The following is a 57,256-nucleotide window of genomic DNA, read 5'->3' as shown; positions in this document are numbered from 1 at the left end:
GCGTCGGACGGCGCGCCTTCCGGTTCCGGTCCTCCCGGATCTCGAAGTCCGTCGCATCCCCTTGCCTCCGATCGTCGCTGCACCCGTCCTAGCAGGTCACAGCTGCTTCGGCCCCAGTAGGACCAGGTCAGAGAGGCGACTCGAACTTACCGGCGGTAACATGTGAGCGTGTGACGTTCACCGCTCCTCCCCCCAGGGGTGTGCAGCGGAGTTACCCGCAAGTAGCATGGGCCTGAGCGCCCGCTCAGCGGTTGCGTTTCGCAGCAGAGCCGTCCCGCACCTTTGGAGGAGAGCCATCGTGCCTCGTACCGTCAGGGATGTCGTCTTCGTCGACGGCGTCCGCACCCCGTTCGGCAAGGCGGGCCCGAAGGGCATCTACCACGAGACCCGCGCCGACGACCTCGTCGTCAAGGCGATCCGGGAACTGCTGCGCCGCAACCCGGGTCTCGACCCGAAGAAGATCGACGAGGTCGCCATCGCCGCGACCACCCAGATCGGCGACCAGGGTCTGACCCTGGGCCGCACCGCGGGCATCCTCGCCGGGCTGCCGCAGTCCGTCCCCGGCTACTCCATCGACCGGATGTGCGCGGGCGCGCTGACCGCCGTCACCGCGACCGCCGGCTCGATCGCCTTCGGCGCGTACGACGTCGTCATCGCCGGTGGCGTCGAGCACATGGGCCGTCACCCCATGGGCGAGGGCGTCGACCCGAACCCGCGCTTCGTGAGTGAGAAGCTCGTCGACGAGTCGGCCCTGTTCATGGGCATGACCGCCGAGAACCTGCACGACCGTTACCCGCACATCACCAAGCTGCGCGCCGACGAGTACGCCGTGCGCTCGCAGGAGAAGGCAGCCAAGGCGTACGCCAACGGCAAGATCCAGCAGGACCTGGTGCCCATCTCCGTACGGAACACCAACGCGGAGGTCGGCGAGACGGGCTTCGGCCTGGTCACCGCCGACGAGCCGATGCGCCCTGGGACCACCCTGGAGAACCTGAGCGGGCTGAAGACGCCGTTCCGTGTGCACGGGCGGGTCACCGCCGGCAACGCGGCCGGTCTGAACGACGGCGCCACCGCGTCGATCATCGCGTCCGAGGACTTCGCGCGCGAGAACGACCTGCCCGTCAAGATGCGCCTGGTCTCGTACGCCTTCGTCGGCGTCGAGCCCGAGGTCATGGGCTACGGTCCGATCCCGGCAACCGAGAAGGCCCTCGCCAAGGCCGGCCTCGGCATCGGTGACATCGGTCTGTTCGAGGTCAACGAGGCCTTCGCCGTCCAGGTGCTGGCCTTCCTCGACCACTACGGCATCGCGGACGACGACGCGCGCGTGAACCAGTACGGCGGCGCCATCGCCTTCGGTCACCCGCTCGCCTCGTCGGGTGTGCGTCTGATGACGCAGCTCGCTCGCCAGTTCGAGGAGCAGCCGGAGGTCCGTTACGGCCTGACCACCATGTGCGTCGGCTTCGGCATGGGCGCCACCGTCATCTGGGAGAACCCGAACCACAAGGACGCCGGAGGCGACAAGTGAGCACCACCGAACTCCTCAAGGGCGCGGCCGAGCTGTTCCCCGACGAGGTCGTGACGTCCGCGCACGTACGCCACCTCGATCTCCCGTTCAACGCCGGTCGTTTCGCGCTGATCACCCTCGACAACGGCTTCGACCACACCAAGCCGACCACCTTCGGCCCGGCCTCGCTGGCGAACCTGAGCATCGCCATCGACCAGGTCGAGAAGGAGGCGTCGGCCGGTGAGATCGTCGGTGTCGGCATCACCGGCAAGCCATTCATCTTCGCGGTCGGCGCGGACCTCAAGGGCGTCGAGCTCCTGAAGAACCACTCCGACGCGCTCGCCATCGGCAAGGGCGGCCACGAGGTCTTCAAGCGGCTGGCCCAGATCGCGGTCCCGACCTTCGGCTACTACAACGGTGCCGCCATGGGCGGTGGCGTCGAGGTCGGTCTGCACTGCTCGTACCGGACCGTCTCCGCGGCCCTGCCGGCCTTCTCGCTGCCCGAGGTCTTCCTCGGTCTGGTTCCCGGCTGGGGCGGCTGCACGCTCCTGCCGAACCTGATCGGTGCGGACAAGGCCGTCACGGTGATCATCGAGAACTCGCTCAACCAGAACAAGCAGCTCAAGGGCGGCCAGGTCTACGACCTCGGGATCGCCGACGCGCTCTTCGAGGGCGCGGACTTCCTGGAGCAGTCGCTGCTGTGGACGGCCGCCGTCCTCAAGGGCGAGATCGTCGTCGAGCGCCCCGCGATCGACCGTGGCGAGGCCTGGGACCAGGCCGTCGCGCGCGGCCGGTTCATCGCCGACAGCAAGGTGCACGGTGCCGCCCCGGCCGCCTACCGCGCGCTGGACATCATCGCCGCGGCCAAGGACGGCGACCTGCAGAAGGGGTACGACGCCGAGGACGTCGCGCTCGCCGACCTGATCATGGGTGGCGAACTGCGCTCCGGCATCTACGCCTTCAACCTGGTCCAGAAGCGCGGCAAGCGTCCGGCCGGTGCGCCGGACAAGTCGCTCGCGCGTCCGGTCACCAAGGTGGGCGTCGTCGGCGCGGGCCTGATGGCCTCGCAGCTCGCCCTGCTCTTCCTGCGCCGCCTCGAGGTGCCGGTCGTGCTGACCGACATCGACCAGGAGCGCGTCGACAAGGGTGTGGGCTACGTCCACGGCGAGATCGACAAGCTGCTGCTCAAGGGCCGCGTCAACCAGGACAAGGCCAACCGCCTGAAGGCCCTGGTCACCGGTGTGCTGGACAAGGCGGAGGGCTTCTCCGACGCGGACTTCATCATCGAGGCCGTCTTCGAGGAGATCGGCGTCAAGCAGCAGGTGTTCGCGGAGGTCGAGGCGGTCGCCCCGGCGCACGCGATCCTCGCGACGAACACGTCGTCCCTGTCGGTGACGGAGATGGCGTCGAAGCTGAAGAACCCCGAGCGGGTCGTGGGCTTCCACTTCTTCAACCCGGTCGCGATCCTGCCGCTGCTGGAGATCGTGCGCGGCGAGCAGACCGACGACGTCTCGCTGGCGACGGCGTTCGGTGTCGCCAAGAAGCTGAAGAAGACCGCGGTACTCGTGAAGGACGCTCCGGCGTTCGTCGTGAACCGTATCCTTACCCGCTTCATGGGCGAGATCCAGAACGTGATCGACGAGGGTACGTCGGTCGAGGTCGCGGAGAAGGCGGTGGAGCCGCTGGGTCTGCCGATGTCTCCGCTGGTGCTGCTGGAGCTGGTCGGTCCGGCGATCGGCCTGCACGTCTCGGAGACGCTCAACCGGGCGTTCCCGGACCGCTTCACGGTCTCCCCGAACCTCGCCGCCGTCGTCAAGGCCGGCAAGCGTGGCTTCTACGTGTACGACAGCGGGAAGCCCGAGTTGGACCCCGAGGTCGCCGCGCTGCTGAAGCAGGGGGATGTCGCCCTGAGCGAGGAGCAGGTGCGGGACCGGGTGCTCGACGCGGTCGCCCAGGAGATCGGGCTCATGCTCGACGAGGGTGTCGTGGCCGAGGCCCAGGACATCGACCTGTGCCTGATCACCGGCGCGGGGTGGCCCTTCCACCTGGGCGGGGTCACGCCGTACCTGGACCGTGAGGGTGTCTCCGAGCGGGTGAACGGGAAGCGGTTCCTGGAGGCTGGGGTGGCTTCCGTACCGGTGTAACGGTTCGTTGTGCTTTCCGAGTGCCCTGTACGCCGTGGTGGCGTGCGGGGCACTCGGTTTTTCGCCCCCGCCGCCCCTACCCGTCCCGTCCTTCTGGGGCTCCGCCCCAGACCCCGCTCCTCAAACGCCGGAGGGGCTGGATCTTTCAGCCCGTCCGGCGTTTGAGGACGAGGCCCCTTCAGGGCCGACAGCGGGGGTCTGGGGGCGCAGCCCCCAGGGATGGGACGGGTAGGGGGCGGCGGGGGCGAGGAAACCCCGTCACACCACGACCCACGCCTCCAGCGCCAGCCCCGCCTCCCGCTTTCGCCGGGCGACCCTGAGTTCCCCGCCCCCGGGAACCGCCGTCGCCGCGACCACTCTGCCGTTCGCGTCCTCCGTCAGCGACACCCTTGCGTCCAGGGGGAGTTGAGGGCCCGACTCGGTCCACCACGCCCCCGCCGACTCCTGCTCGGTCGGATACGCGGCGAACGCCACCCGCCCGCTCGCCGAGCGCTGCGCGAGCAACGTGCAGTCGACCTCGTCCAGCGTGCAGCGGATGACCGACACCGGGCCGGGACCGGCCACCGGAAGCAGTTCGACCGGCTCGCTGCCCGCCCGCCACACGCACACCGTGTCCGTCTCGTCCGTGTAGAACAGCGTCACATGGTCGTCGGACGTGACCAGCGCCCGCAGGCTGCCCCGACGGGCCGTCACCTTCAACGGGGTCTCGTCGAGTTCCGGGATGTGGCCGGGTCCGCGCTGCGTCCAGCGCAGGATGCCGTGAGGCGAGTTGCCGTACAGCTCGACGCGTCCGGAGGCACGCGTGACGGCCATCAACTGCTCCTCCACGTCCTCGCCCTTGAGGTCGCGCCAGGGGCCCCACCCGCCGCGCTCCTTCTGGCCTCGCATGCTGACACCGCCCACGGCGTTCCGTACGAAGACATGGGCGCGGCCCTCCGCGTCGACGGCGACCGCCGGTACGCCGGTCCAGTCGCCCTTGTCGTTCGGGTGACCCAGGCGCGTCCAGTCGAGGGCGGCGAGGGCGGGCCGGAAGTGCGTGGTGTGGACGAGGCCCGCCTCGCCCTTCACCGTGGGCCGCCACGTCGCCAAGTGTGCGTATTCGTCGGGGCCTTGGCCGACGCCGACCATGGCATGCACGCGCAGGTCGCCGCCGATGCGCCGGGGCGGGAGCCAGGGCCCGCCGGGCCGGGACTCCGCGCGGCAGACGATCCCGTCTCCCACGGCGTCGTACGCGCTCAGTCGGCCGTCGCGACCCCGTATGAGCCAGTCGCCGTTGACCGACTCGGGACGCCCCGCGGCCGTGGTAGGGGAAGGAGGAACAATGGGCACTGGACTACTTTAGTGTGCTCTTACCTTCGCCGCGCCCCCCGGCCCCCTCATCCGGTATCCCTGATTCCGGTCCCGCGTGCGACCCTGATCCGCATGGATGCCCCTCTGCTCGTGATCGTCGACGCGGCGAATGTCGTCGGCTCGGTACCCGACGGCTGGTGGCGGGACCGGCGCGGGGCGGCGGAGCGTCTGCGGGACCGGCTGGTGGCGTACGCGGAGAGCGGGCTGCCGGGGCGGGCGGGGCCCGTGGAGATCGTCCTGGTGGTCGAGGGCGCGGCTCGTGGGGTCGATTCGGTTCCGGGCGTACGGGTGGAGTCGGCGCCCGGCAGCGGGGACGACCGGATGGTCGAGCTGGTCGCCGAGTTCACGGACCGGGAGCGCCTCGTCGTCACCGCCGATCGTGAACTACGCCGCAGGGTCACGGAGTTGGGCGCCGAGGTCGCCGGGCCCCGTACGGTTCGGAGCGACTAGCACACGTCGTACCGTACGGAGCCATCGTCAACTTCGCCGACCGCTCAGGTCAGTTGGTGTCGGCCGTCGCCTTCTGCTGCTGTCCGAGGCGGCTGTGGGAGCGGCCGTACAGGAAGTACACGAGGAAGCCGATCGCCATCCATACGCCGAACCGAAGCCAGGTCTCGGCGGGCAAATTCAGCATCAGCCAGAACGAGGCGAGCACCGACAGGATCGGGATGAACGGCACCCACGGGGTCCGGAAGGCCCGGGGCAGGTCGGGGCGGGATTTACGGAGGATGACCACGCCGATCGCGACGACCACGAAGGCGAACAGCGTCCCGATGTTCACCAGTTCGGCGAGTTCGCTCAGCGGGGTGAAGCCGGCGACGATCGCGATGATCACGCCCAGCAGGATCGTCGGCCGGTGCGGGGTCCTGAAGCGTGGGTGGACGTGTGAGAAGAAGCGGGGCAGCAGACCGTCGCGGCTCATCGCGAAGAAGACCCGGGTCTGGCCGAGGAGAAGGATCATGCAGACCGTCGTCAGGCCGACGGCGGCGCCGAAGCTGATGAAGCCCGCGAACCACGGGTGCCCGGTGGCCTTGAAGGCGTCGGCGAGCGGCGCGGTCACCGACAGTTCGGTGTAGTGCTGCATGCCGGTCACCACGATCGACACCGCGACGTACAGGGCGGTGCAGATGACGAGGGAGCCGAGGATACCCCGGGGCATGTCCCGTTGCGGGTTCCTGGTCTCCTCGGCGGCCGTGGCCACCACGTCGAAGCCGATGAAGGCGAAGAACACGACCGAGGCGGCGGTGAAGACGCCCATCACACCGAAGTTGGACGGTGCCCAGCCGAACATCAGCTGGATGAGCGGCGACTGGAGGCCGTCACCGGCCGGCACCTCCTGCGCCTTCGGGATGAACGGGCGGTAGTTGTCGCCCTTGACGAAGAAGGCGCCCGCGATGATCACGACGAGGACGACGGTCACCTTGATGGCGACGACGATCGAGGTGACGCGCGCGGAGAGCTTCGTGCCGAGCACGAGGATGCCGGTCAGTGCCAGGACCAGTGCCGCGGCGAGGATGTCGAAGCCGAAGCCGTCGGCCCCGTCCCGGCCGCTGAGCACCTCCGGCAGGTGCCAGCCGGCGTTGTCGAGGAGCGAGGTGATGTACCCGGACCAGCCGACGGCCACCACCGCCGTACCGAGCGCGAACTCCAGTACCAGGTCCCAGCCGATGATCCAGGCGGGCAGTTCGCCGAGCGAGGCGTAGGAGAACGTGTACGCGGACCCGGCCACCGGGACCGTGGACGCGAACTCGGCGTAGCAGAGCGCCGCGAGGGCGCAGACGACCCCGGCGACCGCGAAGGCCAGGGCGACGGCGGGGCCGGCGTTGTTCTTGGCGACCGTGCCGGTGAGGACGAAGATGCCGGTGCCGATGATGACACCGACGCCGAAGACCGTCAGATCCAGCGCGGACAGGGATTTCTTGAGCGCGTGTTCTGGTTCCTCGGTGTCGCGGATGGACTGTTCGACCTTCTTCGTCCTGAAGAGGGTGCTGCTCACGGGCGTACCTCCCACGCTGTGTCGTCCCGGACATGATCAAGAGCGGGCGTGGTGCGCCTGCCCCGGCGCGAGGGATTTCACGCTAATGGGCCGGTCCCACCACCGTAAAGAGTGGGGAAACCGGCCCATCAGAGCTCAGCCGTGGGTCAGTCGCGGGTCAGTCCCGAGTGGACTCCACCGAGTCGACCTCGGACTGCTCGAACCGTCCGTCGATCCTGGAGACCAGCCCGGTGACCTGGCGGGCGATGTCCGGTGCCGTCAGGCCGATCTCCGCCATGACCTCGGCCCGGGAGGCGTGGTCGAGGAAGCGCGGCGGGATACCGAAGTCGCGCAGCGGTACGTCGACCCCCGCGTCCCGCAGGGCCTGTGCGACGGCCGAACCGACGCCGCCCACCCGGGAGTTGTCCTCGACGGTGACGACCACGCGGTGTCGCTCGGCGAGCGGTGCCATGGCCTCGTCGACCGGCTTGACCCAGCGCGGGTCGACGACGGTGGTCGAGATGCCCTGCTGGTCCAGCAGCCCGGCGATCTCCAGGCACATCGGCGCCAGAGCGCCCACGGAGACGAGGAGCACGTCCGGCGTGTCGGTGCCGGGCTCGAGCAGCACGTCCATGCCGCCGACGCGTCCCACCGCGGGTACGGCGGGGCCGACGGCGCCCTTCGAGAAGCGGACCACGGTCGGCGCGTCGTCGACCTGGACGGCCTCCCGGAGCTGGGCGCGGACCTGGTCGGCGTCGCGCGGAGCGGCGAGCCTGAGGCCGGGGACGACCTGGAGGATCGACATGTCCCACATACCGTTGTGCGAAGCCCCGTCGGTGCCGGTGACGCCGGCCCGGTCGAGCACGAACGTCACACCGCACTTGTGCAGCGCCACGTCCATGAGGACCTGGTCGAAGGCCCGGTTGAGGAAGGTGGCGTACACCGCGAAGACGGGGTGCACTCCCCCGGTGGCCAGCCCGGCCGCCGAGACGGCGCCGTGCTGCTCGGCGATGCCGACGTCGTAGATGCGGTCCGGGAAGGCGTCCGCGAACTTCTTCAGACCGACCGGCTGGAGCATCGCGGCCGTGATCGCGACGATGTCCTCGCGCTCCCGGCCCAGCTCGACCATCTCGTCGCCGAAGACGGAGGTCCAGTCGGCGCCCGAGGCCTTGACCGGCAGGCCCGTGTCGGGGTGGATGGGGCCGATGCCGTGGAAGCGGTCGGCCTCGTCCTGGAGGGCGGGCTGGTAGCCGCGGCCCTTCTCGGTGAGGCAGTGCACGATGACCGGGCCGCCGAAGCGCTTGGCGCGGGCCAGCGCGGACTCCAGGGCCTCGATGTCGTGGCCGTCGATCGGGCCGACGTACTTGAGCCCCAGGTCCTCGAACATGCCCTGCGGGGCGATGAAGTCCTTGAGGCCCTTCTTGGCGCCGTGCAGGGTCTCGTACAGCGGCCTGCCGACGACCGGGGTGCGCTCCAGCAGGTCCTTGCCCTTGGCGAGGAACCGCTCGTAGCCGTCCGTCGTGCGCAGGGTGGCCAGATGGTTGGCGAGGCCGCCGATGGTCGGCGCGTACGAACGCTCGTTGTCGTTGACGACGATGACCAGCGGGCGGTCCTTGGCGTCGGCGATGTTGTTCAGCGCCTCCCAGGCCATACCGCCGGTGAGCGCGCCGTCACCGATGACGGCGACCACGTGGTGGTCGTCGCGCTTCAGCACCTGGTTGGACTTCGCGAGACCGTCGGCCCAGCCGAGGACCGTCGAGGCGTGCGAGTTCTCGATGACGTCGTGCTCGGACTCGGCCTGCGAGGGGTAGCCCGACAGGCCGCCCTTCATCTTCAGCCGCGAGAAGTCCTGGCGGCCGGTGAGCAGCTTGTGGACGTAGGACTGGTGGCCCGTGTCCCACAGCACCTTGTCCTTCGGCGACTCGAAGACCCGGTGCAGCGCGATGGTGAGCTCGACGACCCCGAGGTTGGGGCCGAGGTGGCCGCCGGTCTTGGAGACCGCGTCGACGAGGAAGGTCCGGATCTCCTCGGCCAGCTGGTCGAGCTGTTCCAGGCTGAGCCGGTCAAGATCGCGCGGTCCCTTGATGCGGGTCAGCAGCGGCACCCGTGCCTCCTTGCAGTAGAGCTGATCGAGCTTTCGCCGGGCGTGTCGAGTCTAGTGTTCCGCCTTCGCAACCGACGCCCGGCCTCTGCGTGATACGTCACGCGATCGGCCGTACCCAAGAAATGTGCCGTCTATGACACGCCTGTGCCCGGCACCCCGATACGGGTGCCGGGCACAATCGTTCGAAAGTACGCCGCAGGCGACTTGCAGGGGCGCGGGGAACTGCGCGACCAGCCACGGACAGGCCGCAGCCGGCGAACTGGCGCAACCCCCCACGACGCCAACCCGCTACGCCCGGCCGGCAGCCTTCTGGCTCCGCCGGGACACGGAGTCGATGACAACCGCGCCCAACAGCACCGCACCGGTGATCATGTACTGGATCGACGTGTTCATGTTCAGCAGGTCCAGACCCGTCTGGATCGACTGGATCACCAGCATGCCCAGCAGCGCAGACCACACCGTGCCCCGCCCGCCGAACAGGCTGGTACCACCGATGACCGCCGCCGCGATGGCGAGCATCAGCGTGTTGCCACCACCCGCGTTCAGCGTCGCACTCGCCGTCTGACCTGCGAAGAACATACCGCCGATCGCCGCGAACCCGCCGGAGATGGCGAACACGGTGATGCGGATCATCGGCACGTTGATACCGGCCCTGCGGGCCGCCTCGATGCCACCGCCGACCGCGAAGACCTTGCGGCCGTACGTCGTACGGCGGAGCACGAAGTCCACGATCACCAGCGCCGCGAGGAAGATCACCAGGGCGTTGGACACACCGGCCGAGTTGTTCAGCACGGCCGCGGCAGCGAAGGACGCCACACCGAGCGCGCCGACCCGCAGAGCGATCTCACTGGTGGGCCGGAAGGGCACCCCCGCGGCCTTGCGCCGGCGCTGTTCGCCGAAGGAGCCGACGAGCATCGACAGGACACCGAGACCGGCCAGCAGATAGGCGCCGATGACTGCCTGGTCCATGAAGAAGGAGCTCTGGCCGAACAGCTTGACCGGGCCGTGGTCGGCCGGGATGTTGATGGTGCCGCTGGAGCCGAGCAGCCACAGCATCAGGCCGTTCCAGCCGAGGAAACCGGCCAGCGTCACGACGAACGCGGGTACGCCGATCTTGGCGAAGAACCAGCCGTGCAGCGCGCCGATGCCGACACCGGTCACGATGGTCAGGATCAGCGCCAGCCAGCCGTTCATCCCGTGGGTGACCACGAAGACGGCGAAGAGCGTGGACGCGAAACCGCTGACCGAGCCGACGGAGAGGTCGATCTCACCGAGCAGCAGCACGAACACCAGACCGATGGCGAGCATGCCGGTGGCCGAGAGGTAGTAGCTGATGTTGGAGAGGTTGTCGGCGCTGAGGAAGCGGTCGTTCTGGAGCTGGAAGATCGTCCAGATGACGATCAGGCCGATGACGACCGGCAGCGAGCCCAGCTCACCGCCCTTCACCTTGCGCTTGAACTCGGTGACGTAGCCCTTGAGGCCCTCGTCGCGGACCAGCAGACGCGGGTCGACGACGGACACCGGCGCCGCGGTCGGGTCGTCGGCGGGTGCCACCGTGTTCTGGTGCTCCGCCCCTGGGTCGGGCTTCACGGTCTTGGACGTGTCGCTCACTTTGCCGCCTCCGTGTCGCGACGCCCCGCACGACGGGTCACGGCGTTGTCCGTGGCTCCGGTGATCGCGGCGATGATCTCTTCGTGGCTCGTGGTCTTCACCGGGAAGGAGCCGTTGTTCTTGCCGAGGCGCAGGACGTGGACGGTGTCCGCGACCGCCTTCACGTCGGCCATGTTGTGACTGATGAGGATGACGCCGAGGTTGCGCTCGCGCAGCCGCTCGACCAGGTCGAGGACCTGGGCGGTCTGCTCGACGCCGAGGGCGGCGGTGGGCTCGTCGAGGATGACGACCTTGGGGTCGCCGATCAGGGCGCGCGCGATGGCGACGACCTGGCGCTGACCGCCGGAGAGGCTGGCGATCGGGATGCGCACGCTCGGGATACGGATGGAGAGCGTGCTCAGCAGTTCCCGGGCGTTCTTCTCCATCGACACCTCGTCGATGACACCGCGGTGCAGCAGCTCGCGCCCGAGGTAGAGGTTGCCGACCACATCGAGGTTGTCGCACAGGGCGAGGTCCTGATAGACGGTCGCGACGCCGAGTCCCTGTGCGTCGTGCGGCTTGTTGATGCTGACCGGGTTGCCCTCCCACTCGATGACGCCCTCATCGATGGGGTGAACGCCCGCGATCGTCTTGACCAGGGTCGACTTTCCTGCGCCGTTGTCGCCCACAAGGGCGACCACTTCTCCGGGGTGGACCTCCAGCTCTACGTCGGTGAGGGCCTGGACCGCACCGAACCGCTTGGAGACTCCGCGCAACGCCAACACGGGCGTAGCGGACACGTGAACCATCTCCTTCGCCGCCTGACCGGCGGGGATGCCGCGCTTGGGGTAGGCGCGGAGGGGTGTGCGCAATGGCACGGGTTTACAGGACGAACATGCGCGAGTCCGCCGCCGATGGCAACGGTTCCGTCCGACGCCCGGCCCGGCAGCGGGGTATGAAGGCCGGGTCGGGCGTCGGACAGGTCTCGCGGGACCGCCGGGCGGTCATGTCCGGGTGGGCGCGTGTGGCGCTCGCCCGGTGCCGGCGGTCCTGGGTGTGGCGGCCGACTACTGAAGACCGGCGGTCTTGCAGGCGGCGGCGAACTCGCCGGCGCAGATCTCGGCGACGGTGTAGAGCTTGTCCTTGACGACCGTGTCCGCGATGTTGGCCTTGGTGACCGACACCGGGGTCAGCAGCTGCGAGGGCACCTTGTTGCCGGAGCCGCTGGTCAGGGTCTCGGTGGCGAGCGAGTCGATGCTCTTGCCGTCGAGCAGGTTGACCGCGATCTGGGCGGCGGCGTCGGCCTCCGGCTTGAAGGCCTTGTAGACGGTGCTGGACTGGGTGCCGGCGACGATGCGCTGGATGCCCGCGAGCTCCGCGTCCTGGCCGGTCAGCGGGATACCGCTGATGCCCGCGCCCTTCAGGGTGTTGGCGATGCCACCGGCCATGCCGTCGTTGGCGGCGTAGACGCCCGCGATGTTCTTGGCGCCGAGCTGCGTGATGGCGGCCGACATCTTCTGGGCGGCGACGGTGTCCTTCCACAGGCCGGACTGCTCGTAGGCGATGTCGACCTTGCCGTCGAGGGCTTCGTGCGCGCCCTTCTTGAACTGACCGGCGTTCGGGTCGGCGTCGTCACCGTTGATCATGACGACCTTGGCCTTCGGGGTCGCCTTCGCGCCGAGGGAGGCGATCAGGGCCTCACCCTGGAGCTGACCGACCTTGACGTTGTCGAAGGAGACGTACGCGGAGACCGGGCCCTGGGCCAGACGGTCGTACGCGACGACCTTGATGCCCTTGTCGACCGCCGTCTGGATGGAGGACTTGATGGCCGCGGAGTCCTGGGCGCTGACCACGATCACCTTGACACCCTTGGTGATCATGCTGCTGACCTGCTGGGCCTGCTTGGCCGCGTCACCGGCGGCGTTCGCGTACTCGACCTTGCAGTCGGAACACAGTTCCTTGACCTTGGCCACGAAGAACGGCTTGTCGAACTTCTCGTAGCGCGCGGTCACGCTGTCGGGGAGCAGCAGACCGATGGTCTTGTCGCCCGAACCGCTGTCCTTGTCCTTGTCGTCGCCGGCCTTGCCACAAGCCGCCACGGCGAGGGCCATGGAAACAGCGGTGGTACCGATCACGACTCTACGCATCATCGCGTTCATTTGGTGGTGCCTCCCTGACAGGGCCGCAACGCTGCGGCCGAGGTGGCTGGAAGTCAACTCGGCCACACGTGCGACGTCAAGAAGTAAATCCTTAACGGGTTGGCAACGGCTTTGTTCGTTCTCTAGGTGAAGGCAGGAGTCGCTGCATGCAGCGTGCCGTCCAAAAGGGTCGAATCGCCCATTTCGCTCAACGCGAGAGCGAGCGCTCCGAGCACCTCCGCACGACCTCCAAGTGCCCCTGGAAGAACGGACAGTTGACGTGCCGCACTGGGAATCGCATAGCGGCCGACAGACTCTCTTATGGGACCGAGCACCAGCTCACCGGCCTCGGCGAGATCACCGCCGAGGACCACCCTGCTCGGGTTCAGCAGATTGCAGAGATTGGCGACTCCACTGCCGATATGACGGCCGACGTCGGCGATCACGCGACGGCAGCCCGGGTCGCCGTCCCGCGCCAGCCGCACGACACCTTCCATGGTCAGGTCGGTTCCGTGGCTGGACTGGAGGAGTGGCAGCACATAGCGCGCCGCCGCGAAGGTCTCCAGGCAGCCCCGGTTTCCGCAGCGGCAGACGGGGCCGGATTCATCAAGAGTAATATGCCCGATTTCTCCCGCTGTGCCACCCGGACCCCGGTAGATCTTGCCCTCGATCACCAGTCCGGCCCCGACACCGCTCGCGACCTTGATGTACGCCAGGTCGCGCACCCCCCGGCCACTGCCCCAGACCAGCTCACCGAGGGCGCCGAGGTTGGCGTCGTTGTCCACGTACACCGGCACGTCCAGGCGCCCGCGCAGCTCCTCACCCGGTCTGGTACCGCTCCAGCCGGGCAGTATCGCGCTGGAGCCCAGGGTGCCCGACTCCACGTCGATCGGACCCGGTACGCCCAGGCCCACGCCGGCGATCTTGGAACGGTCGACGCCCGTTGCTGCAATCAGGCGATTGACCAGCTCTTCCGCCCGGTCGAAGCCCTGCGCGGCGGAGGCGTCCACGTCCAGCGGCTCGGACTCCTCGGCCAGCACCTGGTGGGCGAGGTTGCCGACCGCGACCCGTAGGTGCGTGTGCCCGAAGTCGACGCCGATCACGATGCCCGCATCCCCGCTCAGCGAGACCGCCCGGGCCCTTCGGCCGCCCGCCGAGGTGGGCGTGACCTCGACGGTTCCACCGTCCTTCAGCTCGCGGACGATGTTGGACACCGTGGCCGCGGACAGACCGGTGGTCCTGGCGATCTCGGCCTGCGTGAGCGACCCGGCGAGGCGCACCGCCCGTACGACCCGTTCCAGGTTGGCTCGGTGCAGTGACGACTGCGACCCCGGAGTCTCCACGACGACCTCCTGCGCGCGGGACCGCTTCGATGAGGCCCCGTCTATGTCCAACTAGTGAACTCTAAGCTGAGCCGTTCGGGTCACCTCCCGTCAAGAGGTTGAACTGCATCCGAGGTCTTGTACACATACCTGCGCGCGTGCACGGTTTGCGGTATGCACGCGCGCGTACGGCGACTGAACGGAAGGTTCCGGTTACTTCAACGCGCCCGCCGTGAGTCCCGTCACCACCTGGCGCTGGAAGACGATGTACGCGGCGAGTACCGGGATCATCGCCATCACCAGGCCGGCGAAGAGACCCGACCAGTCGCCCTTGTAGCCCTGGCTGGCGGCCAGCTGCACCAGGCCCTGGGTGAGGACCCTTTTGTCGGGGTCGGTGTTGAGCACCGTCGGCAGCATGTACTGGTTCCACTGGCCGAGGAAGTTGAAGATGCCCACGCTGATCAGGCCGGGCTTGGCCATGGGCAGCATGATCTGGAAGAAGGTCCGGGAGTGCGAGGCCCCGTCGACGAAGGCCGCCTCCGCCACCGAGGTCGGCAGGGTCCGGAAGAACGCGGTCAGGAAGAAGACAGTGAACGGCAGTGAGTAGGCGATGTAGACCAGGATCAGCCCGTGGATCGTGTTCAGCAGGCCCATGTTGTTCACGACGTAGAACAGCGGGACCAGCGCCAGCATGATCGGGAAACTCATGCCGCCGATGAACAGGTAGTAGATGAACCCCTTGCCCGGGAAGTCGAAGCGAGCCAGGACGTACGCCGCCATCGAGCCCAGCACCAGGGTGCCGATGAGCGAACCGCCCACCACCAGGATGGTGTTGAGGAAGTAGTCGCTCATGTTGGCGTCGGTCCAGGCCCGCGCCCAGTTGTCGAAGTGCAGCTTGTCCGGCAGGGACCAGGGCGAGCTGAAGATCGCGTTGTCGTCCTTGAAGGACGTCATCACCGCCCACACGAGCGGCATCGCGACCATGAACGCCCACAGGACGAGCACGCCGTGCGAGAAGACGTTGAGGACCGTGCCCTCCTTCTTCTCGCGCTTCTCCTTCCCGGACGGGTTCTCCTTGCGCACGGGCCCTCCGGGCTGCTGGGCAACCGTGTCCGGCGGTGTGCTGTCGGTCGTCTTCATGTGTGTCAGTACTCCAGCCGCTCGCGCCGGCCCAGCCGCAGCACGAGGGCCGCGAAGGCCAGCGTGACGACGAGCAGGGCGACCCCGATGGTGGTTGCGTAGGCGGCCTGACCGTCGCGGAAGGCCTTCTGGTAGACGTACAGGACCATGACGGTCGTCGAGTAGTCCGGTCCGCCGGGCCCGGTCGTCATGATCTGGACGACCGCGAACGACTCGGCGCCCAGCGCGAGGATGCCCATGTAGACCCAGCCGGACTGCACGGTGTCCCACAGCAGCGGCAGGGTGATCCGGAAGAACGTGGTGGCCCGGCCCGCGCCGTCGAGCAGCGCGGCCTCGTACAGGTCCGCCGGGATGGACGCCATGCCCGCGGAGAACAGCACCACGAAGAAGCCGACCGTCGACCAGACCAGCACCGCCATCACACACCACAGGGCGAGGCTCGGGTCGCCCAGCCAGAGCGGCTGGACGCTGTCGAGCCCGATGCCGCGCAGCAGCGAGTTGATGGAGCCGCTGTCCGGGTTGTACGCGAAGGCGAACAGCAGCGCGACGATCGCGATCGACAGCACCTGCGGAAAGAAGTAGACGATTTTATAGAAGGAGGAACCGCGGACCCCGGAAATCACCGGTCCGCCGCGGCGCCGCTTGCCGCCGACATTGATCATGAAGGCGAAGAACAGCGCCAGACTGATCGTCACCAGCGGCAGCACCAACGCGAACAGGAGGCTGTGCTGCAACGACTTCCAGAAGATGTCGTCGTCGAGCATCCTCTTGTAGTTGTCGAAGCCCACCATCTTGAATTCCGGGCTCAGTCCGGTCCAGTCCGTGAACGAGTAATAGATGGACTGGATGAACGGCCAGATGACGAAAAGTGCGTACAGCCCGAGAGGGACCGCCAAAAATCCCACGATGAAGCGGTACTTGCCGTGCTGCATTACCACAGACCCCGTTCCGTGCGCGGGTGCCGCCGCTGGTGACAGATCATCGGCTTCTGATCACTGGTGCTTGTAGTGCTTGATCGACGAGTCCTTCGCGGTCTCGTCGGCGTAGTCCTGGATCTTCTTGATGGCCTCGGCCGGGGTGAGCCGTCCGGCCATCATCTCGCCGAGCCCGGACACGCCGATCTTCTCCTTCTGCAGCTGCCCGTACCAGTCCTGGAGGCGCGGGTTGACGACGTTGTCGCCTGCCTTCTCCAGCGCCGCCACACCGGACTTGAGTCCCGGGGTGAGGGTGATGCCGTCGGTGCCGCCGTTGTACGCGGTCAGTGACTTGACCTTGGTGGTGAAGTTCTTCGAGGAGGCCTCGCTGAGCATGATGCGCAGCTGTTCCATGCCGCCCGCGGTGTTCTTCGCCTTGGCCGGGACGATGAACGGCTCGCCGCCGGAGGCCCAGATCGTGCCGAACGGCAGCTTGTCGGAGGCGTCGATGCCGGTCGGCGCAGAGACGGCGAGGTCGAAGTCGGCGGGGATGACGTTGGCCGACTCGTTCTCCACCCAGGAGCCGTTCGGGATGAACAGCGCCTTGCCCTTGGCCCACGCGGTCTGCGACTGGATGTGGTCGAGACCGGGGGTGCCCTTGAGGACGTACCCCTTCCTGTAGAGCTCGTAGTACGCCTCGAAACAGGCCTTGACAGCCGGGGCCTTCCAGGCGTTCGGCTCCAGGTTGTCGATGGCGTTGAGGACCTCGACGCCGCCGACCTTGCCGATCATCGCGTAGAGCGAGAAGGGCAGGTAGTACGGGTACTTGCCCGCGTAGGTCCAGCCGGCGATGCCCTTTTTCTTGGCCTTCTCGCACACGGCGAGCATCTCGTCCCACGTCTCCGGGTAGGTGGCGTCGAGCGAGTCCAGGGCCTTCTGGGAGTACCAGACGCCGTACACCGTGTAGGCGTAGTACATGATCCACACCGGGTCGCCGTCGAGCTGGCCCATCTCGACGATGCCCGGCCGCAGTGTGTCGCGGACCTTCTTGTTCGGGTCGTCGTAGGACGGGGCGTCCAGCAGCGGGGTGAGGTCGGCGAGCTGGTTCTTGCCTGCCAGGACGCCCATGTCCATCTGCTCGGCGCCCGAGTTGTCGATCAGGTCCGGCGGGGTGCCCTGGTTGAAGCGGGGCTGGAGCGTGGACTGGATCTTCTGGGTGGCGGAGAACTTGACCTTCGCCTTCGGGAAGTTCTGCTCGTAGATCTTGACCGCGTCCTCGGCGTACTCCTTGCCGAAGCCGCCGTCGAAGAGCACGAACTCCAGCTGGGCGCTGTCGTTGACCGCCAGGGGGTTCTTCGCGGTCTTCGTACCCGCCTTGGCCTTGTCCTCGTCTCCTCCGCCGCTGCTCGCACAGGAGGCCAGGAAGCTCATCGTGGGGACGGAGATCAGGCCGAGCGCGGCTGATCGTCGGATCAGGTCGCGGCGGCCGAGGCCGGTGGCCGTGGTGCCGGTGGTGGTTCTGGTGGTACCGGTGGTGCGGTGGGGGGTGCGGCTCTCGTCGGAAGTGGATCCCATGCTCAAGTCCTCGCCTTCTCCAGGACTCAGGCGGTGAACCGGACCTCCCGGCACCGCGATCGGGTCGAACTGGGTCGTGCAGGAAGTACTTAGTGCGTGATGCGCCCTGATCAGAGGGAATACCCGGCGGGCCGCGCGTTCGGCACGTCAAACCACCCTTCCGGCTCCCCTCACACCTGACGTCGGCCGGTCGAACAGTGGCAGATGCCGACAGGTATAGTCCACTTCCCGTCAAAGGGGCAAGATCGAATGCATGGTTGGTCGCGGGTCTTTTCCGAGTTGAGACCTCGCGGAAATGTGTGGACCACACGCATCCCTTTGCGCGAAAAATTCGCGATATTGGGCCCGAATGCCACACCCAACACCCTTGACACCACTGACCACTTCACTCCCTACTGGTTCCTGCGCAGCCAAGGTGACAACGTTGTCCGACGGCAGGGAGGGTGCTCTCGCATGCGGCAGGGAGTTCGGTACAGGGCTCGGTACGGATGGCAGTTCGGATCAATTCCGGCCATCGCAGCGGTGTTCGCACTGGTGATCGGTGGGCAGGGTGCGGCGACCGCTCTGCCGGTCACCGCACAGGCCGCCGACCGGGAGTTCGTCTCCTCGTTCGAGGCGGGTGAGCCGGCGCCGGACTGGCTGAACACCGTCGACACCGGGCCGGACGGCACGAAGCGGGCCTCGGGTGTCGACGGCGGCTACAGCAGCGGCATTCCAGGCAATGTGACCGACCATGTGACGGACGTACGGGCGAGCGGCGAGAACACCGGCGGGGGCGAGGTGAAGGAGAACCTCGTCGACGGTGTGCCGGGGACCAAATGGCTGACGTTCGCGTCGAGCGGCTGGGCGGAGTTCGACCTGGACGAGCCGGTCAAGGTCGTCACCTATGCGCTGACCTCGGCGAACGACCACGCCGAGCGCGACCCGGCCGACTGGACGCTCCAGGGCTCAGCGGACGGGACGACGGGCTGGAAGACCCTCGACAGCCGCACGGGCGAGTCGTTCGCCGAGCGTTTCCGGACCAGGTCTTACGACCTGTCAGCACCTGCCGAGTACCAGCACTTCCGGCTCGACATCGGACGGAACAACGGGGGCGCCATCACGCAGCTCGCCGATGTCCAGTTCTCGACGGGCAGCGTCGACGCGCCCGTGCCCCGGGACATGCTGTCGCTGGTCGACCGCGGCCCGAGCGGCTCGCCGACCGCGAAGGCCCGCGCCGGTTTCACGGGCAAACGGGCGCTGCGGTACGCCGGAACACACCGGGCGGCCGGACGGGCGTACTCGGCCAACAAGGTGTTCGACGTGAACGTGGCCGTCGACCGGGACACCGAGCTGTCGTACCGGATCTTCCCGTCCATGGCGGACGGCGATCTCGACTACGCCGCCACGAACGTCTCGGTGGACCTGGCCTTCACGGACGGAACCCTTCTGAGTGAACTTCAGGCGGTCGACCAGCACGGCTTCGCGCTGACGCCGCAGGGGCAGGGCGCGGCCAAGGGGTTGTACGTCAACCAGTGGAACCACGTGGCCTCGCGGATCGGGTCCGTGGCGCAGGGAAGGACCGTCGACCGGGTGCTGGTGGCGTACGACTCGCCGACCGGTCCCGCAAGGTTCCGGGGCTGGCTCGACGACGTGACACTCCGGTCCGTCGCCCCCGAGCCGCCTCGGGAACACCTGTCCGACTACGCGATGACGACCCGGGGCACCAACTCCAGCGGCGGCTTCTCCCGGGGCAACAACTTCCCCGCGACGGCAGTGCCGCACGGCTTCAACTTCTGGACGCCGGTGACCAACGCGGGCTCGCTGAGCTGGCTGTACGACTACGCGCGGGCCAACAACGCCGACAACCTGCCGACGATCCAGGCGTTCAGCGCGAGTCATGAGCCGAGCCCCTGGATGGGCGACCGGCAGACCTTCCAGGTGATGCCGTCGGCCGCCGCCGGCACCCCGGACACCGGCCGCACGGCACGGGCGCTGGCCTTCCGGCACGAGAACGAGACCGCGCGGCCCTACTACTACGGGGTGCGGTTCGAGAACGGCGTCAAGGCCGAGATGACCCCGACCGACCACGCGGCGGTCCTGCGCTTCACCTACCCCGGCGCCGACGCGAGCGTCCTGTTCGACAACGTCACCGACCAGGCCGGTCTGACCCTCGACCAGGACAACGGCACCTTCACCGGCTACTCGGACGTGAAGTCGGGACTGTCCACGGGGGCGACCCGGCTGTTCGTGTACGGGGTGTTCGACGACGACGCGGTGGTCACGGAGGGGTCGTCGAGCGGGGTCAAGGGCTATCTCCGGTTCAGGGCGCCGACCGGGGTGGTGACGCTTCGGCTGGCCACCTCGCTCATCAGCGTCGACCAGGCCAAGGCCAATCTGCGCCAGGAGATTCCGGACGGTACGTCCTTCGAGACGGTACGGGCCGGTGCGCAACGGCAGTGGGACGGGCTGCTCGGGAAGGTCGAGGTGGAGGGGGCCACGCCGGACCAGCTGACGACGCTGTACTCCAGCCTGTACCGGCTGTATCTGTACCCCAACTCCGGCTTCGAGAAAGTCGGTTCGAAGTACCAGTACGCGTCGCCGTTCTCCCCGATGCCGGGCCCCGACACCCCGACGCACACCGGGGCGAAGATCGTGGATGGCAAGGTGTACGTCAACAACGGCTTCTGGGACACGTATCGGACGACCTGGCCGGCGTACTCGCTGCTGACGCCACGTCAGGCTGGTGAGATGGTCGACGGGTTCGTGCAGCAGTACAAGGACGGCGGCTGGACCTCACGCTGGTCCTCCCCCGGGTACGCCGACCTGATGACGGGCACCTCGTCGGACGTGGCGTTCGCCGACGCCTATGTGAAGGGTGTCGGTTTCGATGCGAAGTCGGCGTACGACGCGGCCGTGAAGAACGCGACCGTCGTGCCCCCGACATCCGGCGTGGGCCGCAAGGGCATGGCGACCTCGCCCTTCCTCGGCTACACGAGCACCGAGACGCGTGAGGGCCTGTCGTGGGCGCTGGAGGGCTACCTCAACGACTACGGCATCGCCCGGATGGGCGAGGAGCTGTACCGGGAGACGGGCGCGAAACGGTACAAGGAGGAGTCCGAGTACTTCCTCAACCGGGCCCAGGACTATGTGCGGTTGTTCGACACCAGGGCCGGCTTCTTCCAGGGTCGGAACGCGCAGGGCGACTGGCGGGTGGAGTCGTCGGCGTACGACCCGCGTGTCTGGGGCCACGACTACACGGAGACGAACGGCTGGGGTTACGCCTTCACGGCCCCGCAGGACAGCCGGGGCCTGGCCAACCTGTACGGCGGCCGGGCGGGGCTCGCGGACAAGCTCGACGACTACTTCGAGACCCCGGAGACCGCGTCACCGGAGTTCGTGGGCTCGTACAAGGGGGTCATCCACGAGATGACGGAGGCCAGGGACGTCCGGATGGGCATGTACGGCCACTCCAACCAGGTGGCCCACCACGTGAACTACATGTACGACGCGGCCGGCCGGCCCTGGAAGACACAGAAGAACGTCCGCGAGGTCCTGTCCCGGCTCTACACGGGCAGCGAGATCGGGCAGGGCTACCACGGCGACGAGGACAACGGCGAGCAGTCGGCCTGGTATCTGTTCTCGGCGCTCGGCTTCTATCCGCTGGTCATGGGCAGCGGCGAATACGCCATCGGCTCCCCGCTGTTCACCAAAGCGACCGTCCACCTGGAGAACGGCCGGGACCTGGTGATCAAGGCTCCGGACAACAACGTGCGGAACGTGTACGTACAAGGCCTGAAGGTCAACGGCCTGCCCTGGACGTCGACTTCACTCCCCCACTCGATCGTCTCCCGGGGTGGAACCCTGGAGTTCGACATGGGTCCCGAGACTTCGGCCTGGGGAGCGGCCAAGAGCGCGGCGCCGGTGTCGATCACCCAGGACGACGAGGTGCCGACGCCTCGGGCGGATGTGGTGACCGGTGGGGGCGCGTTGTTCGACAACACGTCGGCGACCGACGCGACGGTGGGGTCCGTGGAGCTGCCGATCGCCGGTGCCACGAAAGCCGTTCAGTACACACTGACGTCCTCGGACCGGACCGAGGCTCCGACGGGCTGGGTACTGCAGGGGTCGCCGGACGGCACCGACTGGCGGACACTGGACCGGCGTTCGGGTGAGTCGTTCAGGTGGGACCGGCAGACCCGGGCGTTCTCGGTGGCGTTCGCGGGGTCGTATGCGCGGTACCGGCTGGTGCTGGACGGGCAGTCGACGTTGGCGGAGGTGGAGTTGCTGGGCTGATCATCCGTGGCTCCTCGGGTCCGCTTCCCCGTTCAGGGCTCGGGGAAGCGGGCGGGGAGGCGGGGCAGCAACCGGCTTAGGGCTTCGGCGTGTTGGTGGATGCGCTTGAGCATGGAGCGCCGGTTGTGGACTGTGCCGGGGACGTCCTGGGGTGGGCCGCAGCCGACGGCTGTGTAGAGGCCGTCCAGCGACGCACCTCGCCCTCGGGTGCCGTCCGGCGCGATCAGGATCAGACGCGCGCACACCTCTGACTCGCGTCCGCCATAGAAACTGATGCGTACTTCCAGGTCCGCGCGGTGGTACGTCAGCTGAGAGCCGTAGAACCCCCACCGGAGGTCGTGATCCTCCGGCTCGGAAAGGCCCTCACTCTCGACGAGGAACGCGAAGGCGATGCGCGCCTCGGACCTGAACTCCTCGGGAAGGTTCGGCCGTCGCCCCATCCATCGATGGTGTCAGCCAACAGCGAGGGTGAACACGTGCATGTTGGCATTGGCCGGGAGACGTACGCTCGCGATGCTCCGGCCTGGTGGTGCCTGGAACGGGCTGGTCGCGAAAACGTACGTCGGGACCGGGTCGCGGCCCGTTCCCGAGACGTTCCGGTACGGGGTCCGGGCGACGATCTCGTTGCCGTAGTGGACGGTTCCCGTGCCGCCGCCGAGGGTCCAGTCGGTGAGGGCGAGGTCGGTCGTGTCGGTGGTGCCGTCGGTGTAGGTGACCGTCGCCGTCGTCTGCTGGTTGCCGAAGACGCCGCTGCCGATGAACGACAACCGGGTTGCCTGGGAGGCGAGTCGGATCGTCTGAGTCGTCGCCGACGCGTTGTCCGGGCGGCCCGGCGGTGAGGTCGGCCAGGTGAAGGTCAAGCCTGTCGGGAGGCTCACCCGCGTTCCCGGGGTCAGGCCCGCCGCTGCCATGGCCTGGCGGGAGTAGCTCCAGCCGCCGCCGTCGTAGTCGGCCTCGGTGTGGTCGCCGGTGTCGTCGGAGGTGCTCGTGTTGTCGTAGGCGGCGAGGAGGGAGCCGGGGGCCGCCACCGTGAGGGCGATCGGCTGCTCGTACGCCGTATTGTCCGTCGACGTCACCTTGATCGTCGCCTCGTAGAAGCCCTGGCCGATCCCGGGCTGCGCGGTGAGCGTGATCCGCTGGGTGCCGTCAACCAGCTGGCCGGAGGCGGGCGTTGCCGTTACGCCGGTCGGCGTCTCCACCTCGAAGCGCACCTCCGGGCCCGGGGTGGCGGCGCCCGTCAGGGACACAGCCCGGATGTCCACCCCCGCGCTGCCGCCCGGTGCGAGCGTCGCCGTGGTGGGGCCGACGCCGATCTGGTACGGCTGCTCGCCCGCCCGGAAGGACGGCGGGGCATCGGACGGAGCAGCGCCCCAGGTGGGGTTCGGGGCCGCGGCGAGGGTGTAGTCCAGGGTGCCGCCGCGCCGGACGAAGGACGCCGGGAGCCAGGGGCGGTCCCTCGTAAGGCCGTTGACGGCGAGGGACTGGACATACGGGGCTTCCGCCGCCGCACCCTGTGCGCGGATCGAGATGTCGTTGCCGTAAGGGCGGTTGATCTCGATCCTCGGGAACAGGGGTGAGGCCAGGATCAGTTCGGCTCGGGACGGCACCTGTGGGTACATGCCGAGCGCTGCGAAGACGTACCAGGAGGACATCGCGCCCAGGTCGTCGTTGCCGGGGATGCCGTCCGGGCGGGTCGACCAGAGCCTCGTCATCGCCGCGCGCACCGTCTCCTGGGTTTTGTGCGGTGCGCCCGCGTAGGCGTACAGGTAGGGCACGTTGACCGAGGGCTCGTTGTCCAGCTCGGAATTCTCGCCGCCGCTGCCGGTGAGTGCCCAGCTGCCGTCGGCGTGGTGGAAGAAGGCGTCCAGGCGGTCGACCGCCTTGGCGGTGCCGCCCATCGCCGCGAAGAGGCCCGCCGGGTTGTGCGGGACCATCCAGGTGTACTGGGCCGCCGTACCCTCGACGAAGCCGTTGCCGGTGGCCGGGGTGAAGCCGGGAACCCAACTGCCGTCCGTCTTGCGGTTGGTGATGTAGCCGCCGCCGCGATGGGCCGCGATGTCGAAGTTGTTCTGCCACCACTGGGCGCGCTTCATGAAGGTGTCCGCCGTACTCGTCCTTCCCGCCGCGCGAGCCAGTTCGGCGAGCGCGAAGTCCGCCCCCGACATCTCCAGCGTCTCCGCGGCGCCGCCCCAGGCGTTGGACACCGAGGGCATGTAGTGGTGCGCCAAGTACTGATCCAGGGAGGGGCGTTGACCGACCGAGAGGACCGGTCTGCCCGCCGGGGAGAGGTCCTGCCGCGTCGGTACGATCGCCGCCCGGAGCAGGGAGTCCAGCGCGCCGCGCAGGTCGAAGCGTCTGCCGCCGAAGGCGCGGATGCCGGCGAGGGAGGCGGGTGAGGGGTCGCCGTTCATTACGTGGGTGCCGCTCGCGCCGTGCAGCCAGCGGTCCCACAACCCACCGTTCTGGCAGGCGAGTTCGTAGAGAGACTGGGCGATGTCCGAGCCGGTGTCGGGGTCGAGGAGGGTGAGCAGCTGGACCTGGGAGCGGTAGACGTCCCAGCCGGAGAAGGTGCCGTACTGGTGGTCGTACCTCGCCCGGACCCGGTGGACCCCGCCGTCGGCGCCCCGGTATCGGCGGTCGGCGTCGCTGATGACGTTCGGGTGGAGGAGGGAGTGGTAGAGGGCGGTGTAGAGGGTGGTGCGCTCGGCTTCCGTGCCGCCGCCGACCCTGATGGCGGCGAGCCTGTCCCGCCAGGCGCGTTCGGCTGCGTACCGGACCGACGTAAAGGGGCGGGTCGGCGGGTTCTCGGCCGCGAGATTGGCCTCGGCGCCCGCTCGACTGACGTACGAGACACCGACCTTGACGCCCACCGGGCCCGCGCCGGCCTCGAACTCCACATATCCGCCTGCCCCCTTGCCCGCTACGGGACGGCCCTTGTCGGCGGTGAAGCCGCCCGTTCCGCCGGACGCGGAGGTGGTACCCGGGCTCAGCCTGTCGTCCTGCCAGGTGCCCGTCGCCTTGAAGGCGCGGTCGAAGCGGGCCGTGAAGTGGAGGGTGTAGTACGGGCGTCGGCCCTCCGGGTCCAGGTGGCCGCAGAAGTTGCCGGAGGTGACCGAGCCGGAGACCGTGCGGGCGGTGGGGTCGATCGTGACCGTCGAATCCGTCGATCCCACCTCGGAGTTGGCGGTCCGGATCAGCATCGACGCCGGTTGCTCGGGCGGATAGGTGAAGCGGGCTGAACCGGTGCGAGTGGTCGCCGTGAGGTCGGCGGTGACGCCGGACGCCATGCCCACCTTGTAGTGGCCGGGCTCCGCCGTCTCGTCGGCGTGACTGAAGTCGGCCGCGTACACCGCGTCCTTGGTGTCGCTCGCCGGGGAGGACGTGACCCGACCGGCGTACGGGAAGAACGGGATGTCGCCGCTGCCGCCCGCACAGCCCGTGCCGGACATGTGGGTGAGGCTGAAGCCCCGGATGCGGGTGACGTCGTAGTGGTAGCCGCCTGGGGCAGCCGTGCGGGTGGCGTCGCCCCGGGTGTTCTCCGGGCTCCAGGAGAGCATGCCGAAGGGGACGACCGCGCCCGGGAAGACGTCGCCGCCCTTCCTGGTACCGATGAGCGGATCGACGTACGCAGTGGGGTTCTGGACCAGGGCCAGGGGGTTCGGGGGTACCGCCGTCGCCGCGAGCGTCGGGGCGGGCATGCCGAGCACCAGGGCGGCGGCCAGCAGCAGTGACGTAGGGCGGACACGCATGACGCGGCCCCTCCTCCTTCGGACGGGTCGCGCACCACAGGTCGCACAAGCCGCGGGGACAGTGACGTGCGCCAGCGGTACCACGGGAGGTCGAACGCCTCCGAGGCGACGCGCACACCGGTCATGCGTGCAGGGTGCCGGGTCCACTCCTACGGGGGACTGTGGGGGACCACGGGGGGAGGCAACCGGTTTGACGATGGTGTCCGTTGGGGCGATAGAGTGATGTTCAGACCGCTGGACAACGTTGTCTCCAGACGGTCACATCACCAGACGCACTCCACCCGGGCCTCATCCCCCGTGCCGGCCCGGCTCGCGGACCCGGTGGGTATCGACCACCGGGTCCGCCCTGAGCGGCCTTGCACCTGCTTGAAATCGAGCTTGAATGTGCAGCCCCGCGGGTCTAACCGACCCGGCAGGGCAGGGTAGTCGCCGTATCACCGCCGGAGCCCCGGACGACGTATCCGAACGTCGCGGTCCTGCCGGGATCGAGGGAGCCGTTCCAGTTGGCGTTGTGGACCATCACCGCCTGGCCGTTGTAGGTCGCGTTGCCGTTCCAGAGGCTGTCCACCGTCTGGCCCGCCGGGAGTGTCCAGTCGACCATCCAGCCGAGCATCGGCACGGTCCCGGAGTTGGTGACGGTCACCTCGGACTGGTAGCCGCCGTTCCAGCTGCCCGTCGTACGGCGGCTCGCGGTGCACGCGCCGGGCGGGGGCTCGGTGGGCGGGTTGCCGGGGTCCTTGATGCCTGTCACCTCGCCGTTGCCGCCGTCGAAGACGACGTCGGAGCAGGAGTAGAAGGTCTCCGCGCTGTCGGAGCGCTGCCACACCATGTAGATGAGGTGGCGCCCGGACTTGTTCGCCGGAAGCTTGCCGTTCCAGGAGTAGTTGGCCTCGACGTTGCCCGGGGTGCCGTTGAGCGGCGGGTGGTCGACGCTCAGGAACGGCTGGGACTCGATCGCGTCCCAGGTGAGGGTCTTGGTCGGGTCGAAGCCGTCCTTGGTGATGTAGACGTAGAACCAACCCGGGTGCGCCGCCCACGCGTTGTACGAGAAGTCGACATTGGCGCCCGAGGTGAGATGGGTCAACGGCCAGTCGGCGCTGGGGGTGTTGAACCCGGTGAAGTTGGTGTTGCCGCCGCTGCACAGCTGGCCGTCCGGGACGAAGCCCCGGGTGCGTCCCGCGCCGTCCGAGCGCAGCACCGAGAACCAGTTGTAGAACGGCGTGGTTCCGCTGACCTGTTGCGCCGTCTTGCAGGCCGGGTTGATCGCCTTGATCTCGCCGGTGTCCGTGAGTGCGTCCTCCCAACAGAGGAAGGTACGGCTGCCGGGTTTCATCGGGGTGCCGTGGGCCTCCGCGTCGCCTCCCGCCGTGACGACCAGGCCGAGGGCCGGGATCGCGGTGAGCAGGGCCAGGAGGATGAGGAAGAAGGCTCTGCCTCGGGTGGGGAGCGGTAATCGGCGTGGGGTGCGGGGGGAGGATGGGGACATTAATGTCAGGGCCATGTCATGTTCTCCTTCAGTCGTACGCGATGCGCCGTACGTCGTGCGGTACGTACGGAACGTGCGGGTGAAGGGGCGCGCCCGGCTGGGGGCGCGCGTGATGCGCGATGCGCACGGTGTGATGCGTGGGGGGTGGTGAGGTGGGAGCGGTTCCCGCTTACGGGTTCCGGTCCGCTCGGTGTGGGAGCGCTCCCACCTCACCCTCCTTTGAAGCTAGCGCCGCACGGTGCCGTTGTAAACGCCTGACGCACGAGGACCGCACCCGGATGGCTGCGGCTCTCGCGAAACCTGAAGCCGAAGGCGGGAGTTGAGGGCAGGAGTTGGTGTGCGGGAATTGCGTGAACGGGAGTTGAGTGGACGGCAGTTGGGCGTACGACCTCGGTCGCCGGCGTCACCGCCGAAGCGGCGTGCGGAGTTCAGGGCGCGATGTCGTCGGCGGCACCACTCTCGCGGTGGGCAGTTCGATCGTGAACTCGGTGTGTCCCGGGACGCTTTCGACGTCGATGCTCCCTCCGTGCGCGGCCACGATGGCCGACACGATGGCGAGGCCGAGGCCCGAACCCCCGTCCCGGGGGCCGCTGCGGGCGCGGGAGACGTCGGCCCGGGTGAAGCGTTCGAAGACGGACGGGAGCAGGTGCGGCGGGATGCCGGGGCCGTCGTCGCGTACGCGGACGACGCACCGCTCGCCCACGACCTCGGCCGAGGCCACCACCGTCGTGCCGGCGGGCGTGTGGACCCGGGCGTTCGCCAGCAGGTTGGCCACCACCTGGTGCAGCCGGGCCTCGTCGCCGAGGACCAGCGCCGGGGAGTCGAGGAGGAGCGCCAGCTGCCAGTGGTGGTTCTCGCCCGCTGCCCGGGCGTCCCACACCGACTCGGCGACCACCGCCGCGAGGTCCACCTCGGCGGACTGCAACGGCCGCCCCTCGTCGAGCCGGGCGAGCAGCAGCAGGTCCTCCACCAGCCCCGTCATCCGCGCCGACTCCGCCGACACGCGCCGCCAGGCCAGCGCCGGCTCGATCCGCTGCGTACCCCGGTTCATGAGTTCCGCGTATCCGGCGATCGAGGCGAGCGGGGTACGGAGTTCATGGCTGGCGTCGGACAGGAAGCGCCGCATGCGTTCCTCGTCGGCCTGGCGTTCGGCGAGGGACGACTCGACGTGGTCGATCATCCGGTTGAGGGCGGCACCGACCTGGCCGGCCTCGCTCTGCGGGTCGGTGTCGCGTTCCGGGACGCGGGTGAGGCCGACGACCGCGCCCCGGCCCAGCGGCGCGCGCGAGACCTCGACCGCGGTGGCGGCGACCCGGCCCAGGGGGCGCAGTTGGCGTCGTATGACGACCGCGCACACGCAGCCCGCGATCGTCAGGCCGACCACGGCGACTGCGGCCTCGATGACGACCAGGCCCTGGATCATGTCCTGGACGTCGTCCATCGGCAGCCCGGTCAGCACCCGGACACCGCTGTCGGCGGTGCCGCCGATCGCCGTGATCCGGTACGTGCCGAGGCCCGGCACGGTACGGGTGTGCATCGAGCCGTCGGCCTTGATGCCGGCGAGCGCCGACCGCTGCTCGGAAGTCAGGTCCCGCGGCGCGGCGTCCTGGGAGACGACCTGGGCCGTGAGCAGGGTGCCGTCGGCGGCGAGACGGGCGGCCAGGGTTCCGGCGGGCTGGCCGCTCTCGTTGAGGAAGCCGAGGTTGTTGTCCAGTTCGGGGTGGAGCGCGGCGCCGCCCTGGCTGCGCGCCACGGCGTTGGCGACACGGTCGTCGAGGCTGCCCAGCAGGTACTTGTGCTGGGCGAAGATGGTGGTGACCGCCATGGCGGCGCACACCACGGCCAGGGTGACCCCGATGAAGAACAGCAGGCGGGTCCGCAGCGAGCGTCCGCGCAGACGTACGGTCATCTCCCGTCCTCCCCCGCCCGGATCGCGTACCCGAGTCCGCGCACGGTGTGGATCATCGGGGCCCGCCCCTTGTCGATCTTGCGGCGCAGGCTGGAGATGTACACCTCGACGAGGTTGTCGCCGCTGTCGAAGCAGCTCGTCCACACATGGTCGAGGATCTGCCCCTTGCTGAGCACCTGGCGCGGGTGGCCCATCAGCAGGTTGAGCAGGTCGAACTCCTTGGCGGTGAGCTGGACGGGCGTGCCGTCGCGGTGCACCTCGCGGCTCTCCCCGGTGATCACGAGGTCGCCCAGGACGCGTACGGAGTCGTCGGTGCGCGTCTGTTCGGCGCCGCACCGGCGCAGCAGTCCGCGCAGCCGCAGCACGACCTCCTCCAGGGAGAACGGCTTGGTGACGTAGTCGTCCGCGCCCGCTTCCAGTCCGTCGAGACGGTGTTCGAGTGCGTCGCGGGCGGTGAGCATGAGGACGGGCAGCCGCGGGCTCTCGTACCGCAGCCTGCGGAGCACCTGGAGGCCGTCGAGGTCGGGCAGCATGCCATCGAGAACGACCGCGTGCGGGGCCGAGGAACGAGCGATGCGCAGCGCGCTCTCGCCGTCGGCGGCGAGGTAGGGCCGCCAGCCCGCCTCGGTGACGGCCACGCACAACAGTTCCGTGAGTGCCGGTTCGTCGTCGACGATCAGCACACGGACGTGACCGCCGTGACCGCCGCGAACCCCGTAAGTGCCAGACATGTACGAATCGTGTCCCGGTTTCCTGGGGGAACCCTGTGTTCAAGCTGGGCGGTGGCCGTGGGACTCCCTCGTGGAGGCATCGGATCGGCATCGGACTCGGTGTAGGACGCGGTCAACCTCCTTGGCCGAAGGCGGCATTGGCACTCCCCGGCCACAGGAATCCCTTGAGCCCCGTTCCGTGCGGCGCGCACTGTGATCACTGGCTTCCGCTCACCAGGCCGGAAGCGTTTTCAGCGTTCAGGGGAGGACGTCCACTCACGCTCAGCGCTCATGCGAAGACTCCATGCCGTTGCTCCGATTCTCAATGAATCTCAGCATTCCGGGCTTTTCGTCCCAGAAGGTCCGTCTCGTCACCACAGCGCGAGGGCTTCGGCTTGAGTACGGTCTCTCGTTTCCGCCTGCCGTTGGTGCGGCAGAGTTGCGCCACCTGCCCGCACCACCCGCCCTGGCCTTACGGCCAGGGCGGGTGGTGCGGGTCTTCTGGTCGACTCCACGAGGCTTCGACACCTTGACGGTGTCCTGGTCTCCGGCCACTCCGGTACCAGTCGTCACGGCTGCCGCGAGTGCGGCGAGGTTGAGTGCGGCGTTGTCGTCCCGGTCGATGACCAGGCCGCATGCGTCGCATTCGTAGGTCCGGGCTGGGTATAGGGGCGAGTACACACGTAGTGCGCACACGTGTATGCGCACACGCGAAGGGCCGCACTCCCCGCCTGAGCGGGGAGTGCGGCCCAACTGCCCTACCGGATCGCCTAGCTGCGGATCAGGTTGCGCAGCACGTACTGCATGATGCCGCCGTTGCGGTAGTAGTCGGCCTCACCGGGGGTGTCGATGCGGACGACCGCGTCGAAGTCGACGCCCGTGTCGGTGGTCACCTTGACCGTGCGCGGGGTGGTGCCGTTGTTCAGCTCCTCGACGCCGGTGAAGGAGAAGGTCTCCTCGCCGGTGAGGCCGAGGGACTCGGCGGTGGCGCCCTCCGGGTACTGGAGCGGGAGGACACCCATGCCGATGAGGTTCGAGCGGTGGATGCGCTCGTACGACTCGGCGATGACGGCCTTGACGCCGAGGAGCGCGGTGCCCTTGGCGGCCCAGTCGCGGGACGAGCCCGAGCCGTACTCCTTGCCGGACAGGATGACCAGCGGGATGCCCTGCTCGATGTAGTTGCGCGAGGCGTCGTAGATGAAGGCGACGGGCGCGTCGGGCTGGGTGAAGTCGCGGGTGTAGCCGCCCTCGGTGCCCGGCGCGATCTGGTTGCGCAGGCGGATGTTGGCGAACGTACCGCGGATCATCACCTCGTGGTTGCCACGGCGGGAACCGTACGAGTTGAAGTCACGGCGCTCGACACCGTGCTCGGTGAGGTACTTGCCACCGGGGGTGTCGGCCTTGATCGCGCCGGCCGGGGAGATGTGGTCGGTGGTGACCGAGTCGCCGAGCTTGGCGAGGACGCGGGCGCCGGCGATGTCCGAGACCGGGGTGGTCTCCATCGTCATGCCCTCGAAGTACGGGGGCTTGCGCACGTAGGTGGACTGCGGGTCCCACTCGAAGGTGTTGCCCTCGGGGATCGACAGGGCCTGCCACTGGGCGTCGCCCGCGAAGACGTCCTTGTAGGACTTGCTGAACATGTCCTCGCCGATGGCGTTCGCCACGACGTCGTTGACCTCGGCCTCGGAGGGCCAGATGTCGGTCAGGAAGACCGGCTTGCCCTCCTGGTCCACACCGAGCGCGTCGCGCGTGATGTCCACCTTCATGGAACCCGCGAGGGCGTACGCCACGACCAGCGGCGGGGACGCCAGGTAGTTCATCTTGACGTCGGGGTTGATCCGGCCCTCGAAGTTACGGTTGCCGGAGAGCACCGAAGTGACGGCCAGGTCATGGTCGTTGACGGCCTTGGAGACCTCGTCCGGCAGCGGGCCGGAGTTGCCGATGCAGGTGGTGCAGCCGTAGCCGACGAGGTTGAAGCCGACCTTGTCGAGGTAGGGGGTGAGCCCCGCCTTGTCGAAGTAGTCGGTGACGACCTTGGAGCCCGGGGCGAGGGTGGTCTTGACCCACGGCTTGCGGGTCAGGCCCTTCTCGACCGCCTTCTTGGCGACCAGCGCGGCGGCGACCATGACGTACGGGTTCGAGGTGTTGGTGCAGGACGTGATGGCCGCGACCGTCACCGCGCCGTGGTCGATCTCGTACGTCGAGCCGTCGGGGGCGGTCACCGTGACCGGGTTGGACGGGGCACCGTTCGGAGCGACGGCCGGGGAGTCGGAGGCCGGGAAGGACTCCTTGCCCGCCTCGTCCACGGCGTCGACGTAGTTGCGGACGTCGACCTTGAACTGCTCGGCGGCGTTCGCGAGGACGATGCGGTCCTGCGGGCGCTTCGGGCCGGCGATGGAGGGGACGACCGTCGAGAGGTCGAGCTCCAGCTTCTCGGAGAAGTCGGGCTCGGCGGCCGGGTCCAGCCAGAGGCCCTGCTCCTTGGCGTACGCCTCGACGAGCGCGACCTGCTGCTCGGCGCGGCCGGTCAGCCGCAGGTACTTCAGGGTCTCGCCGTCGATCGGGAAGATCGCGGCCGTGGAACCGAACTCCGGCGACATGTTGCCGATGGTCGCGCGGTTCGCGAGGGAGGTGGCGGCCACGCCCTCGCCGTAGAACTCGACGAACTTGCCGACGACGCCGTGCTTGCGGAGCATCTCCGTGATGGTCAGCACGAGGTCGGTGGCGGTGGTGCCGGGCGTCAGCTCACCGGTGAGCTTGAAGCCGACGACGCGCGGGATGAGCATCGAGACGGGCTGGCCCAGCATCGCGGCCTCGGCCTCGATACCGCCGACGCCCCAGCCGAGCACACCGAGGCCGTTGACCATGGTGGTGTGGGAGTCGGTGCCGACGAGGGTGTCGGGGTACGCCTGGCCGTTACGGACCATGACCGTACGGGCGAGGTGCTCGATGTTGACCTGGTGGACGATGCCGGTGCCGGGCGGGACGACCTTGAAGTCGTCGAAGGCGGTCTGGCCCCAGCGCAGGAACTGGTAGCGCTCCTTGTTGCGGCCGTACTCCAGCTCGACGTTCTGGCCGAAGGCCTCCGGCGTGCCGAACTTGTCGGCGATCACGGAGTGGTCGATGACCATCTCGGCCGGGGAGAGCGGGTTGACCTTCGCCGGGTCACCGCCGAGCGCCTTCACGGCCTCACGCATGGTCGCGAGGTCCACGACACAGGGCACGCCGGTGAAGTCCTGCATGATCACGCGGGCCGGCGTGAACTGAATCTCCTGGCTGGGCTGCGCCTGCGAGTCCCAGCCGCCGATGGCCCGGATGTGGTCGGCGGTGATGTTCGCGCCGTCCTCGGTACGGAGCAGGTTCTCCAGCAGCACCTTCAGGCTGTACGGAAGGCGAGCCGAGCCTTCCACCTTGTCCAGCCGGAAGATCTCGTACGACTCGTCGCCCACGCTGAGCGTGCTACGGGCGTCGAAGCTGTTCGCCGACACGACAGTCTCCTTCATTGATGTGCGCGTTCACCGCATCCTGCCGCCACGACGACTTGGCCGATCCGCTAAGGTCAGGCTAAGTGAGGTAACCCTTACCGGCAGAGATATCTCGATGTCGAGATAACTCTAGTGCATGGGTGGCGAATGGTCATGCCCGGCCGCAGTGTGATGTAGCCATCACTGCGCCGATCCGGGGTAAGCGACCCCCATGCCTCTCACATTTCGCAAGAGCTTCCGGATACTCCCTTGGCTCCGACTGAACATCAACAGGCGATCCATGTCGTTCACCACAGGCGGCAAGAACGGTCCGCGACACACGCGCAGCACCACAGGACGCCGTACGACATCGATGAATCTGCCCGGACCCTTCGGGTGGCGGAAGACCCGCACGAAGAAGGATGACTGACCAGCCGTCACCCGAGCGGATCCCACAAGAGGCGTCATCTCATATCTGAGATAACCTCAACCTCATGGCAGACGACTACCTCGTACGCATCGGCAAGCTCATCCGTGACGCCAGACAGCATCGGGGCTGGACACAGACGCAGCTCGCCGAGGCGCTCGGCACCAGTCAGAGCGCGGTGAACCGCATCGAGCGCGGGAATCAAAACATCAGCCTTGAGATGATCGCTCGAATCGGTGAAGCGCTCGACAGTGAGATCGTCTCTCTGGGGTACGCGGGTCCGATGCATCTGCGCGTGGTCGGTGGCCGTCGGCTGTCCGGCTCCATCGACGTCAAGACCAGCAAGAACGCGTGTGTCGCGCTGCTGTGCGCCTCGCTCCTCAACAAGGGGCGCACAGTGCTGCGCCGCGTCGCCCGCATCGAAGAGGTGTACCGCCTGCTGGAGGTGCTCAACTCGATCGGCGTACGGGCGCGGTGGATCAACGACGGCGTCGACCTGGAGATCGTGCCGCCCGCCGAGCTGAACATGGCGGCCATCGACGCCGAGGCCGCCCGCCGGACCCGCTCGATCATCATGTTCCTCGGCCCGCTGCTGCACCGCCTGGACAGCTTCCGGCTGCCGTACGCCGGCGGTTGCGACCTCGGCACCCGGACCATCGAGCCGCACATGATCGCGCTGCGCCGGTTCGGGCTGGACATCGCGGCGACGGAGGGGCTCTACCACGCCCGGGTCGACCGTTCCGTCTCCCCCGGCCGCCCGATCGTGCTGACCGAGCGCGGGGACACCGTCACCGAGAACGCGCTGCTCGCCGCCTCCCGGCACGACGGGGTGACCGTCATCCGCAACGCGTCCTCCAACTACATGGTCCAGGACCTGTGCTTCTTCCTGGAGGCCCTGGGCGTACGCGTCGAGGGCGTCGGGACGACGACGCTCACCGTGCACGGCGTACCCACCATCGACGTCGACGTCGACTACTCGCCCTCCGAGGACCCGGTCGAGGCGATGAGCCTGCTGACGGCGGCGGTCGTCACGGAGTCCGAACTGACCGTGCGCCGGGTGCCGATCGAGTTCCTGGAGATCGAGCTGGCGGTCCTGGAGGAGATGGGGCTCGACCACGACCGTACGCCCGAGTACTTCGCGGACAACGGCCGTACGCGGCTGGTCGACCTGACGGTCCGGCCCTCCAAGCTGGAGGCGCCGATCGACAAGATTCACCCCATGCCCTTCCCGGGCCTGAACATCGACAACGTGCCGTTCTTCGCAGCCATCGCGGCCTCCGCCCAGGGCAAGACCCTCATCCACGACTGGGTCTACGACAACCGCGCGATCTATCTGACCGACCTGAACCGCCTCGGCGGACGCCTCCAGCTCCTCGACCCGCACCGGGTACTGGTCGAGGGCCCGACCCGCTGGCGAGCCGCCGAGATGATGTGCCCGCCAGCGCTGCGACCGGCGGTGGTGGTCCTGCTGGCGATGATGTCGGCGGAGGGCACGTCCGTGCTCCGGAACGTGTACGTCATCAACCGGGGGTACGAGGATCTGGCGGAGCGGCTGAACTCGGTGGGGGCGCAGATCGAGATCTTCCGGGACATCTGAACGAAGGATGCCGCCACACCCTATCTGACCTGCACGAATGCGGGCCAGGAAGGGGTACGGCGGCACCTGTGGGACTTCTCTGGGCCTTTGGGCCGGGACCGGGCTTCTGCCGGTCGGCCGGGCTACGAAGACCGCGTCGATGGCGGTGCTGCCGCGCGCACCGGCGCGGGGCAGGAAGTGCGCGTACTTCCGCAGGGTGAACCCGGGGTCGGAGTGGCCGAGCCACCGGGCCAGGGACACGACCGACTCGCCGGCCTCCAGTTGCTCGGAGGCGTAGAAGTGGCGCAGGGCGTGGTAGTCGTGTTCTCGGGACGGCTCCCAGACTCGGGCCCCGTCCAGGGCGCTCTCCTCCAGCGTGGCGATCACGCCGGCCCCGGCCAGGGCCGGCTTCCAGACGTAGGAGTTGAAGAAGTTCCGGTTGATCGCCTTGCGCTCGCGCCCCGTCACCAGGAGGTTGTACGTCCTCGGCCGCCGGTGTTTGGCCTCCACCGGCGTCTCGGCCGGGCGCGGGTCGTCCCACGCCATGGTGACCGGCACGGGTTCGAAGACCTCCATGTGTTGTCGTATGGCCTTGGCGACGCTTGAGGGCAGGGGCACGTCGCGGACCTTGCGGCCCTTGGGGAGCGCGAAGCACAGCTTTGTCCGCACCATCTTGATCTGGCGGCGGACATGGACGACTTCCGCGTCGAAGTCGATGTCCTCCATGGACAGGCCGAACGCCTCTCCCTGCCGGAGTCCGAGGCCGGCTCCGATCTCGACGAGGACGCGATAGCGCTCGGACAGAGTTGCCCGGACCGCCAGGACCCGGTCGGGCGGCCACGCGTCGACCCTGCCGGGCGCTGCCGCCGGAGGGCGGACCGTACTTGCGCGACACGGGTTGCGTGCGAGGCGGCGGTCTTCGACGGCGGCCTGGAGCACGCCCGACAGCGTCGCCCAGACGAGACGGATCGACGTAGGGCCGAGGTCCTTCTCCAGCCGCTTCTTCCAGCCCCGCAACGACTCAGTCCCGACGCTGTTCAGCGGCAGCGCACCGAGGTGCGGGACGATGTGCCGCCGGACCCGCTGCTCGATGCGTTCGAGAGTGGACGGGTCGCCGCTCTGAGTGGGCCACCAGTGGGTCGCGATGTAGTCCTTGAGGGAGATGGCTCCGTCACGTGGATCGACGAACTCGCCTCGGCGGGCGTCGGTCTGGGCCTGGGCGAGCCAGGTCTTGGCATCCGAAGGGGGAGCGCTCGAACCCGCCCCCGCCCCGGGGGTGGCGGAGCCCGTCCGGCACCAAGGGGCGCCGGACGGGAAGGCTGCGACCGAGGGCGGATCGCAGCCAGGCCAGGCCAGTCGCAAGGGCAAGGCCAAGAAGGGGAAGTCGCGTCCGCGCGACAAGAAGCAGCGCCCCGCCCACAGCGTCCGCCTCAACGAACAGGAACTCGCCATCATCCAGTCCGGCGCCGAGCACGTCGACATGAGCGTGGCCGGGTTCCTGGCCCACTCCGCCCTTGCCGCCGCTCGCGACCAGTCCCGCACCGCAGCAGCCATCGCCACGGAACGGGACATCCTGACCGCGCTGTTCGGCGTACGCCGTCAGCTCGGCTGGGCCGGCAGCAACGTCAACCAAGCCGCCAGGGCCCTCAACTCCGGTGGCGACGCACCCCACTTCGCCGCCGCCCTAGCCGATCTGCAACGCGCCGCGCAGGCAGTCCAACATGCGGCCGACAGGATCACCAACCGACAGGAGGAGCAGGCGGCTTGATCCCCCGGATCCACAAGCAGGGCAGCAGGACCCTCGGACTCCTGATCTACCTGTACGGCAAGGGCACCCACGAGGAGCACACCGACCCACACCTGGTCGCCTCCTTCGACGGTATGGCGCCCGATCCCGGCCGCGATCCCTCGGCGACGGAGAAGGATCTCCGGCACCTGCTCGACCAGCCTCTGTCCCTTCTCGACGCGGACCAGCGTCCCGACGAGCACGTCTGGCACGGCTCGGTGCGGGCCGCGCCCGACGACCGATCCTCAGCGACGAGCAGTGGGGCGACATCGCCCGCCGCATGGTCGCCGCCACCGGCATCGACCCCGGCGACGGCGCGGGCTGCCGCTGGGCCGCCGTCCGCCACGCAGACGACCACATCCACATCATCGCCACCCTCGTACGCGAAGACGGCCGCCGCCCCGACCACCACCGCTCCGGCAAACGCGCCCAGGCCGAATGCCGCCTCATCGAGAAGGAACTCGGCCTGCACCAGGTCGCACCCGGGGACGGCACCGCTTCCAAACGCCCCACCAGCGCCGAACGCCACAAGGCCGAACGCGAGGGCAGGGAGCGGCCGGCGTCCGAGGAACTGCGGGAGACCGTACGACGGGCAGTGGCAGGAGCCACGAGCGAGGAGGAGTTCTTCGATCGCCTGGCCGCCGCCGGCCTGCTGATCCGCAAGCGCGTTGCACCCTCCGGCGACCTGCTCGGCTACAAGGTCGCCCTCCCGGACAACCGCAACGGGCAGAGGGAGCCGGTCTACTACGCGGGCTCCACCCTCTCCCCCGACCTGTCCCTGCCCCGTATCCGCAAGCGCTGGTCCGGTGACGCCCCGAGGCAGGGTGCCGACACGCCCTCGGACCAGGCCACGGGCCCGGCGCCGAGCGGTCCGGCCACCGCGCGCCGCAGGACAGCCGCTGCGGCGTGGCAGGCGGTGCTGGTCATCGACAACGGTGAGGACGGCCAGGTGGCCGCGCACGTCGCAGCTGCCGGGGAGGTCCTGGACGCGCTCGCCAAGACCTCCGCCGCCCACACCCGCACCGAACTGCGTCAGGCCGCCGCCGTATTCGAGCGGGCCACCCGCTCCCACATAAAGGCCGAACACGGGCACGACCGCGCCCTGCGCCAGGCTGCCCGCGACCTCGTCTACAGCGGGCCGGCACTCGGCCGCGGGGAAGACGGCGCCACCACCGCGATGGCGATCGACATGCCGTTCTTCCTCGTCACCGCCGCCGCCCACTGGCATGCGAAGAAGGAGCACGCCCAGCAAGCCGCCGCCGCCCGCGAGGCCGCCGAGCACCTGCGCACCGCCTACCAAACCGCAGCCAGTATCCCCATGCGCGCGCTCTACCAGCGCGGCCGGCGCCTGTCACAACCGCTGCGGCACCAGCAGGCCGCTCGTCTACGGGCGGCGGCACCCGAGCTGGCCGAGCAGATCCTGGCCGAGCCGGGCTGGCATGCCCTGGCAGCCACTCTCGCCGACGTTGAGAGCACCGGACACGACCCGGCCACCTTGCTGGCCGAGGCCGCCGGACGGCGGGAGCTGGGCACCGCCGGTTCTGTCAGTGACGTGCTGGTGTGGCGGTTGCGGCGCATGGCCGACCTGCCCGCCGACGCCTCCGCAATGCCTGACCACACCATCGCTGCGGCGACGGGCGGCCGTGCTGTCCGGCCCTCGCCGAGCCGAGACGAACGGCCCGGAAAGGTACGGTGATCAGACTGAACTTGTTCCGCTTCGACAGCCACCATCGGTGTGGAGTTCACGCCGCGAGAGCGGCCTCGTAACCCGTGGGACTGAGGTAGCCGAGCCGAGGCTGCAGCCACCGCAACACAGCTCAGCAACCAGCTCCGCAAAGCCAACGGCGCGGCCGACCAGGTCCGCTGGTACCGGGACGTCCGTGTCCGCTGCAGCATCGTCGTCGCGGCCGTCATGTGGAATGCTCTGTCCGGCCGGGGACCGTTGCGGGGCTTTCGAATAGGTTGGCAGGACATGGCTGAGGAGAATTCCCGAACGCCGCGCGAGGAGACGACGCTGGAGCGGGCCGATCGCAACTTCGGCGAGCTGCTCCAGGAGCTGAGGATCATCCAGACCGGGGTCCAGATCCTGTTCGCGTTTTTGCTGACGCTGGCCTTCACCGCCCGCTTCTCCACGCTCGACACGGCGCAGCGCTCCATGTACATCACGACGCTACTGCTCGCGGTGCTCACGGCGGCCCTGTTCACCACGCCCGCCGCGCTACACCGCACGTTGTTCCAACACGGGGCCAAGCCCGAGATCGTCATGATCTCCTCACGGCTGGCGGGGGCGGGTATGAGCGTCCTGATGCTGACCCTCACCGGCTCCGTGCTGCTCGTCGTCGACGTGGTGCTCGGCCGGGTCGAGGGCGTGATCGCGGGGAGTGCGACGCTGCTGGTGTGCGGCGGCCTGTGGGGGGCGTTGCCGCAGTTCGTCATGCGGCACGCCGCACGGTCCGAGGCCCGGGCTGTCTCGGAGCCGCCGGCCGGATCGGACTGAGTGCTTCAGTCAGCACACAGCCGCCGCGGTCGGCCGGTGCGGTTCACCTACCGGGTTCCTGCGGCGGCTGTGCTTCCTGCGGGGAGGACGGTGCCACTGGCCGGCGAGCGCTGACATGTGGAGCAGCCGAGCGTGAGGGAGCCGTGCCGCTCCACACGCTCGCCGAGATCCCGCTCGGCCGCCTTGGTGTCACCGTCGTGGTCGGCGACGGCACGGTCGTACTCGGGTCCGAAGCGGCGCTTCATCCCGCGCCCTTCACCGGCCCGGAAGCGTCCACGTCCAACGACGAAGAAGATGACCGCCGCGATGACCATCACGGCGATGATCACGATGGTGAGCACAGCGGCCTTCTCCGGCTCTCGGCTCGTAGGCTGTTCGGCTTCGTTGCCGTTCCCGTCAATTCCTGTGGGCTGATTCCGGGTTGCTCTGCCGGATGGCGTCCACGCGGCGTGGGCACCATCCGGGGCGTTGGTGGTCCCATTAGGGCTTGAAGGCGTCCTTGGCCTTGTCGCCCGACTGCTTCAGGTTTCCGGAGACCCGGTCGATCCTGCCTTCGCGCTGCAGTCGCCTGTTGCGGGTGGCCCGGCCGACACGTTCGGTGACCCGGCCCTTGAACGCCTGGGTCTTGTGCTTGATCGTCTGTCCGACGCTCATGAGGTTGTCCTCTGCTCGTTCGCTGGATGGGCTCCCGCGCGATTGCTGCCGTACAGGCCGCCGTTCCCGCGGGTGGGAGAGCACCTTGGGAGAGTGCCTGGTGTCGATTACCCGCGGCTGCGGCCGTATCGGCGGCTGCCACCGCTACGCCTGCCACCGCCGCGCCCGCGCTTGGCGAAGCCGACGATCCAGACGACCAGCAGTACGGCGGCGACCCACCAGAGGGCCTGCATGGTGAAGCCGAAGCCGAACACCATCAGGATCAGCAGAAGGAGAAGAATCCACAGGATCATTGCCGGGCCTCCGGATCGCGGAAAAGTTCCTGAGTCCGCGGGGTCCGGGCGAAGCGGGAAGGTGGAATGCACCGACCGAGTGAACCGGAGTGGCATAGCCCTACGCCGTGCTTCCAGTCAACGCCCGGCGACTTCCCTTGTCAACGCGTGCTGACACGGGCGAGCTCGGCGAGGTGGGCAGGGGCCGCTGGGGCGAACGGAGCCTCGGCGGGAGCTTCGGCCGGCTCGGCCGGCTCGGCCGGCGGCACCGGAAGGATGCGGTCCTCCCACCAGGACAGGCCCATGACGGTGGCGAGGAGGACGAAGGGGAGTGCTGCCGGGACGATGAGTACGTACATGTGTGCCACCTGCGGTGGATGCCGTGTGACGCGGCGGGCGGCGGATCGTGCCCGTCTGGGGCGCATCGAGGCCGCGCCAGGACGGCGTGGCGACGGCGGGTGCGGGGAGCGGCCCGTTGGGGGCGGGGTGGGTTCCGGCACTGATGCGCGAGGTGCGCCCTCAAGGGAGCGCGAGAGGTGAGCGACGCTGCCGGGGGCTCGGGCCGTACCGTGCACGCTAGCCCTCGCCGCACCGCCTGACCAGACTGCAAGTGGCCATCCGGTCCTGGCGGAGGACGCGGAGGACGCGGAGGACGCTGCCATGAGCGGCTTTCCGCAACCTCTGGGCAGGGTTACGCTGTTCGAACAGGCCCCAGCCCCCGGCGTGATGCCCTGCTCCGTTCCGGGGAGGCCCGCCGTGTTGGTCCTGCTTCTCATCGTCGCCGTGATCCTGTTCGGTTTCGGCTTCCTCAACCCCATCTGGTGGATGACCGCGCCCGTGTTGCTCTTCGACTCCACGCGCTACGGCCGTGACCGTAGCCGTGGTGGACGGGTCCGATTTCGGAGGACCGCCGGGAGGGGATCGGCAGGACCGCTGGGACCGTCGCTACAGCAGTCAGCACCGAGGGCGCTGGAGGCGCGAGGACCGGCGGGACCGCGAACACCATGGGTGACCGATGAAGTTGCCTGACATCCAGAGGTTCCGGGACGGCTTCGGCCACGCCGGACGCGCCGAGATCGTGGAGAGGCAGATGCCATGCATCGCACAGCCATGCTTCCGGAGGACTGGTGGGATCTGACGGCCGAGGCCCTGACAGAGGACCCGGCGGGTCAGGACGTCGTGGCGCTGCGCGCCCGGGTCGACCGGCTGCGGCAGGCGCTCGCCGGCCGCGCGGTCGTCGATCAGGCATGCGGCATGGTGATGGTTCTGGCCCCCTGCCGCCGTGGGCCGGCCGGCGGCCTGCTGGTGGACATCTCGCGGCAGTGCGACACCGGACTGCCGGAGGTGGCAGCGGCCCTGGTCGCCGCCTGGGAGGGCGAGCCGCTCCCGTTGCGGATGCGGCGGGCGCTGCGTCGTGCACTGCGGCGGCTCTACGCGGAGGACCGGGGGTGCGACTCACCGTCTGCGGGCGAGCCGTCCGGAAAGGGAAGGCCATGATTCACGCTGTCGATGTCCGGGAGTGGCGCGACCGCGACGTCGTCGATACCGAGTCGTACAAGACCGGTGTGCTCGAAGCGGTCCATGTGGACACCACCATCGACGAGCCTGCGGTGGCCACCGTACGGACCGGACTGCCCACAAGGATGGCCGCGCTGTGAGGACTGCGTTGGGAGGTATGCGCCATGGACCACGTGACCACGGCCCTTGAAGAACAGCCGCTGTTGAGGGCTGTGACTGCGACGGGGGACGCGGCCCTGGCTGTCGAGGTCCTCGAACTGCGTTCCAGGAACGAGCAGTTGGAGCAGGCGCTGGCGAGCCGTGCGGTGATCGACCAGGCACGCGGCATGGTGATGGTCCTGGCACCGTGTTCCAGTGAGCGGGCCTGGGATGTGCTGGTGGACGTGTCGCAGCACTGCAACGTCAAGCTCCGGGACGTGGCCGCGGCCCTGGTCGCCACGACGGGGGATCAGGAACTTCCCGAGGCGATTCAGCGCGAGTGGCGTCGCGCGCTGCGGCGTCTTCACGCGCTGGAGCGGCGGTGACGGCTCACGCGTTCACGGCTGTGCGGTGTGTTCCGTGATTCGGCGGCCGGGCGGGGATGGCGGCGCAGCAAGGAGATCGAACTGGGGCCGAGGTCGCTGGGCTTCGCAGCGCTCGGATTCCTCACGCTGGTGCCCCTGTTGATCGTTGTCTCCGCGGCCGATCCGGAGCACGGGCGGGGGTTCGCGCAGTGGCTGGGAGACGGGCTCGGTGTGTCGAGGACGGCCAGGGACCAGATAGGGCAGCTGTTCGCGAGGCCCGGCCAGGTGCTACAGACCACGACCGCCTTCGGCCTGGCCGCCCTCGCCGTCTTCGGGCTGACGTTCGGGGCGGCGGTGCAGACCGGCTACGCGAAGGTCTGGGAGCTGCCCCCGGCCCGCTGGTATGCCAGATGGCGGCACGTGCTGTGGCTCGCCGTGCTCGTCGGGTCCCTCTACCTGACCGCCACCACCACGCTGTGGCGTCATTCGCCGGCCGGCACACTGGCAGCGACGCTGAGCGCCGTCCTGTTCTTCTGGTGGTCGCAACGGATGCTGCTCGGCGGGCGGATCGCCTGGAGCGCCCTGCTGCCCGGCGCGTTGGTGACGGCGCTCGGGCTGCTCGGTCTTCGGATCTTCTCCCGTCTCGTCTTCTCACCGCTGATCGCCTCCAGCGCCGTCACCTACGGTCCCTTCGGAACCGTCCTGGTCGTCCAGTCCTGGCTGGTCGGTGTGGGCGTCGTCGTCTTCGGCGGCGCGCTCGCGGGCCGCCTGCTGCACGAGGAACTCCCCCACGTGGCACAGGCCCTGAAACAGCGGGCCCGGCGACGACGGCCCCGGTGCCGGGACAACCGCGCCGGTGACGCCCCGGACGACGACCGGTGACCCGGCCGGTAGCGCTCCGGCCGTCGCTCGCCGAACGCGCGCATCAAACCCCCGGCCCAGGGCACTCGGGGGCGGTGGACGCGTATCGCGCGCCCACTCCATGGGGAGGACAACGTGACGTCGTCCAACACGCAAGGGCGCGGCCGGACCGTGAAGTCCGCGGCCCGTGCCACCCAGAACGAGACGCTGACCGCCGCGGGGCGGGCAGGCTTCGTCGCACGGGGCGTGGTGTACGTCCTGATCGGCGCCCTTGCCATGCAGATCGCCCTCGGCAGCAGCAGCGGCGGCGAGTCGGCCGACCGGCAGGGCGCGCTGGCCCAGGTCGCGGAGCAGCCGTTCGGGAAAGTGATGCTGTGGGCGATGGTGGTCGGCTTCGCCGCCATGGCCTTGTGGCGTGGTTCCCGCGCCGTGCTCACCAGGGGGCCTCGCCGGAAGGCGGGTTCGCGGATCCTCGACGGCGGACGGGCCGTTTTCTACGCCTCCGTCTGCTGGGCCACGGCCACGTATGCCGCCGGGGGTGGCCAGGGGTCCAGCGGCAACGCCCAGTCGCAGGACTGGACGGCAGAGGCGCTCAAACTGTCGTACGGCCAGGTGCTGGTGGGGGCCGGGGGCTGCCTCCTGATCGGCATAGGCGGGGTACTCGCCGTCCGGGCGGCCCTGCGGAGCTTCCTGAAGCAGCTGGACACCGGCTCCATGAGCCACCGTACGAAGCAGGCCGTCACCGCCCTGGGCGTGGGCGGAGGCGTGGCGCGTGGCGTCGTGTTCGCCGCGGCCGGGGTCTTCGTCCTGGTGGCGGCCGTCCACTTCGACCCGGACGAGGCCAAGGGCGTGGACGCGACACTCCGGAGCTTCACGCAGACACCGGTGGGGCCATGGCTCCTGGTCGCCGTCGCGATCGGACTGATCCTCTTCGGCGCCTTCTCCTTCGCCTCGGCCCGCTGGCGCCGACTGTAGAAACGGTGACCCAGGCCGGATCTGCCGCCTCCTCCTCCCGCAGGCTCGCCGTTGGGCCGGGCCGTCACCACGCACCGGTCAGCGCGACAGCGCCGAACCGTCCCGCTGCTGCCACCAACCGCATGTGAGCGGCGGTCCTCCATCTACCACCACGCGTCAGTGGGCCGGGCGTCGGCGCGAGCGCGACACCGAGCGCACGACCAGGTACAGCACGGCAGCGATGACGACCAGCACGCCGGTGGAGAGCAGATACAGCATGCCGTCGACGACAGCGCCGATGACGACCAGCGCGACGGCGCACCCGAGAAGAACCAGGAAGAAGGCCATGGTGCTACGCCTCCCGGGGTTGTGGCGGATGGGCGGATCAGAGGCCGTCCGCCCAGTGGTGCCGGTGCCCTTCGATCTCGCCGTTACCTCAGTTTCAGGGTAGTCGCAACCTCTGGCGGTGGCGTGCCGGGCAGAACGGTTCTACCGTGGGGAGAGGGGAGGAAGTAGATCCCGGGAGCACGCCATGATCATCCTCGGACTCGTCATTCTCGTCGCCGCAGTGGTCATCGGCGTCGCCGGCGTTCTTTCCAACAGCGGCAGTGCCCATGACTTCACCGGCGGATTCTCGGTCTTCGGAGTCGATGTCACCGGCTCCACCGGCACCCTCTTCCTCTGCGGCATGGTCGTTGGTGCGGCGGCCCTGCTCGGGCTGAGCCTGATTCTGACCGGTGCACGCCGTACCCCTCGCCGCAGACGCCCTGCACATCGCCGGCTCGAACCGTCTGCGCGCGGGTCGGCCGCAGCCGAACAGGAACGCGGTGGCCCGATCAACGAACGCGACACCGACCGCGCGCAGACGGCGCAGACGGAGAAGGACGAAGCAGACCCCGCCGGCCCGGCCGAACACCCTCGCCACAAGGACCACTGGTTCCGCCACCGGGCCGCTCACTGACGATCCGGGTCGGCCGCCTGACTATCTGCCGCGCGCCCTCGGTGAGGGTTGCCGCTGGATGCCGCTCTTTTCGGCTGTGGGTACGCAGGGAGCGGCTCATGATCCCGAGCGTGGTTCTTCGTGCTCGGGCAGCTGCGTGCGGTCATCCCTCGGCGACGGTGTCAGGCCGCCCAGTCCGGGGAGGGGTTCGGATTCGTCGATGAAGGCACGGGCCACGTCGGAGAGGCGTCGGTTGTGGGAGCGGGCATAGCCGCGCAGGGCGGTGAAGGCCCGTTCCATGTCGATGTTTTGGCGTTCGGCGAGTTTGCCCTTGGCCTGTTCGATCAGGACGCGGCTGTTCAGCGCGGTCTGCAGCTGTTCGTTGAGGACGGTGCTGCGGTGGGCGGATCGTTGCTGTAGCAGGCTGATGGTGGCGACGTCGGCCAGGGCCTGGGCGACGAGGGTGTCGGCCGGGTCGAAAGAGTTGGGGGTGGTGTGGAAGAGGTTGAGAGCGCCGACGGTGTCGTCCCGCAGGCGCATGGGCAGGGCCTGGACGGCGCCGAACCCGCTGCGGTGGGTGGCCGTGACGAAGCGCGGCCAGCGGGCGGCTTCCTGGGCCAGGTCTGGGACGATCACCGGCGTGCCGGTGTTGAAGCACTCCAGGCAGGGGCCTTCGTCGTTCTGGAGCTGGAAGAGTTCCAGCAGGCGTACCTGTTCGTCGGAGGCAGCCATGACGCGGAGTTTGCCGTCGCGGTCGGCGAGCAGCACCCCGGCGGCACTCGCGTCGAGCATGCTCACGCAGCGGTCGGTGAGCAGGCGCAGGAAGTCGATCAGGTCGAAGTCGGCGACCAGGCTGTCCGCCAGCTCGACGAAGGTCTTGGCCAGTAGCTGCTGATTCATCACGCACACCCTCGATTGAGACCAGTCCCGCCGGGAGGGGGCGGGAAGCGCAGCACGTTCGTCGGCCGGAGCCGCTGGGTCAGTTGCCGTCGTCGGTCCGTTTCGGATCGCTGTCCGGGAAGAAGCGGAGCCGGTGGGCCACCACGTCGGCGGCCACGTCGGCGAGCCGGTGCCCCTGCGTATAAGCATGGGCGCGGAGGCGGACGAAGGCTTCGTCGATGCCGACACCGAGCTGAACGGTGAGGATGCCGGTGGCCTGGTCGATCTCCGCCCGGTATCCGCCCAGGTCCTCGAAACCACGATCGGCCAGTGCTCCGTCGACCGGCGCGCCCGTCTCCTCGATCCGCGCGTCGAGCAGGAGCAGCGTCGCGAGATCGGCGAACGCCAGCGCGTCGGCCAGCTCCTCCGCGTCCAGCACCGTCGGAACGTCGGCATACAGGTCCAGGACTCCCGGGCTGATCGCCCCCATCTGCAGGGGGAAAGCGAAGACCGCGCGTGCCCCGGTCTCCAGGGCCGCGTCGGCGAACACGGTCCAGCGTTCCTGCAGCCCGCCGGTCAGCAGATCGGGCGTCAAGACGGCCGAGCCGTGCGTGAAGGCGTCCACGCACGGCCCTTCGCCCAGGGTGAGCTGGAGCTCCTCCAACTGCTCGCTGATGTCGTCGGTGCTGCACAGCGGGTGGCTCGTGGCGGTCCTGGACATCGCTGATATCCCGGCGCCGCCGACCGGCAGTGCGGCCACGACCGCGGTGCACACATCGACCACGCCGACCCGGGCGCCTCGTCGGGCCGCCTGCTCGGCGACCAGCACCTGGATGCGGGCCGAGCGGCTGTCGGCCCTCACCCGGGCCACCGCGTCCAGGCATCGTGATCCAGGCCCTCCAGCCGCGCCGTGGTTCGTTCTCCGAGGGGGAACACCAGTGCACGGAACATGGTCGGGCCCGGCCGCCACACCTCTCCGACGTCCAGCCATCCCGAGGAGCGGAGCGACGCGAGAGCCAGGTGATCGTCCGGGTCCACCAGGGTGGCACCGAGGGATGCCTGGTGGTCGCTCAGCAGCCGCTCCTGCAGACGGCGGGCCACGTCCTGGTCCTGTGGGTGCGGCTGTACCAGGATGCTGGTGATCGCGAAGACGCAACCGGACGCGGTGAGCTGCTCGATGCTCTGTGGCAGTGCTCCGTCGAACCCGAGCCACCAGAAACCGTCACTGGCCACCGGGAATCCGAAGGCGTACCCCACCAGGTGGTCCGTCTCCGCGATCACCATGGCGAACCCCGGCCGCCGGATGTCAGCGGCAAGACGGGCCAGGAAGTCCAGGCGGCTACGGCTGCGGTACGCCGCAGCGGCGGACCTCTGGCGGGAGTCGACGTACAGATCCGCCAGCTCCCCGCCCAGGCCCTGCGCCAGCCAGCGGTTCACGCGGCGCAACCGGACGGCGTCCATGGTCGACGACTCGCCTGCCTGGGGCTTGTGCGGCTGCCGCTGCTCCGGCTGGGCCTTCACCGCGCATCGCCCGAGAGGACAGGCACCAGCGGAACAGTCCCGTGCGGCTGGGCTGGAACAGCCGGAGCGGGGTCGTCCCCGAGAGGCGGTGGCGGATGCCCGAGCGGCAGGCCCAGAAGCAGGAACCCGCAGCCGGTGAGGTCGAGGATGCGGCCCAGTGACGGTGGCGGGTTGTACAGCCGGAGGAATCCGCCGGCGTCAGTGGTGCGCTGCGCGGCGTAGAGGAAGACATTGAGGCCGCTGCAGTCGCAGAAGGTCACGGAGGTGAGGTCGACATCGACGATGCGAATGCCGTCGCTCAGGCATCGCGCCAGTGCTGTGCGCACCAGCGGTGCCGATCCCAGGTCGATCTCGCCGGCCAGAGTGATAAGTGCCCGTTTGCGTCGGTCATGACGGTGGATGATGAGCGGTGGGAGGGGCATGACGCCTCGGTTCAGAAGAACATCCGGCAGCGAGATGGGAGAGCCGGGAGTCCCGGCTCCTCTTGGCGCGCTGCCGACAGGGGCGTACGTTCGGCGGAGGCGGAGCGACGGCCGGTCCCAGGGCCTGTACAACAGGACAGAGGACCCGTCCGGTTCTCTCCAGGGATGCGCCGGGTGACGGACGAGAGGTCCGCTCCCCGCAGCCATCTTTGTCGCGAAACGACAAGCCGCCGGGGTCTGGGACGCTTGTACAGCAGCGTAGTCCTCGCGCGGTGCGACAGACGGTCCGAAGCTGCCCCATCTCAGGATGTGGACGGTGTCACAGCGTAGCGGCGCGCTCATATCCGGTGCCCTGCACGGTATTTGGGCCCCCAACGCGAAGGCTGCGGCGAGCGGCCGCTCGGGTATGGCAGTCCGTCGACTGCCCGAGGAGGTGGCTTCGCATGACGGAGCCGAACGGTTCAACCCTGCGGAAACCCGATCCCGATGAGCCCCGCACTGGCATGGGCACGACTCTTCAGACCCCGCAGACCAGCCAGGACCGCGGTCCCCAGTCGCGAGGCGGGCAGGGGCAGGTACTCCGCCCCATCGCTCCCGCGCAACTCGGCCCGGCTGGTGGGTAATCCGCGGCGGCTCCGCGTCTCGGATCCGTCGGCGCGAGGAGGGAACACATCACTTTGCTCAGCGTCGGCTTCCGCTTCTCCGGCTGGTCCGCCGGGCGGAGCTTCCCCTGGTGGAGCTTCGCCGGGCGGAGCTTCGCCGGGCGGACCAGCCGGACCCCACGCCTGCCAAGTGCAGGGCGAGGAAAACAAGCCCGGCGAGCATGAGATTCGTCGGGCTGAAGGCCACCTGGGTCGACGTCTCGCTGACACGGATGACGAAGGCGATGACGAAGAGCGCGGCGGCCACGAATGCAAGCATCTGTCTACCCCTGCCGATGGACGACGAGCCACACTGATCCCGGTGGCTGCGCCGCTGCATGCCAGGTTCCCCGGACTGCGTCGATCAGTCGCGCAGATCCCGTGCCGGGGTCGGCGGCGACCTCTTTCAGCCGCCCGGCCCGCAGGTCGGCCCGTCCGACCTGTCGAGCTCATGAACAGATCTGGTGGGCCGTTGCACGGACGCTATCCGTGCAACCCTGGGAAGTGGACAGGCCGCCATCGAGCACCCGGATACTGATCGGATGCCGCGGCCGGCCATCTGCGACAGTGAGGAGCGCCCCATGGGCGCGAACACGGCCGAAGCTGCGGTACCTGACACCATTCAGGCGCTGACGGACCGACTGACGGCCTCCTACGCCAACCTGCTGACGGCTGCAATCGTGCGTGATGTGGTGCAGGACTGCTACCAGCCACTCAGCAACGCCCGTATCCCCACCTACGTGCCGATCCTCGTCGAGCACAGCAGCCGCGCCAGGCTACGGCAGCTCACCCGGCGCTCCGATCCCACGGCTCTCCTTCGCGAGCACTCCGACGGGACGCGAGACCACTCGATGACGAGGGCGTATCGAAAGGTTCGAGTCGCCCTGACCCGCTCGGCATAGGCACGGCGCCCACGGCTTTCGGCAGGGGAAAGGGCCGGTCCGCTACTGCAGTGTGTGGACGGCGGCTGAGAACACCGGGGGCATCCGGGATACGGCGGGGATGATGAGGTGGGCAGTGCCGGGACGGCGGCTCGCCGCCAGCAGGGCCCCGGTCAGCAGTCGGTGGCGCCGGGTCAGCCGGGCCCAGGCGTGCTCGTACTTGTCCGGTTGTCCGGCGGCCAGGCAGCGGACGGCGGCCCCGGCCGTCGCCAGCGCGATGGCGATGCCCTCGCCGGTGAGAGCGTCCAGGTAGCCCGCTGCGTCGCCGACGAGCAGAACACGGCCGACGGTTCTGTGCCGCACCCGCTGCAGCATCGGTCCGGCGCCGCATACCTCCGTCGTGGCCGGGCCGCGCAGCGAGACGGTGAGGGCCGGGAAGGCGGCCAGGTGCTCGTCGTACCCGTAACGCCTGCGGCTGAGGATCGCGATGCCCACCAGGTCGTCGCCGACCGGTGTCACATAGGCATGTATCCGTCGTATGGCTCGTCGGCCCCCGTACCGCGCAGGACCAGGACGGCGATGCCGGCATCGGTCCGCCGCCTGCTCGGCCACCAACCCCTGGGCCCGGGTCGACCGGCCGTCAGCCCTCACTGGACACGCCTGATACCTCGCTGCTCATCCGGTGACTCCGACGTGCGTGCCTCGCCTCTGATGCTCCTGCGGCCGCTGGATCCTGCATGGTGCGCGAGGCTCCCGGCTCCGCCGCCTTCCCCTCTCCGAGGGGAAGGACCAGGACCCGCAGCACAGTAGGACCCGGTGACCTGTAGAGCAGGCCGATGTCGCGCCATCCGCGTGACCGGAACCCGGCACAGGCGGCACGGTGGGTCCGGTCCACGAGGGTCGCGCCGAGCAGAGCCCGGTGGTCGGCGAGCAGCCGCTCCTGCAGACGGTCGGCCAGGCCGTGGTACCGCTCGGCGGGGCGGACCACCATCCCGCTGATGGCGAAGATCTGTCCGGACGCGGTGAGTCGCGCGACCTCTGGGGGGAGTGGTCCGCGGAATCCGCTCCACCAGGTGCCGTCACGTGGCACGGAGAATCCGAACGCGTACCCCGCCAAGTCCGGTGCCTGTGCGGTCAGCAGGGCGAATCCCGGTCGCCAGGTGTCACGGGTGAGACGGCGCAGGAAGTCCTTCCGCAGCCGGTACTCCCCACCGGGTGGCGTGGCACAGGACTCCGTATACAGGTCCGCCAGGTCCTCCCGCAGACACTCGGCCTGCCAGCGGTTGAGCCGACGCAGGCTCAGGGGCCTCGTGTCTGCGGTGAGCGGCTGATGGTCCAGGCGCCTCCGTGACCGGATCGACCCGGGTGAGGCCGTCACAACACACCGCCCGGAAGCGCAGGCAGTGCAGGCAGCGCCGGAGCGGGCCAGTGCGCGGCCTGGTGCAGATGAGAGGGCCACGGGGGCGGCGGGCTCCCGGCGAAGGCGTCCGGGAGGGCGAGGAAGAGGGAACCGGATCCGGTGAGGGCGACGAGCCGTTCCAATGCCGGGCTGGGGTGGTGCAGTTGAAGGGATCCTCCGGCCGCGGCGGTGTGCAGCAAGGCGTAGAGGAAGGCGTTGAGACCGCTGCAGTCGCAGAAGGTCACGGCGGTGACGTCGACGTCGATGGCGCGGATGCCGTCGCGCAGGCACCGCTGCAGCGACGCGTGCACCAGGGGCGCCGAATGCAGGTCGATCTCACCGGTCAGGATGACCAGCGCCCGATTGCCGGTGTCGTGCCGGTAGACGTTCAGGAGGGGTGGGCTGCTCATGAGCGGGGTGCCTCGGTTCACGAGGCCGTGCCGGGCTCCCGGTACGGCCGTACTGGCGTGCGGGCAGGTGAATGACCGATCCAGCAGCCGATGTAACGGGGCGTTGGACCCAGCCGGTTCCCTCGGGGATGCGCTGGGCGACCGGACGAGTGATCCGCTCTCCGCAGGCGTGTGCGCCAAGCAGCGGTGGCCCGCCGGGGTCTGGGACGTCCGTACGCAGCATAGTCCTGAGGCCGCCCCCACGGTCGGCTCGGCAGAGGCGCATCGCGATGTTTACACGGTGGTGACCGGGCGGTTCCTACGGGTCCGCACTGCCGCACTCGACACGGGCGGGCGATGGCCCGCCGGCCCGCGTGAACCGACGCACAGCGGAAGATGCCGCACCAGCCACTCCACGTGCCCACATGTAGTTGGTGGTGGGGGTGGGGCGGTCCGTCCCGCCGAGCAACAACTCGACGGGACGAAGCAACCGGACTCGAATTAACCAACAGCGTCAATCGCACCCCCAGGCCACCCGACCAGCCTGGCACGACCGCAGTCAGCAGCGGACGACGGTGAGCCGCCCCTTGGCGCTCTCGGGCACTGTGCGGCGGAGCACCGGGACCGGTGAGGCAAGCGATGACGCGAACACGGCCACCAAGTCGTGGGGGACGCTGGCGCTGAAGCTGGCACACCACAGATATGCGGCGCCGAGCACGGGTTCCGCCCACGCCTGCCAACCCACCAGGTCAGGGCGCGGATCGGCGTCCTCGATGAGCGGCGGCACCATCTCCAAGGAGACACTGGAGGACAACCCGGGGTCCGTGGCGGTGGTACGGGGACGGTCCACATCGCGGATCCAGCCCCGGGCACTGAGCGCGTCGAGGACCGTCTCAGGCCCGTCGGCGAACTGGTGAATCGTCGAAGGGACCCGCGCCCACTTGCACCGACCAAGGTTTCCCGGCGAGGAGGGGCGGACAGCAATCGAATCCGGCCATCTCAGGGATCCCTCCGGCTGGCCTGCCACTCGTCGCTCTGCCCTGGCCGCGTAAGGTCAACTTCCGTACTCCTGGCAAGTTTCGGCAAGTTCCTCGTTTCACGGCACCGTCGCGGGCAAGCTCTGGCACAGAGATCGTTACCGGCGTCCGAGGAGGACATCATGGCCCTGCGCAAGCTCGGTAAGGACCCGGAGAGTCCCAGTGGCGGCTCCCCCACCATCTACCTCGACGAGGAGAAGGACAGCTACCTCGTGCAGGGGCTGAAGGTGGAGGACATCGAGCGTCTCGGGCAGATGGACATCCCCGGCCATGAGTCGGTGGTGGAGATCTCCCGGCGCATGGTGCAGTTCTTCCTGGAGGTGAAGAAGGCCGATGAGGACCCCGACGTTTGAGGAACTGTTCCGCGACTGCCAGCGGACGGCCGTCCATCTGGAGATGCGCGACGCCTACATGAAGTCGGACCCGGCCTTCATCGACTGGAAAGTCGGCGCGACGCTCGACCCGGCCGAGCGCTGGTCCGACTGGCACAGCATCGTCACCGAAGCGACCTCACGAGGCGTCGAAGTGCGCCGGGCACGCGTCGTCTCGACCCCCGTCAGCGAATACATCCGCTTCGAGTACGACGTGACGGACGGGCTCAACATCGCCGCCGGCGAAGACGTGCGCTGGCTCTCCCGGCGCAATGCAACGGGCCTCGCACTTCCGGGCAACGACTTCTGGCTTTTCGACTCCAGTCTCGTCCTCGTCAACCACTTCGACGGCGAAGGCGAGAACATGGAGATGGACCTCACCGAAGACCCTGAGGTCGCGAAGCTCTGCGAGTCGGCCTTCGAAGCCGTGTGGGCGCGGGCAACACCTCACGCAGAGTTCCAGCCGGCCTGACAGTTCGAACGGCACCTTGCAGCGACATGACATCGCCATCTTCAAGCGTTCAGGAAGCCCGCAGGGCCCTGGGGAAACGCCTGAGCGAAATCCGGCTCGAAGCCGGGCTCACCAAGCGAGCATTGGCCACCAGCCTCGGCTGGCACGAGTCGAAGTGTTCGCGCTTCGAGAGCGGCACACGGCCGCCCTCGGAGCGTGACCTTCGTGCGTGGGCTGCCGCTTGCGGCGCACAGAGCGCGGCCGAGGATCTCGTCTCCACGGCCCGTGGCATCGAGGGCATGTACGTCGAGTGGCGCCGGATGGAGCGCACCGGCCTGAAGCAGGCCCAGGAGTCCGTCCTCCCCTTGTGGGAACGCACTCAGCGCTTCCGCATCTACTCGCCGTGGCTGATTCCCGGCCCGGTGCAGACGGGCTCGTACATCACCGCGCTGCTCACCTCTATTCGCGATCGTCGCGGCCTCATTGACGACGTTCCGGCGGCCGTCAGAGTGCGTGTGGAGAAGCAGCAGATCGTGTACGGCAACCACACGTTCGCCATCCTTCTGGAAGAAGGAGCGCTCCGAAAACGCATAGGCGGAACGGAGGTGATGGCCGGTCAACTCGGCTATCTGCTCAGCGTTATGGCGCTCCCCTCGGTGAGCGTCGGCATCATTCCTGAAGACGCCGACCGTTCCAGCCTCTGGCCCGTCGAGGGCTTCTTCCTGTACGACGACCACACGGTCCACGTCGAACTCGTCTCGGCCCACCTCGCCGTCACGCAGAAAAATGAACTTGCCATGTATGCCCAGACGTTCACGGATCTGGCCGAACTTGCCGTCTACGGCCCGGCCGCACGCGAAATCATCACGGCAGCCATCGAATCCCTGGGGTGAACGCCGGGCAAGTTCCGGCACACTCGTAGAACCCCCTCCCGCCTCTCTTCCTAGCGTTACTGGCACGGCTGGAACACGTGCGCTGAAGGGGCGAAGCGGTGATCACTGTGGCAAGTAGTGGCAAGTAGTGGCAAGGCATCGAGAGCAACCGACAGCGCTGGAACCGAAGTTCTCCCGGTCGACGTCGAGACGATCTCCGAGAGCACCGATGCAGTGCTCGCCATGCAGATGGCCACCTCGACCCGCAAGGACATGGACGGGTCCCTGCCGGAGATCATCGGGCACCTCAATCTTCTCCTCGGTGAAGATCTGGGGGCGGCCGAGGACGAGGACGTGCGGGATCTGTTCCGCACGGGGTACCGGCTCCTCGACCTGCAGAACCGTCCGACCGCTGAGACTCCGTCGTTCGGCGCCTTCATCTACCTCCGGGACGCCGCCGACATCACCCGAAGGCTCCTGTGGATCTATACCCAGCGCCACGGACTCGGTGCCCCGTGAGTGTCAGGGAGGACCAGATCATCCGGGAGCTGTCCCACTACATCCACGAGCACCCTGACGAGAAGATGCCGCTGATGCCGGTGTACGACGCCGCCCGCGACCACGCACAGCGCGGGACCTGCACCCACAGCCGGCGCTGCCCCCTCGTGACGACGGGCGCGGTCGTCGTCGATGAACGCAATCGCGTCCTGTCCCTACGGCACGAAGGAGCCTTCGCCCTTGCCGAAGCGGAACCGGAAGCACAGGACGACTCACTCAGCGGGGCTGCCCTGCGTCTGTTGGCCGAGGCGGTCGGCATTCGCGAGGTGTGGACGGAACCCGACAGCGAGGACCCCTTCCTGATCGACGTGACCCGAGCCGGGCAACACGGATATGGCCCCCGCCTCCGGATCGGCTTCCGATACCTCTTCCGGGCCCACTCTGGGGCCGTCGCCCCCTTGGTGATCGAAACGGGCTCAGCGGCCTGGACGCCCCTCGGAGAAATCGGTATCCCGTCAGTCCGCAACCGCCTTCACGGCCACCTGGTCGGTGCCCCATGAGCCCTCGGAACCAACAACTCGCCTACGTGGCAAGCCTCTTGGCACTCGGCGGCTCGATCCTCCTGTCCATCTGGAGAGGCTGAATGTACGAGCGCCGCACCACCGACCCGACTCCTGCACCCCCTCCTCCCCTCGGCACCATCGCCGGTCAGAGGCAGCCAAGCGATGTCCGCATAGGCGACTTCGTGTGCGTCGACGGGCAGTACTTGCAGGTCCGCGACATGAGGTCCGCCGGCACCGCGGGGCACCGGGTGCTGATCTTCGACGGGCACTCCCCGTGGGTCATGAGGGAGCCGACGACCACGTATCGGCCCATCGAACTCCTCTGACCCCAAGCCCAGTTCAGCCACGGCGAGAACTTTCACCTCAGCCCAGCGAGGAGCTTTGCCATGCGCTTCCGCAAGATCCACGGAGCGGCGAACGACTTCGTCCTGTTAACCGACTCCACACCGGACAGCGAGAAGGACTGGTCGAAGGAGGCGGAACGCCTCTGTGCCAGGCGAACCGGCGTAGGCGCGGACGGCCTTGTCATCAGCAGCCTGATCAGCATCAGCCCGGTCGTCCTCGAAGTCGGCTGCTTCAACGCCGACGGCTCGATCGCAACGATGTGCGGCAACGCCCTGCGGTGTACCGCCTGGGCCGCACACTGCGACCACGGCTTCCGCGAGATGAGTCTCCGTACGGCGTGGCGGAACTGCTGGGCAAGCACGGGCTGCGGCTGCGCTTCGAGGAGGTCGTCCACCACGACGACAACGACGCCCTGCGGCAGCGGCTCGCGTCCTCGCCGTGACCGCGTCCGGGCCGCCGGGCCAGGTGTACGTCAGGCGGTGACGCCGGCCTCGGGATCCGGCACCGCCATGGCCCACGTCCCCATGGCCTCCAGGACCTCACGCAGTCCCTCGCCGAGCGGGGTCAGCGCGTACTCGACGCGCGGCGGGATCTCCGCATAGGTCGTGCGGGTGACGATGCCGTGCCGCTCGAACTGGCGCAGCCGGCTGGTCAGGGTGTGCGGGCTGATGCCGGGCAGAGCCTCGCGCAGCCGGGTGAACCGGTGGGGGCCGTGGAGCAGTTCGCGCACGATCAGGGTGGCCCACGGTCCGTTGAGCAGCGTAAGGAAGCGGGCGACACCGCACTCGGGCAGACAGGGATCGGTCACAGTTTTGACCGTACCCCATTAGTGCAGTTGATGTAACTGGTGCATCGCATGCACTAATGGCGCCATGACCTACGTGATTCATGGCTCCACCGGCGCCCAGGGTGCCCCCGTCGTCGCCGCTCTCGCCGCCACGGGCAAGTCCGTGACCGCTCTGACCCGCAATCCCGACGCCGTCGTGCACGGCGCGCAGCATGTCGTGGCCGCCGGATACTCCTCCGCCGCAGACCTGACCGACGCCTACCGAGGTGCCGAGGGGGTCTTCGTCCACCTGCCGGTGGCCTCCGAGGAGGACCGTCAGACCTACGCGCACAACATCCTCACCGCCGTCCGCGAGGCCCGGCCGGCCCGCGTGGTGTTCTCCACCAGCGGCTTCCCGATCGATCCGGCCATCGGCGGTGCCGCCGCGACACTGGCCGCCGGCCTGGCCGACTGCGGCGTGTCCCACGCGGTCATCGCGCCCGAGCTGTATCTCGAGAACCTGCTCATGCCGCACGTCATCGGCTCGGTCCGCGAGCGCGGCGTTCTGCCCTACCCGATTCGGGCCGGCTTCCCCGTCTCATGGGCCTCCCACCTGGACATCGCCGACGCCGTCGTCGCCCTGCTCGACCGCACGGACGTCACCGGCGTGGTCTCCGTCGGCCAGTACCCGGCGATCACGGGGCCGGATCTGGCCGAGGCGTTCGGCGCCCGGCTCGGACGGGACGTGGTCTTCGACCAGATCACCGCCGAGGAGTTCCGTACCTCACTGGCGCCCCTGATCGGAGAGAGCGCCGCCGCTGACATCGCAGGGGCCTACCAGGCGATGAGCGCCATGCCCGGACGCTCGATCGCGCCGGAGATTT

The 57,256-nt window shown here is 68.7% G+C and carries 49 protein-coding genes and 7 pseudogenes (1 of these 56 only partly in view); 24 read left to right on the top strand and 32 right to left on the bottom strand.

The genetic code is table 11. The features are described 5' to 3' along the window. The first annotated feature begins 298 nt into the window (after positions 1-298). Positions 299-1,525, top strand: a complete 1,227-nt coding sequence (locus tag G3I56_RS29740) for an acetyl-CoA C-acyltransferase (protein ID WP_164414279.1) — start codon at positions 299-301, stop codon at positions 1,523-1,525. Then, complete coding sequence (locus G3I56_RS29735) at positions 1,522-3,648, top strand: 3-hydroxyacyl-CoA dehydrogenase NAD-binding domain-containing protein (protein ID WP_164414277.1); 2,127 nt, start codon at positions 1,522-1,524, stop codon at positions 3,646-3,648. The genes G3I56_RS29740 and G3I56_RS29735 overlap by 4 nt, the downstream gene beginning before the upstream one ends. Positions 3,649-3,906: 258 nt before the next feature. On the opposite strand, the gene G3I56_RS29730 is transcribed toward G3I56_RS29735, so the two are convergent. Continuing rightward, positions 3,907-4,977, bottom strand: a complete 1,071-nt coding sequence (locus G3I56_RS29730; RefSeq protein WP_164414275.1) for a hypothetical protein — start codon at positions 4,975-4,977, stop codon at positions 3,907-3,909. A gap of 93 nt (positions 4,978-5,070) precedes the next feature. Here G3I56_RS29730 and G3I56_RS29725 point away from each other — a divergent pair, with 93 nt between their 5' ends. Further along, positions 5,071-5,448 (top strand): NYN domain-containing protein, encoded by a 378-nt coding sequence (locus G3I56_RS29725; RefSeq protein WP_164414273.1) that lies wholly within the window; start codon positions 5,071-5,073, stop codon positions 5,446-5,448. A gap of 49 nt (positions 5,449-5,497) precedes the next feature. Here the strand turns inward: G3I56_RS29725 and G3I56_RS29720 are convergent, their stop codons facing one another. The 9 genes from G3I56_RS29720 to ngcE form a co-directional block, all read right to left on the bottom strand. Continuing rightward, positions 5,498-6,994 carry an amino acid permease gene (locus G3I56_RS29720; RefSeq protein WP_164414271.1) on the bottom strand — a complete coding sequence of 499 codons (1,497 nt, stop codon included), beginning with the start codon at positions 6,992-6,994 and terminating at the stop codon, positions 5,498-5,500. Between the two features lie 157 nt (positions 6,995-7,151). Next, on the bottom strand, positions 7,152-9,077 hold the full coding sequence (gene dxs, locus G3I56_RS29715; protein ID WP_164414269.1) for a 1-deoxy-D-xylulose-5-phosphate synthase: 1,926 nt from the start codon (positions 9,075-9,077) through the stop codon (positions 7,152-7,154). 288 nt (positions 9,078-9,365) lie between these two features. Then, positions 9,366-10,688: a sugar ABC transporter permease gene (locus tag G3I56_RS29710; RefSeq protein WP_164414267.1), complete on the bottom strand. Its 1,323-nt coding sequence runs from the start codon at positions 10,686-10,688 to the stop codon at positions 9,366-9,368. Next, positions 10,685-11,476, bottom strand: coding sequence for an ATP-binding cassette domain-containing protein (locus G3I56_RS29705; RefSeq protein ID WP_078507121.1), 792 nt, complete (start codon positions 11,474-11,476; stop codon positions 10,685-10,687). The genes G3I56_RS29710 and G3I56_RS29705 overlap by 4 nt, the downstream gene beginning before the upstream one ends. A 258-nt stretch (positions 11,477-11,734) precedes the next feature. Next, complete coding sequence (locus G3I56_RS29700; protein WP_239135180.1) at positions 11,735-12,826, bottom strand: substrate-binding domain-containing protein; 1,092 nt, start codon at positions 12,824-12,826, stop codon at positions 11,735-11,737. Positions 12,827-12,948: 122 nt separating this feature from the next. Continuing rightward, positions 12,949-14,148 (bottom strand): ROK family transcriptional regulator, encoded by a 1,200-nt coding sequence (locus G3I56_RS29695; RefSeq protein WP_164414265.1) that lies wholly within the window; start codon positions 14,146-14,148, stop codon positions 12,949-12,951. Between the two features lie 192 nt (positions 14,149-14,340). Continuing rightward, on the bottom strand, positions 14,341-15,267 hold the full coding sequence (locus G3I56_RS29690) for a carbohydrate ABC transporter permease (RefSeq protein WP_164414263.1): 927 nt from the start codon (positions 15,265-15,267) through the stop codon (positions 14,341-14,343). A 5-nt stretch (positions 15,268-15,272) separates the two neighbouring features. Beyond that, positions 15,273-16,199: a sugar ABC transporter permease gene (locus tag G3I56_RS29685; RefSeq protein ID WP_164414261.1), complete on the bottom strand. Its 927-nt coding sequence runs from the start codon at positions 16,197-16,199 to the stop codon at positions 15,273-15,275. Between the two features lie 60 nt (positions 16,200-16,259). Beyond that, a complete protein-coding gene (gene ngcE / locus G3I56_RS29680) occupies positions 16,260-17,756 on the bottom strand; it encodes an N-acetylglucosamine/diacetylchitobiose ABC transporter substrate-binding protein (protein ID WP_239135179.1) in 1,497 nt (498 codons plus the stop codon). A gap of 453 nt (positions 17,757-18,209) precedes the next feature. Here ngcE and G3I56_RS29675 point away from each other — a divergent pair, with 453 nt between their 5' ends. Continuing rightward, the gene (locus tag G3I56_RS29675) at positions 18,210-22,031 is read left to right on the top strand and encodes a GH92 family glycosyl hydrolase (protein WP_164414259.1); all 3,822 of its coding nucleotides are present in this window, start codon (positions 18,210-18,212) and stop codon (positions 22,029-22,031) included. A gap of 32 nt (positions 22,032-22,063) precedes the next feature. On the opposite strand, the gene G3I56_RS29670 is transcribed toward G3I56_RS29675, so the two are convergent. From G3I56_RS29670 to acnA, 6 genes are all read right to left on the bottom strand, one after another. Then, a complete protein-coding gene (locus G3I56_RS29670; protein WP_164414257.1) occupies positions 22,064-22,471 on the bottom strand; it encodes a hypothetical protein in 408 nt (135 codons plus the stop codon). A gap of 12 nt (positions 22,472-22,483) precedes the next feature. Beyond that, positions 22,484-25,780 (bottom strand): GH92 family glycosyl hydrolase, encoded by a 3,297-nt coding sequence (locus tag G3I56_RS29665; RefSeq protein WP_164414255.1) that lies wholly within the window; start codon positions 25,778-25,780, stop codon positions 22,484-22,486. A 400-nt stretch (positions 25,781-26,180) separates the two neighbouring features. After that, positions 26,181-27,281, bottom strand: a complete 1,101-nt coding sequence (locus G3I56_RS29660; RefSeq protein ID WP_203690938.1) for a lytic polysaccharide monooxygenase — start codon at positions 27,279-27,281, stop codon at positions 26,181-26,183. A 388-nt stretch (positions 27,282-27,669) separates the two neighbouring features. Next, on the bottom strand, positions 27,670-29,175 hold the full coding sequence (locus G3I56_RS29655) for an ATP-binding protein (protein ID WP_164414252.1): 1,506 nt from the start codon (positions 29,173-29,175) through the stop codon (positions 27,670-27,672). Beyond that, positions 29,172-29,906, bottom strand: coding sequence for a response regulator transcription factor (locus tag G3I56_RS29650; protein WP_164414250.1), 735 nt, complete (start codon positions 29,904-29,906; stop codon positions 29,172-29,174). Before G3I56_RS29650 ends, G3I56_RS29655 begins: the two co-directional genes overlap by 4 nt. Before the next feature lie 749 nt (positions 29,907-30,655). Further along, positions 30,656-33,373: an aconitate hydratase AcnA gene (gene acnA, locus G3I56_RS29645; protein WP_164414248.1), complete on the bottom strand. Its 2,718-nt coding sequence runs from the start codon at positions 33,371-33,373 to the stop codon at positions 30,656-30,658. A gap of 208 nt (positions 33,374-33,581) precedes the next feature. On the opposite strand from acnA, the gene G3I56_RS29640 reads away from it, so the two are divergent. Together G3I56_RS29640 and G3I56_RS29635 are read left to right on the top strand one after the other, a co-directional pair. Continuing rightward, a complete protein-coding gene (locus G3I56_RS29640) occupies positions 33,582-33,779 on the top strand; it encodes a DUF4236 domain-containing protein (RefSeq protein ID WP_164414246.1) in 198 nt (65 codons plus the stop codon). A gap of 64 nt (positions 33,780-33,843) precedes the next feature. Then, a complete protein-coding gene (locus G3I56_RS29635) occupies positions 33,844-35,373 on the top strand; it encodes a UDP-N-acetylglucosamine 1-carboxyvinyltransferase (protein WP_164414244.1) in 1,530 nt (509 codons plus the stop codon). A gap of 237 nt (positions 35,374-35,610) precedes the next feature. Here G3I56_RS29635 and G3I56_RS44175 read toward each other — a convergent pair. Further along, positions 35,611-36,291, bottom strand: a pseudogene (locus tag G3I56_RS44175) (tyrosine-type recombinase/integrase); the annotation flags it as partial. Between the two features lie 292 nt (positions 36,292-36,583). Between G3I56_RS44175 and G3I56_RS44170 the strand changes: the two are divergent. The 3 genes and pseudogenes from G3I56_RS44170 (at position 36,584) to G3I56_RS29615 (ending at position 39,635) form a co-directional block, all read left to right on the top strand. Then, the gene (locus G3I56_RS44170; protein WP_239135178.1) at positions 36,584-37,120 is read left to right on the top strand and encodes a mobilization protein; all 537 of its coding nucleotides are present in this window, start codon (positions 36,584-36,586) and stop codon (positions 37,118-37,120) included. Next, positions 37,117-38,834, top strand: a pseudogene (locus G3I56_RS29620) (relaxase/mobilization nuclease domain-containing protein). The gene G3I56_RS44170 and the pseudogene G3I56_RS29620 overlap by 4 nt, the downstream one beginning before the upstream one ends. Before the next feature lie 276 nt (positions 38,835-39,110). Continuing rightward, positions 39,111-39,635: a DUF6328 family protein gene (locus G3I56_RS29615; RefSeq protein WP_164414242.1), complete on the top strand. Its 525-nt coding sequence runs from the start codon at positions 39,111-39,113 to the stop codon at positions 39,633-39,635. A 134-nt stretch (positions 39,636-39,769) separates the two neighbouring features. On the opposite strand, the pseudogene G3I56_RS44165 reads toward G3I56_RS29615, so the two are convergent. The 4 genes and pseudogenes from G3I56_RS44165 to G3I56_RS29595 all read right to left on the bottom strand — a co-directional run. Then, positions 39,770-39,949 (bottom strand): annotated as a pseudogene (locus G3I56_RS44165) (hypothetical protein); the annotation flags it as partial. Positions 39,950-40,115: 166 nt separating this feature from the next. After that, the gene (locus G3I56_RS29605; RefSeq protein ID WP_164414237.1) at positions 40,116-40,289 is read right to left on the bottom strand and encodes a CsbD family protein; all 174 of its coding nucleotides are present in this window, start codon (positions 40,287-40,289) and stop codon (positions 40,116-40,118) included. A 107-nt stretch (positions 40,290-40,396) separates the two neighbouring features. Next, complete coding sequence (locus G3I56_RS29600; RefSeq protein WP_203690934.1) at positions 40,397-40,582, bottom strand: hydrophobic protein; 186 nt, start codon at positions 40,580-40,582, stop codon at positions 40,397-40,399. Between the two features lie 140 nt (positions 40,583-40,722). Continuing rightward, complete coding sequence (locus tag G3I56_RS29595; protein ID WP_239135177.1) at positions 40,723-40,920, bottom strand: hypothetical protein; 198 nt, start codon at positions 40,918-40,920, stop codon at positions 40,723-40,725. Between the two features lie 736 nt (positions 40,921-41,656). Between G3I56_RS29595 and G3I56_RS29590 the strand changes: the two genes are divergently transcribed. The 5 genes and pseudogenes from G3I56_RS29590 to G3I56_RS29570 all read left to right on the top strand — a co-directional run bounded on the left by G3I56_RS29590 (position 41,657) and on the right by G3I56_RS29570 (position 44,418). Then, complete coding sequence (locus tag G3I56_RS29590; RefSeq protein ID WP_164414235.1) at positions 41,657-42,058, top strand: ANTAR domain-containing protein; 402 nt, start codon at positions 41,657-41,659, stop codon at positions 42,056-42,058. Then, positions 42,055-42,204, top strand: a pseudogene (locus G3I56_RS29585) (PRC-barrel domain containing protein); the annotation flags it as partial. The gene G3I56_RS29590 and the pseudogene G3I56_RS29585, both read left to right, overlap by 4 nt. Positions 42,205-42,243: 39 nt before the next feature. Next, entirely contained in the window at positions 42,244-42,603 is a 360-nt protein-coding gene (locus G3I56_RS29580) for an ANTAR domain-containing protein (RefSeq protein WP_164414233.1), read from the top strand. Between the two features lie 27 nt (positions 42,604-42,630). Continuing rightward, entirely contained in the window at positions 42,631-43,464 is an 834-nt protein-coding gene (locus G3I56_RS29575) for a YhjD/YihY/BrkB family envelope integrity protein (protein ID WP_343240090.1), read from the top strand. Positions 43,465-43,578: 114 nt separating this feature from the next. Beyond that, the gene (locus tag G3I56_RS29570) at positions 43,579-44,418 is read left to right on the top strand and encodes a DUF1206 domain-containing protein (protein WP_164414231.1); all 840 of its coding nucleotides are present in this window, start codon (positions 43,579-43,581) and stop codon (positions 44,416-44,418) included. Between the two features lie 156 nt (positions 44,419-44,574). On the opposite strand, the gene G3I56_RS43320 is transcribed toward G3I56_RS29570, so the two are convergent. Next, on the bottom strand, positions 44,575-44,745 hold the full coding sequence (locus tag G3I56_RS43320) for a hypothetical protein (RefSeq protein ID WP_203690932.1): 171 nt from the start codon (positions 44,743-44,745) through the stop codon (positions 44,575-44,577). 184 nt (positions 44,746-44,929) lie between these two features. On the opposite strand from G3I56_RS43320, the gene G3I56_RS29565 reads away from it, so the two are divergent. Beyond that, positions 44,930-45,358 (top strand): hypothetical protein, encoded by a 429-nt coding sequence (locus G3I56_RS29565; protein WP_164414229.1) that lies wholly within the window; start codon positions 44,930-44,932, stop codon positions 45,356-45,358. Positions 45,359-45,454: 96 nt separating this feature from the next. Here G3I56_RS29565 and G3I56_RS29560 read toward each other — a convergent pair whose 3' ends face one another. The 5 genes from G3I56_RS29560 to G3I56_RS29545 all read right to left on the bottom strand — a co-directional run bounded on the left by G3I56_RS29560 (position 45,455) and on the right by G3I56_RS29545 (position 49,080). After that, on the bottom strand, positions 45,455-46,237 hold the full coding sequence (locus G3I56_RS29560; RefSeq protein WP_239135176.1) for a GAF and ANTAR domain-containing protein: 783 nt from the start codon (positions 46,235-46,237) through the stop codon (positions 45,455-45,457). A gap of 79 nt (positions 46,238-46,316) precedes the next feature. Further along, complete coding sequence (locus G3I56_RS29555) at positions 46,317-47,078, bottom strand: ANTAR domain-containing protein (RefSeq protein WP_343240089.1); 762 nt, start codon at positions 47,076-47,078, stop codon at positions 46,317-46,319. Further along, positions 47,075-47,737 (bottom strand): hypothetical protein, encoded by a 663-nt coding sequence (locus tag G3I56_RS44160; RefSeq protein ID WP_343240088.1) that lies wholly within the window; start codon positions 47,735-47,737, stop codon positions 47,075-47,077. Before G3I56_RS44160 ends, G3I56_RS29555 begins: the two co-directional genes overlap by 4 nt. Then, entirely contained in the window at positions 47,734-48,159 is a 426-nt protein-coding gene (locus G3I56_RS29550) for an STAS domain-containing protein (RefSeq protein WP_164414225.1), read from the bottom strand. The genes G3I56_RS44160 and G3I56_RS29550 overlap by 4 nt, the downstream gene beginning before the upstream one ends. Positions 48,160-48,840: 681 nt before the next feature. Beyond that, positions 48,841-49,080: a hypothetical protein gene (locus G3I56_RS29545; protein ID WP_164414223.1), complete on the bottom strand. Its 240-nt coding sequence runs from the start codon at positions 49,078-49,080 to the stop codon at positions 48,841-48,843. A 301-nt stretch (positions 49,081-49,381) separates the two neighbouring features. Here G3I56_RS29545 and G3I56_RS29540 point away from each other — a divergent pair, with 301 nt between their 5' ends. Then, complete coding sequence (locus G3I56_RS29540) at positions 49,382-49,702, top strand: hypothetical protein (RefSeq protein WP_164414221.1); 321 nt, start codon at positions 49,382-49,384, stop codon at positions 49,700-49,702. Positions 49,703-49,744: 42 nt separating this feature from the next. On the opposite strand, the pseudogene G3I56_RS29535 reads toward G3I56_RS29540, so the two are convergent. The 4 genes and pseudogenes from G3I56_RS29535 to G3I56_RS29520 form a co-directional block, all read right to left on the bottom strand. Then, positions 49,745-50,206: pseudogene (locus G3I56_RS29535) on the bottom strand (monooxygenase); the annotation flags it as partial. Between the two features lie 115 nt (positions 50,207-50,321). Next, complete coding sequence (locus tag G3I56_RS43315; protein ID WP_203690928.1) at positions 50,322-51,059, bottom strand: hypothetical protein; 738 nt, start codon at positions 51,057-51,059, stop codon at positions 50,322-50,324. Then, positions 51,056-51,490: an STAS domain-containing protein gene (locus G3I56_RS29525; RefSeq protein ID WP_164414219.1), complete on the bottom strand. Its 435-nt coding sequence runs from the start codon at positions 51,488-51,490 to the stop codon at positions 51,056-51,058. The genes G3I56_RS43315 and G3I56_RS29525 overlap by 4 nt, the downstream gene beginning before the upstream one ends. 538 nt (positions 51,491-52,028) lie before the next feature. Further along, positions 52,029-52,370 (bottom strand): annotated as a pseudogene (locus G3I56_RS29520) (DUF317 domain-containing protein); the annotation flags it as partial. 258 nt (positions 52,371-52,628) lie between these two features. On the opposite strand from G3I56_RS29520, the gene G3I56_RS29515 reads away from it, so the two are divergent. The 7 genes and pseudogenes from G3I56_RS29515 to G3I56_RS29485 all read left to right on the top strand — a co-directional run. Beyond that, positions 52,629-52,859, top strand: coding sequence for a hypothetical protein (locus G3I56_RS29515; protein ID WP_164414217.1), 231 nt, complete (start codon positions 52,629-52,631; stop codon positions 52,857-52,859). Beyond that, a complete protein-coding gene (locus G3I56_RS29510; protein WP_203690926.1) occupies positions 52,840-53,349 on the top strand; it encodes a DUF6879 family protein in 510 nt (169 codons plus the stop codon). The genes G3I56_RS29515 and G3I56_RS29510 overlap by 20 nt, the downstream gene beginning before the upstream one ends. 26 nt (positions 53,350-53,375) lie before the next feature. Beyond that, on the top strand, positions 53,376-54,221 hold the full coding sequence (locus tag G3I56_RS29505) for a helix-turn-helix transcriptional regulator (RefSeq protein ID WP_164414215.1): 846 nt from the start codon (positions 53,376-53,378) through the stop codon (positions 54,219-54,221). A gap of 222 nt (positions 54,222-54,443) precedes the next feature. Continuing rightward, the gene (locus G3I56_RS29500; RefSeq protein WP_239135175.1) at positions 54,444-54,719 is read left to right on the top strand and encodes a hypothetical protein; all 276 of its coding nucleotides are present in this window, start codon (positions 54,444-54,446) and stop codon (positions 54,717-54,719) included. Then, on the top strand, positions 54,716-55,258 hold the full coding sequence (locus G3I56_RS29495; protein WP_164414212.1) for an NUDIX hydrolase: 543 nt from the start codon (positions 54,716-54,718) through the stop codon (positions 55,256-55,258). The genes G3I56_RS29500 and G3I56_RS29495 overlap by 4 nt, the downstream gene beginning before the upstream one ends. An 83-nt stretch (positions 55,259-55,341) precedes the next feature. Further along, on the top strand, positions 55,342-55,587 hold the full coding sequence (locus G3I56_RS29490; RefSeq protein WP_164414210.1) for a hypothetical protein: 246 nt from the start codon (positions 55,342-55,344) through the stop codon (positions 55,585-55,587). 60 nt (positions 55,588-55,647) lie between these two features. Further along, positions 55,648-55,890: pseudogene (locus G3I56_RS29485) on the top strand (diaminopimelate epimerase); the annotation flags it as partial. A gap of 188 nt (positions 55,891-56,078) precedes the next feature. On the opposite strand, the gene G3I56_RS29475 reads toward G3I56_RS29485, so the two are convergent. After that, positions 56,079-56,414: a helix-turn-helix domain-containing protein gene (locus G3I56_RS29475; RefSeq protein WP_164414208.1), complete on the bottom strand. Its 336-nt coding sequence runs from the start codon at positions 56,412-56,414 to the stop codon at positions 56,079-56,081. 64 nt (positions 56,415-56,478) lie between these two features. Between G3I56_RS29475 and G3I56_RS29470 the strand changes: the two genes are divergently transcribed. Continuing rightward, positions 56,479-57,256: the 5' portion of an NmrA family NAD(P)-binding protein gene (locus G3I56_RS29470; RefSeq protein ID WP_164414205.1), read on the top strand. It continues 68 nt past the right edge of the window; the window shows 778 of its 846 coding nt (coding positions 1-778); it begins with the start codon at positions 56,479-56,481; the stop codon falls past the right edge of the window.

Source organism: Streptomyces sp. SID12488, assembly GCF_010548275.1.
Classification (GTDB): domain Bacteria; phylum Actinomycetota; class Actinomycetes; order Streptomycetales; family Streptomycetaceae; genus Streptomyces.
This window is presented reverse-complemented; position numbering and strand designations above follow the sequence as displayed.

Coding starts and splice junctions, on each gene's coding strand:
- G3I56_RS29725 (WP_164414273.1), top strand. CDS start 5,071: ATGGATGCCCCTCTGCTCGTGATCGTCGACGCGGCGAATGTCGTCGGC.
- G3I56_RS29705 (WP_078507121.1), bottom strand. CDS start 11,476: ATGGTTCACGTGTCCGCTACGCCCGTGTTGGCGTTGCGCGGAGTCTCC.
- G3I56_RS29700 (WP_239135180.1), bottom strand. CDS start 12,826: ATGAACGCGATGATGCGTAGAGTCGTGATCGGTACCACCGCTGTTTCC.
- G3I56_RS29690 (WP_164414263.1), bottom strand. CDS start 15,267: ATGAAGACGACCGACAGCACACCGCCGGACACGGTTGCCCAGCAGCCC.
- G3I56_RS29685 (WP_164414261.1), bottom strand. CDS start 16,199: ATGCAGCACGGCAAGTACCGCTTCATCGTGGGATTTTTGGCGGTCCCT.
- ngcE (WP_239135179.1), bottom strand. CDS start 17,756: ATGGGATCCACTTCCGACGAGAGCCGCACCCCCCACCGCACCACCGGT.
- G3I56_RS29675 (WP_164414259.1), top strand. CDS start 18,210: ATGCGGCAGGGAGTTCGGTACAGGGCTCGGTACGGATGGCAGTTCGGA.
- G3I56_RS29670 (WP_164414257.1), bottom strand. CDS start 22,471: ATGGGGCGACGGCCGAACCTTCCCGAGGAGTTCAGGTCCGAGGCGCGC.
- G3I56_RS29665 (WP_164414255.1), bottom strand. CDS start 25,780: ATGCGTGTCCGCCCTACGTCACTGCTGCTGGCCGCCGCCCTGGTGCTC.
- G3I56_RS29660 (WP_203690938.1), bottom strand. CDS start 27,281: ATGGCCCTGACATTAATGTCCCCATCCTCCCCCCGCACCCCACGCCGA.
- G3I56_RS29655 (WP_164414252.1), bottom strand. CDS start 29,175: ATGACCGTACGTCTGCGCGGACGCTCGCTGCGGACCCGCCTGCTGTTC.
- G3I56_RS29650 (WP_164414250.1), bottom strand. CDS start 29,906: ATGTCTGGCACTTACGGGGTTCGCGGCGGTCACGGCGGTCACGTCCGT.
- G3I56_RS29640 (WP_164414246.1), top strand. CDS start 33,582: ATGCCTCTCACATTTCGCAAGAGCTTCCGGATACTCCCTTGGCTCCGA.
- G3I56_RS29635 (WP_164414244.1), top strand. CDS start 33,844: ATGGCAGACGACTACCTCGTACGCATCGGCAAGCTCATCCGTGACGCC.
- G3I56_RS29615 (WP_164414242.1), top strand. CDS start 39,111: ATGGCTGAGGAGAATTCCCGAACGCCGCGCGAGGAGACGACGCTGGAG.
- G3I56_RS29605 (WP_164414237.1), bottom strand. CDS start 40,289: ATGAGCGTCGGACAGACGATCAAGCACAAGACCCAGGCGTTCAAGGGC.
- G3I56_RS29600 (WP_203690934.1), bottom strand. CDS start 40,582: ATGATCCTGTGGATTCTTCTCCTTCTGCTGATCCTGATGGTGTTCGGC.
- G3I56_RS29595 (WP_239135177.1), bottom strand. CDS start 40,920: ATGTACGTACTCATCGTCCCGGCAGCACTCCCCTTCGTCCTCCTCGCC.
- G3I56_RS29590 (WP_164414235.1), top strand. CDS start 41,657: ATGCATCGCACAGCCATGCTTCCGGAGGACTGGTGGGATCTGACGGCC.
- G3I56_RS29580 (WP_164414233.1), top strand. CDS start 42,244: ATGGACCACGTGACCACGGCCCTTGAAGAACAGCCGCTGTTGAGGGCT.
- G3I56_RS43320 (WP_203690932.1), bottom strand. CDS start 44,745: ATGGCCTTCTTCCTGGTTCTTCTCGGGTGCGCCGTCGCGCTGGTCGTC.
- G3I56_RS29565 (WP_164414229.1), top strand. CDS start 44,930: ATGATCATCCTCGGACTCGTCATTCTCGTCGCCGCAGTGGTCATCGGC.
- G3I56_RS29560 (WP_239135176.1), bottom strand. CDS start 46,237: ATGAATCAGCAGCTACTGGCCAAGACCTTCGTCGAGCTGGCGGACAGC.
- G3I56_RS29550 (WP_164414225.1), bottom strand. CDS start 48,159: ATGCCCCTCCCACCGCTCATCATCCACCGTCATGACCGACGCAAACGG.
- G3I56_RS29545 (WP_164414223.1), bottom strand. CDS start 49,080: ATGCTTGCATTCGTGGCCGCCGCGCTCTTCGTCATCGCCTTCGTCATC.
- G3I56_RS29540 (WP_164414221.1), top strand. CDS start 49,382: ATGGGCGCGAACACGGCCGAAGCTGCGGTACCTGACACCATTCAGGCG.
- G3I56_RS29525 (WP_164414219.1), bottom strand. CDS start 51,490: ATGAGCAGCCCACCCCTCCTGAACGTCTACCGGCACGACACCGGCAAT.
- G3I56_RS29515 (WP_164414217.1), top strand. CDS start 52,629: ATGGCCCTGCGCAAGCTCGGTAAGGACCCGGAGAGTCCCAGTGGCGGC.
- G3I56_RS29510 (WP_203690926.1), top strand. CDS start 52,840: ATGAGGACCCCGACGTTTGAGGAACTGTTCCGCGACTGCCAGCGGACG.
- G3I56_RS29505 (WP_164414215.1), top strand. CDS start 53,376: ATGACATCGCCATCTTCAAGCGTTCAGGAAGCCCGCAGGGCCCTGGGG.
- G3I56_RS29500 (WP_239135175.1), top strand. CDS start 54,444: ATGCAGATGGCCACCTCGACCCGCAAGGACATGGACGGGTCCCTGCCG.
- G3I56_RS29490 (WP_164414210.1), top strand. CDS start 55,342: ATGTACGAGCGCCGCACCACCGACCCGACTCCTGCACCCCCTCCTCCC.